The organism is Kingella bonacorsii (genome assembly GCF_016623605.1).
Lineage (GTDB): Bacteria > Pseudomonadota > Gammaproteobacteria > Burkholderiales > Neisseriaceae > Kingella_B > Kingella_B oralis.
Window position 1 is genome coordinate 1 of sequence record NZ_JAEHNZ010000002.1, and the last position, 55,737, is coordinate 55,737.

Annotated in this window: 56 protein-coding genes and 1 other RNA gene; 10 read left to right on the forward strand and 47 right to left on the reverse strand. The window is 52.7% G+C overall.

Going from position 1 to position 55,737, the window contains the following annotated elements:
- Positions 1 to 711, forward strand: a 711-nt coding sequence (locus JDW22_RS04795) for a hypothetical protein (RefSeq protein ID WP_200522033.1), incomplete at its 5' end; no start/stop codon positions are given.
- A gap of 996 nt (positions 712 to 1,707) precedes the next feature.
- Complete coding sequence (locus JDW22_RS04800) at positions 1,708 to 2,463, forward strand: hypothetical protein (protein WP_200522034.1); 756 nt, start codon at positions 1,708 to 1,710, stop codon at positions 2,461 to 2,463.
- Between the two features lie 270 nt (positions 2,464 to 2,733).
- On the opposite strand, the gene JDW22_RS04805 is transcribed toward JDW22_RS04800, so the two are convergent.
- Both JDW22_RS04805 and JDW22_RS04810 read right to left on the reverse strand, forming a co-directional pair.
- Complete coding sequence (locus tag JDW22_RS04805; protein WP_200522035.1) at positions 2,734 to 2,991, reverse strand: hypothetical protein; 258 nt, start codon at positions 2,989 to 2,991, stop codon at positions 2,734 to 2,736.
- Positions 2,992 to 3,093: 102 nt separating this feature from the next.
- Positions 3,094 to 3,423, reverse strand: a complete 330-nt coding sequence (locus JDW22_RS04810) for a hypothetical protein (protein ID WP_200522036.1) — start codon at positions 3,421 to 3,423, stop codon at positions 3,094 to 3,096.
- A 512-nt stretch (positions 3,424 to 3,935) separates the two neighbouring features.
- Here JDW22_RS04810 and JDW22_RS04815 point away from each other — a divergent pair.
- Both JDW22_RS04815 and JDW22_RS04820 read left to right on the forward strand, forming a co-directional pair.
- A complete protein-coding gene (locus JDW22_RS04815) occupies positions 3,936 to 4,172 on the forward strand; it encodes a FitA-like ribbon-helix-helix domain-containing protein (protein WP_200522037.1) in 237 nt (78 codons plus the stop codon).
- The gene (locus JDW22_RS04820) at positions 4,172 to 4,594 is read left to right on the forward strand and encodes a type II toxin-antitoxin system VapC family toxin (RefSeq protein ID WP_200522038.1); all 423 of its coding nucleotides are present in this window, start codon (positions 4,172 to 4,174) and stop codon (positions 4,592 to 4,594) included. The genes JDW22_RS04815 and JDW22_RS04820 overlap by 1 nt, the downstream gene beginning before the upstream one ends.
- Positions 4,595 to 4,708: 114 nt before the next feature.
- On the opposite strand, the gene rdgC is transcribed toward JDW22_RS04820, so the two are convergent.
- The 26 genes from rdgC to JDW22_RS04950 form a co-directional block, all read right to left on the reverse strand.
- Entirely contained in the window at positions 4,709 to 5,608 is a 900-nt protein-coding gene (rdgC, locus tag JDW22_RS04825; RefSeq protein WP_200522039.1) for a recombination-associated protein RdgC, read from the reverse strand.
- Between the two features lie 17 nt (positions 5,609 to 5,625).
- The gene (locus tag JDW22_RS04830; RefSeq protein WP_200522040.1) at positions 5,626 to 6,762 is read right to left on the reverse strand and encodes a relaxase/mobilization nuclease domain-containing protein; all 1,137 of its coding nucleotides are present in this window, start codon (positions 6,760 to 6,762) and stop codon (positions 5,626 to 5,628) included.
- A 78-nt stretch (positions 6,763 to 6,840) separates the two neighbouring features.
- Positions 6,841 to 7,371 (reverse strand): plasmid mobilization relaxosome protein MobC, encoded by a 531-nt coding sequence (mobC, locus tag JDW22_RS04835; RefSeq protein WP_235964903.1) that lies wholly within the window; start codon positions 7,369 to 7,371, stop codon positions 6,841 to 6,843.
- 64 nt (positions 7,372 to 7,435) lie between these two features.
- The gene (locus tag JDW22_RS04840) at positions 7,436 to 11,896 is read right to left on the reverse strand and encodes a MuF-C-terminal domain-containing protein (RefSeq protein WP_200522041.1); all 4,461 of its coding nucleotides are present in this window, start codon (positions 11,894 to 11,896) and stop codon (positions 7,436 to 7,438) included.
- An 89-nt stretch (positions 11,897 to 11,985) separates the two neighbouring features.
- Positions 11,986 to 14,043, reverse strand: a complete 2,058-nt coding sequence (locus JDW22_RS04845; RefSeq protein WP_200522042.1) for a type IV secretory system conjugative DNA transfer family protein — start codon at positions 14,041 to 14,043, stop codon at positions 11,986 to 11,988.
- Positions 14,044 to 14,147: 104 nt separating this feature from the next.
- The gene (locus JDW22_RS04850) at positions 14,148 to 14,588 is read right to left on the reverse strand and encodes a single-stranded DNA-binding protein (protein WP_200522043.1); all 441 of its coding nucleotides are present in this window, start codon (positions 14,586 to 14,588) and stop codon (positions 14,148 to 14,150) included.
- An 89-nt stretch (positions 14,589 to 14,677) separates the two neighbouring features.
- On the reverse strand, positions 14,678 to 15,250 hold the full coding sequence (locus JDW22_RS04855) for an HNH endonuclease (protein WP_200522044.1): 573 nt from the start codon (positions 15,248 to 15,250) through the stop codon (positions 14,678 to 14,680).
- A gap of 83 nt (positions 15,251 to 15,333) precedes the next feature.
- Positions 15,334 to 15,876, reverse strand: coding sequence for a thermonuclease family protein (locus JDW22_RS04860; RefSeq protein ID WP_200522045.1), 543 nt, complete (start codon positions 15,874 to 15,876; stop codon positions 15,334 to 15,336).
- 164 nt (positions 15,877 to 16,040) lie between these two features.
- A complete protein-coding gene (locus JDW22_RS04865) occupies positions 16,041 to 16,343 on the reverse strand; it encodes a hypothetical protein (RefSeq protein ID WP_200522047.1) in 303 nt (100 codons plus the stop codon).
- Positions 16,344 to 16,365: 22 nt separating this feature from the next.
- The gene (locus JDW22_RS04870) at positions 16,366 to 17,520 is read right to left on the reverse strand and encodes an ATPase, T2SS/T4P/T4SS family (RefSeq protein ID WP_200522051.1); all 1,155 of its coding nucleotides are present in this window, start codon (positions 17,518 to 17,520) and stop codon (positions 16,366 to 16,368) included.
- 47 nt (positions 17,521 to 17,567) lie between these two features.
- Positions 17,568 to 18,896, reverse strand: a complete 1,329-nt coding sequence (gene virB10, locus JDW22_RS04875; protein ID WP_200522052.1) for a type IV secretion system protein VirB10 — start codon at positions 18,894 to 18,896, stop codon at positions 17,568 to 17,570.
- Positions 18,893 to 19,720 carry a P-type conjugative transfer protein VirB9 gene (virB9, locus tag JDW22_RS04880; RefSeq protein WP_200522054.1) on the reverse strand — a complete coding sequence of 276 codons (828 nt, stop codon included), beginning with the start codon at positions 19,718 to 19,720 and terminating at the stop codon, positions 18,893 to 18,895. Before virB9 ends, virB10 begins: the two co-directional genes overlap by 4 nt.
- 11 nt (positions 19,721 to 19,731) lie before the next feature.
- The gene (locus tag JDW22_RS04885) at positions 19,732 to 20,466 is read right to left on the reverse strand and encodes a virB8 family protein (protein WP_200522056.1); all 735 of its coding nucleotides are present in this window, start codon (positions 20,464 to 20,466) and stop codon (positions 19,732 to 19,734) included.
- Between the two features lie 276 nt (positions 20,467 to 20,742).
- Positions 20,743 to 21,216, reverse strand: coding sequence for a hypothetical protein (locus JDW22_RS04890; RefSeq protein ID WP_200522065.1), 474 nt, complete (start codon positions 21,214 to 21,216; stop codon positions 20,743 to 20,745).
- A 19-nt stretch (positions 21,217 to 21,235) separates the two neighbouring features.
- The gene (locus JDW22_RS04895; RefSeq protein ID WP_200522067.1) at positions 21,236 to 22,228 is read right to left on the reverse strand and encodes a type IV secretion system protein; all 993 of its coding nucleotides are present in this window, start codon (positions 22,226 to 22,228) and stop codon (positions 21,236 to 21,238) included.
- A gap of 58 nt (positions 22,229 to 22,286) precedes the next feature.
- Positions 22,287 to 22,949, reverse strand: a complete 663-nt coding sequence (locus tag JDW22_RS04900; RefSeq protein WP_200522069.1) for a type IV secretion system protein — start codon at positions 22,947 to 22,949, stop codon at positions 22,287 to 22,289.
- Between the two features lie 49 nt (positions 22,950 to 22,998).
- The gene (locus JDW22_RS04905; RefSeq protein ID WP_200522070.1) at positions 22,999 to 23,472 is read right to left on the reverse strand and encodes a hypothetical protein; all 474 of its coding nucleotides are present in this window, start codon (positions 23,470 to 23,472) and stop codon (positions 22,999 to 23,001) included.
- 97 nt (positions 23,473 to 23,569) lie between these two features.
- Positions 23,570 to 26,011 (reverse strand): VirB4 family type IV secretion/conjugal transfer ATPase, encoded by a 2,442-nt coding sequence (locus JDW22_RS04910; RefSeq protein ID WP_200522071.1) that lies wholly within the window; start codon positions 26,009 to 26,011, stop codon positions 23,570 to 23,572.
- On the reverse strand, positions 25,920 to 26,351 hold the full coding sequence (locus JDW22_RS04915) for a type IV secretion system protein VirB3 (RefSeq protein ID WP_200522072.1): 432 nt from the start codon (positions 26,349 to 26,351) through the stop codon (positions 25,920 to 25,922). The genes JDW22_RS04910 and JDW22_RS04915 overlap by 92 nt, the downstream gene beginning before the upstream one ends.
- Before the next feature lie 11 nt (positions 26,352 to 26,362).
- Entirely contained in the window at positions 26,363 to 26,707 is a 345-nt protein-coding gene (locus tag JDW22_RS04920; RefSeq protein ID WP_235964912.1) for a TrbC/VirB2 family protein, read from the reverse strand.
- A 202-nt stretch (positions 26,708 to 26,909) separates the two neighbouring features.
- A complete protein-coding gene (locus JDW22_RS04925; RefSeq protein WP_200522073.1) occupies positions 26,910 to 27,767 on the reverse strand; it encodes a lytic transglycosylase domain-containing protein in 858 nt (285 codons plus the stop codon).
- A 328-nt stretch (positions 27,768 to 28,095) separates the two neighbouring features.
- Positions 28,096 to 28,276: non-coding RNA, 6S RNA (gene ssrS / locus JDW22_RS04930), on the reverse strand.
- 9 nt (positions 28,277 to 28,285) lie between these two features.
- The gene (locus JDW22_RS04935; RefSeq protein WP_003793575.1) at positions 28,286 to 28,588 is read right to left on the reverse strand and encodes a cell division protein ZapA; all 303 of its coding nucleotides are present in this window, start codon (positions 28,586 to 28,588) and stop codon (positions 28,286 to 28,288) included.
- Positions 28,585 to 29,520 (reverse strand): coiled-coil domain-containing protein, encoded by a 936-nt coding sequence (locus JDW22_RS04940; protein ID WP_200522074.1) that lies wholly within the window; start codon positions 29,518 to 29,520, stop codon positions 28,585 to 28,587. Before JDW22_RS04940 ends, JDW22_RS04935 begins: the two co-directional genes overlap by 4 nt.
- 139 nt (positions 29,521 to 29,659) lie before the next feature.
- Entirely contained in the window at positions 29,660 to 30,649 is a 990-nt protein-coding gene (locus tag JDW22_RS04945; RefSeq protein WP_200522075.1) for an NAD(P)H-dependent glycerol-3-phosphate dehydrogenase, read from the reverse strand.
- Positions 30,650 to 30,882: 233 nt separating this feature from the next.
- Positions 30,883 to 32,553, reverse strand: coding sequence for a formate--tetrahydrofolate ligase (locus JDW22_RS04950; RefSeq protein WP_207748817.1), 1,671 nt, complete (start codon positions 32,551 to 32,553; stop codon positions 30,883 to 30,885).
- 196 nt (positions 32,554 to 32,749) lie between these two features.
- Here JDW22_RS04950 and rbfA point away from each other — a divergent pair, with 196 nt between their 5' ends.
- Positions 32,750 to 33,127, forward strand: coding sequence for a 30S ribosome-binding factor RbfA (rbfA, locus tag JDW22_RS04955; protein WP_200522077.1), 378 nt, complete (start codon positions 32,750 to 32,752; stop codon positions 33,125 to 33,127).
- Positions 33,128 to 33,221: 94 nt separating this feature from the next.
- Entirely contained in the window at positions 33,222 to 34,217 is a 996-nt protein-coding gene (pheS, locus tag JDW22_RS04960; protein WP_200522078.1) for a phenylalanine--tRNA ligase subunit alpha, read from the forward strand.
- 108 nt (positions 34,218 to 34,325) lie between these two features.
- On the opposite strand, the gene modB is transcribed toward pheS, so the two are convergent.
- The 6 genes from modB to rlmD form a co-directional block, all read right to left on the reverse strand.
- Entirely contained in the window at positions 34,326 to 34,994 is a 669-nt protein-coding gene (gene modB, locus JDW22_RS04965) for a molybdate ABC transporter permease subunit (RefSeq protein ID WP_200522714.1), read from the reverse strand.
- A gap of 178 nt (positions 34,995 to 35,172) precedes the next feature.
- A complete protein-coding gene (locus tag JDW22_RS04970) occupies positions 35,173 to 35,559 on the reverse strand; it encodes an MAPEG family protein (protein ID WP_040558255.1) in 387 nt (128 codons plus the stop codon).
- A gap of 150 nt (positions 35,560 to 35,709) precedes the next feature.
- Entirely contained in the window at positions 35,710 to 36,456 is a 747-nt protein-coding gene (gene modA / locus JDW22_RS04975) for a molybdate ABC transporter substrate-binding protein (RefSeq protein ID WP_200522079.1), read from the reverse strand.
- 31 nt (positions 36,457 to 36,487) lie between these two features.
- On the reverse strand, positions 36,488 to 36,727 hold the full coding sequence (locus JDW22_RS04980; protein ID WP_200522080.1) for a hypothetical protein: 240 nt from the start codon (positions 36,725 to 36,727) through the stop codon (positions 36,488 to 36,490).
- 474 nt (positions 36,728 to 37,201) lie between these two features.
- On the reverse strand, positions 37,202 to 37,624 hold the full coding sequence (locus tag JDW22_RS04985) for a TOBE domain-containing protein (protein ID WP_200522081.1): 423 nt from the start codon (positions 37,622 to 37,624) through the stop codon (positions 37,202 to 37,204).
- A 164-nt stretch (positions 37,625 to 37,788) separates the two neighbouring features.
- Positions 37,789 to 39,111 carry a 23S rRNA (uracil(1939)-C(5))-methyltransferase RlmD gene (gene rlmD, locus JDW22_RS04990; RefSeq protein WP_200522087.1) on the reverse strand — a complete coding sequence of 441 codons (1,323 nt, stop codon included), beginning with the start codon at positions 39,109 to 39,111 and terminating at the stop codon, positions 37,789 to 37,791.
- Between the two features lie 135 nt (positions 39,112 to 39,246).
- On the opposite strand from rlmD, the gene JDW22_RS04995 reads away from it, so the two are divergent.
- Positions 39,247 to 40,200: a L,D-transpeptidase gene (locus tag JDW22_RS04995; protein ID WP_200522088.1), complete on the forward strand. Its 954-nt coding sequence runs from the start codon at positions 39,247 to 39,249 to the stop codon at positions 40,198 to 40,200.
- Between the two features lie 296 nt (positions 40,201 to 40,496).
- Here JDW22_RS04995 and JDW22_RS05000 read toward each other — a convergent pair whose 3' ends face one another.
- The 8 genes from JDW22_RS05000 to aroA all read right to left on the reverse strand — a co-directional run bounded on the left by JDW22_RS05000 (position 40,497) and on the right by aroA (position 49,007).
- Positions 40,497 to 41,939 (reverse strand): MATE family efflux transporter, encoded by a 1,443-nt coding sequence (locus tag JDW22_RS05000; protein WP_200522094.1) that lies wholly within the window; start codon positions 41,937 to 41,939, stop codon positions 40,497 to 40,499.
- A gap of 112 nt (positions 41,940 to 42,051) precedes the next feature.
- Positions 42,052 to 42,750 (reverse strand): toxin-antitoxin system YwqK family antitoxin, encoded by a 699-nt coding sequence (locus JDW22_RS05005; RefSeq protein WP_200522095.1) that lies wholly within the window; start codon positions 42,748 to 42,750, stop codon positions 42,052 to 42,054.
- Between the two features lie 110 nt (positions 42,751 to 42,860).
- Positions 42,861 to 43,931, reverse strand: a complete 1,071-nt coding sequence (gene leuB, locus JDW22_RS05010; RefSeq protein WP_200522096.1) for a 3-isopropylmalate dehydrogenase — start codon at positions 43,929 to 43,931, stop codon at positions 42,861 to 42,863.
- Between the two features lie 441 nt (positions 43,932 to 44,372).
- Entirely contained in the window at positions 44,373 to 45,242 is an 870-nt protein-coding gene (locus JDW22_RS05015; RefSeq protein WP_200522715.1) for a prephenate dehydrogenase, read from the reverse strand.
- Between the two features lie 166 nt (positions 45,243 to 45,408).
- Positions 45,409 to 45,960 (reverse strand): NADPH-dependent FMN reductase, encoded by a 552-nt coding sequence (locus tag JDW22_RS05020; protein ID WP_200522097.1) that lies wholly within the window; start codon positions 45,958 to 45,960, stop codon positions 45,409 to 45,411.
- A gap of 200 nt (positions 45,961 to 46,160) precedes the next feature.
- Positions 46,161 to 47,513 (reverse strand): subtype B tannase, encoded by a 1,353-nt coding sequence (locus JDW22_RS05025; protein ID WP_329610711.1) that lies wholly within the window; start codon positions 47,511 to 47,513, stop codon positions 46,161 to 46,163.
- Positions 47,483 to 47,629, reverse strand: coding sequence for a hypothetical protein (locus tag JDW22_RS05030; RefSeq protein WP_200522098.1), 147 nt, complete (start codon positions 47,627 to 47,629; stop codon positions 47,483 to 47,485). The genes JDW22_RS05025 and JDW22_RS05030 overlap by 31 nt, the downstream gene beginning before the upstream one ends.
- Before the next feature lie 82 nt (positions 47,630 to 47,711).
- Positions 47,712 to 49,007: a 3-phosphoshikimate 1-carboxyvinyltransferase gene (aroA, locus tag JDW22_RS05035; RefSeq protein ID WP_200522099.1), complete on the reverse strand. Its 1,296-nt coding sequence runs from the start codon at positions 49,005 to 49,007 to the stop codon at positions 47,712 to 47,714.
- A gap of 279 nt (positions 49,008 to 49,286) precedes the next feature.
- On the opposite strand from aroA, the gene JDW22_RS05040 reads away from it, so the two are divergent.
- Positions 49,287 to 49,988, forward strand: a complete 702-nt coding sequence (locus JDW22_RS05040; protein WP_003793526.1) for a helix-turn-helix transcriptional regulator — start codon at positions 49,287 to 49,289, stop codon at positions 49,986 to 49,988.
- A 95-nt stretch (positions 49,989 to 50,083) separates the two neighbouring features.
- Entirely contained in the window at positions 50,084 to 50,611 is a 528-nt protein-coding gene (locus tag JDW22_RS05045) for an EVE domain-containing protein (RefSeq protein WP_268884213.1), read from the forward strand.
- 95 nt (positions 50,612 to 50,706) lie between these two features.
- Here the strand turns inward: JDW22_RS05045 and yaaA are convergent, their stop codons facing one another.
- From yaaA to JDW22_RS05065, 4 genes are all read right to left on the reverse strand, one after another.
- Positions 50,707 to 51,492 carry a peroxide stress protein YaaA gene (gene yaaA / locus JDW22_RS05050; protein WP_200522100.1) on the reverse strand — a complete coding sequence of 262 codons (786 nt, stop codon included), beginning with the start codon at positions 51,490 to 51,492 and terminating at the stop codon, positions 50,707 to 50,709.
- Between the two features lie 103 nt (positions 51,493 to 51,595).
- On the reverse strand, positions 51,596 to 53,023 hold the full coding sequence (locus JDW22_RS05055) for a sensor histidine kinase (RefSeq protein ID WP_200522102.1): 1,428 nt from the start codon (positions 53,021 to 53,023) through the stop codon (positions 51,596 to 51,598).
- Between the two features lie 105 nt (positions 53,024 to 53,128).
- Complete coding sequence (gene greA / locus JDW22_RS05060; protein WP_003793517.1) at positions 53,129 to 53,605, reverse strand: transcription elongation factor GreA; 477 nt, start codon at positions 53,603 to 53,605, stop codon at positions 53,129 to 53,131.
- Positions 53,606 to 53,767: 162 nt separating this feature from the next.
- Positions 53,768 to 54,232 carry a hypothetical protein gene (locus JDW22_RS05065; protein ID WP_200522104.1) on the reverse strand — a complete coding sequence of 155 codons (465 nt, stop codon included), beginning with the start codon at positions 54,230 to 54,232 and terminating at the stop codon, positions 53,768 to 53,770.
- A 173-nt stretch (positions 54,233 to 54,405) separates the two neighbouring features.
- On the opposite strand from JDW22_RS05065, the gene JDW22_RS13875 reads away from it, so the two are divergent.
- Positions 54,406 to 54,537, forward strand: a complete 132-nt coding sequence (locus tag JDW22_RS13875; RefSeq protein WP_268884214.1) for a hypothetical protein — start codon at positions 54,406 to 54,408, stop codon at positions 54,535 to 54,537.
- On the opposite strand, the gene cysK is transcribed toward JDW22_RS13875, so the two are convergent.
- Complete coding sequence (cysK, locus tag JDW22_RS05070) at positions 54,501 to 55,433, reverse strand: cysteine synthase A (RefSeq protein ID WP_200522106.1); 933 nt, start codon at positions 55,431 to 55,433, stop codon at positions 54,501 to 54,503. The two genes, JDW22_RS13875 and cysK, sit on opposite strands and share 37 nt — an antisense overlap.
- Between the last annotated feature and the right edge of the window lie 304 nt (positions 55,434 to 55,737).

Sequence of the window (55,737 nt, forward strand, 5' to 3'; positions counted from 1 at the left end):
GATTTGCTCTCGTTGTTGCACCGGTGGACGGATTGGGCGAGCGGGCAGCCTGAAAGCGAACAAGTTGAGCGTGATGGTTGGATACGCCTTACCGCCAAGGATTTAGCGGCGAACTTAGGCTTTTCTCGCCGCAATTACGAACAAGCGCGCGCCGATTTGAAAGAAATGGGCATTGCGGAATGCCACCGCGAGCGCAAGGTGCATGGCAAACTGGCGTGGAAACTCAATATTTTCAGGCTGGCTGAATTGATTGCCAAAATGAAAGGGCGCAAGCTGGTTGTGCCGTCTGAGCGCAAGGACAATTATCCCCTGCCCGATTTTATCCCCGCCGATTTGTGGGATGAGTATCACGCGGTGTTGTTCAAGAAAAAAGGCAAGTCATGCAGCCGCAAGGAGAAACAAGCCTTTGTTGCCAAGCTCACCGAGTTTCACCAGCGCGGTTTGGATATTGTGCTGATTATGAAAAAATCCATTGACCACGGCTGGTTTGGTTTCTTTGACCCCACCGATAGCAGCCCGCATCACAAAATGGGCGATGATGGCAGCGCAGCCGCCAAAGCCGCTCTTGCCAAACATAATGCGCGCCAAGCAGCCAAACCGCCCGACAAGCCCGATAAACAGCCTGAAATCCGCAGCACGGAGGAAAAAGCCAAAGGCAAGACCCATGCGCAGCGGTTGATGGAAATCGCCAAAGGCAAAAAATCTTGGTAAAACGGTAGGATAATCGCCCTGCCGCTTTTGCCGTGTTTGAAATCTTGCCCTTACCTCACCTTTAACCCGTTTTCGTTGTTTTAACGCACGAAAACGGGCTTTTTTTCACCCGCTCGCCTGTAAAGCAGCCTGAAAAATTGCTTTCGCCATGAAAAAAGGGTAGCACGGCATTTATTTTGCCCGATTAAATGGCTTTCAGGCTGCCTTAATGCCGTCGTTTTGCCATCAGGCAGCCTGAAATATCGAGCGCACAAGGTTAAAATGGCTCAAAATAATATTGATAAAACATCACTTTGCTCATTTTGAACAAAGAACATTGCGCATCAAAGACAAAGTACATTGCACAAAAAAGCCTAACACTCTAATGAAACAGAGAACACAGGCAGAAAAGACTTTACAGATATTCTAGGCAGCGCGCGGCTGCCCTTTCGGGTGTGGGAGGATTTTCTTTTTTGGTTGTAAGGCAACACGAAGGCAGCCTGAAAAGTGGATATGGCTTTCAGGCTGCGCCATCCTTTGCTACAATCCAATCAGTTTTTACAACCCAGTTTTGGAAGCTGGCAAACATTGTTACCCTGCCTATGGCAGGCAGGAGCAAGGAGGCGAAAGCCTGACGGTTTCACAATGTACCGTTTTCCAACCTTGCCCCAAAGCCTGCCCCTATGCGTGGAAACATAGTGGGCATTTCTTTTAAACATTGTGAAAGGCATTCGCCATGAATCTCATCTCTTTGGGCTCATCTTGCCCACATCATTCGCGCGGCTCTATCGCGCATCTTGTTACGAAACCCTGTTACGAAACTGAAAAATCTGTTACGAAACCTGTTACAAAACCCATTTTGCGCGTTACGAAACCGCGTGATGAAACCACAAAATTCGTTACAAAACCCGTTACGAAACCCCTGTTTTTTCGCCCCACCCTATCCAGCGTGTTACGAAACCGTTACGCAACCCCACAAAATCCCATATTTCATCACAGCAGAGTGGAGGGCATAGCATGAACACCATGGACTTACTACCCGCCATCATCGCATTAAGCAGTATGGGCGGATTGCTGTATTTCGGCATCCGTAATGTGCAAAAAGACCAATCGCGCCAAGAAGCGCGATACTGGCAACAGGAATGTATGGAACTGGAATACGAGAATGAGTTTTTGCGCGAACTGGGCAATCGGCTCGTGCCGCGTCTAGTCAGCAGATTAGGCGCGCCGTTTCAGGATTACCTGATTGAGCGCGAAATGATGGCGCAGTTGCCCGCAGCCGAACCGAACGAGCCAAACGAGCCGCATCCGCCGATGCAGATATTCTTTGGCGGCACGGGCAGGGGAATAGATATTACCGCCAACAATTTTGCGGCAGATGCTTACGATGATGAAGCGGATAAATACGAAGCGAGCGATGATGCAGATGCCGCACACCGTGAACAAACACCCATACGTCCATACTCGCGCGCACAACGCCACAGACGCACTACTCGCCCTTTCCCCAGTTCGCCCCCTGCTTTTACCTATGATGCCCGTTGGCAATCGCCCATACGCTCCAATCGGCTTATTCCCCCAACCTTATTTAGGCAGCCTGAAAACGATGATGTGATTGAGGCGGAATACACCGAAGTTTTGCCGAGCTTGCCAAACCGTAGCCAAAGGCAGCCTGAAACGCCCAAACCGCCCGCCGCACGCAAAGGTGGCAGACCCAAGAAATACGCCAGCGCGGCGGAACGCCAAGCAGCATACCGCGCGAGAATGGCAGCCTGAAATCTCAAACAGTACAGACGCAAAAAAGCCCAAACACCGCAGCTCTACTCTGCCGTGTTTGGGCTTTTTTGTGGGGGATGGCGTGGTGAAACTGGGAAATTCTGTTACGAAACGCCTGTTTGGCGCGTGATGAAACCCTGTTACGAAACTTATGAAATTTGTTGTAAAACAATTTATTGGAGTTTCATAACGGGGTTTTGCAACGTTACGATTGCTTAAATTTTGTGCAACTATTTTTTTGAAATGGAAATAGGCGGTTAGCCGGATGCGTCAAAATTTATCCACAAATTTTGTGGGTGATTTTGTCCATTCAATTGTTATTTTTGGAGAGATGAACATAATTCTTGAACGTGGCACTAGCACTAATGGCACAATTAACATTGGTGGTTGAGTAGGCTCGCGTTGTATAGGTTGAGTTTCTTTATGCTGCTTAATAAAACGGTTAAGTGTGGTAATTGAAACCTTTATACCTTTCTTTTCAAAAAGAAAACGTTGCACATCTTTATTGCTATACCCATGTCGTTTCAATACCCAAATATCTTCCTTATGGGCATTAAGCCTGAACGTACCTTTGGGTTCATTTTCTAAAATGAATTTTTCTAAATCATTAATTTATAATAACTTTCACAGTCAAATCAGTTCATTTACATCAATGTCTTCTTGCCAATTGAATTGAGCAGGAGTGGAGAGGCGTTCAGGCTGCTCAGTTTCAGGTTTTGGCGCGGTAGATTTTATTGTGTTTTGCGCGGGCTTTTCCTTTTTGTCGCGAGCAAGAAAGCGGCTTAATGTTCGCTTGCCTACAACTAACCCTTTCTTTTCAGACAAAAAAAGTAACACATCATCATCGCTAAAACCACGCTCTTTCAAATAAAAAATAGCATCCGCGTATCTATCTAGTTTGGGCGATTTGCCTTTCGGTGTATGCGTTGCTATGAAATCATGCACATCAATATCATCCATAAAATTATTCCTTTCTATAATTGCCAATTATAGACAATAATTACAGCTTATTGCAACAAAATTGCCATTTGTTTGCCATGGAATTGCAAGTAAATAAGCTGTAAATAGCCAAATAATAGCCAATATAAATACCATTAAGGTCAATTATTTATTAAATAAACACATAAAAGCATATTTTAGCCATTTATCCTTTATTATAATTGCCAATATTAAGGATATTTTCGCCTAAAAATTGCCATAAAAGTGCCATAAAACGTCATTTTCATAAAATTGACCCCAACTTTCCGCTTTCCGTGTTCCTTCCCTTTCAAAATTCCCAATCTCTCCCAAGTAAAACGTATTTTTATACTAGACGCAGGATAGGCAACGTGTGCCAAAAACACCGCTATTTACATAGCGGTGATTCTGCCTCTCTCGGCAGAAACGCTGCGCTGGGCTGGGAAGTTTGCTATCTCCTTGTTAAAGTGATAGCATCGTAATTCAGTTATTTTTTGAAAGAAAGGAGCACAATCATGGCTTCAATTAGTGTGAGAAATCTATCCGATGAAACCTATCGGGCATTGAAACTTCGTGCTGCAATGGCAGGGCGGAGTACAGAAGCGGAAATCCGTTTGATTTTGAATCAGGCAATACAGCCGAAGCAGACCGTTAAACTCGGCTCGCTATTGACGCAAATTGGGCAAGAAATTGGGGGCGTGGATTTTGGCAATCTGCGTGAGACCAATACGGATACTGAGGTATTGTTCTGATGATTTTGCTGGATACCAATGTGGTTTCTGAACCTTTGCGCCCGCAGCCTGATAATCGCGTGGCAAACTGGCTGGACAAACAGCTTGTGGAAACCTTGTATTTGTCGGCAATTACGGTGGCAGAGCTGAGGCTAGGCGTGGCACAGTTACCCAATGGACGCAAAAAAGAAAGGCTGCATCAGCAGTTGGAGCAGGTGGTGTTACCGTTGTTTGCAAAACGGATTTTGCCGTTTGATGATGCCACGGCTGGCTGTTATGCAACCATTCGTGCGGATGCGCGTGCAAAAGGCAAGGCGATTGCGGCAGCAGACGGCTATATTGCGGCAACGGCGCGGCAACATGGCTTTATCGTGGCAACCCGTGATGCTGCGCCATTTTTGGCGGCTGATTTGAAGGTGATTAACCCTTGGGATGCGGACTGATACCGCATTGCACAAACGCCAAACGCAAAAAAGCAGCCTGAAAACCCCAAAGCTAGGGTTTTCAGGCTGCTTTTGCATGGTGGAACGGTGTTTAAAATGGGAGGTGTGTCTTGTTCATGTGGACTCTTTAACCCAACCACCTGCCAAATTTGCCAAATCGTTGAGCAATTCAGGCAGTTTTTGCGATTGGATAAGCTGTTGGGTATAGAACAGACTTTCTGAGCCATCGTTTTGCTGTTGTGCTTGTTGCAGCAGTTCGTCGGCAAAGCGGATGCGGCGCAGGGTGAAATCAGGATTGAGTGTGAAATGGATGTGTTCGCGCCAAATTAAGCCAAGCTGGATTACGGTTTTGCCATGTTGCACCAGTTGGGTAATGTCTTGGTCGGCAAGATTGTGTTTGCTGGCTTTGATGGTTGCGCCGTGTTGTTCGTCTTTGAGCGTGCCGTTATCGTCCAGCCCAAAGGGGAAATGGGCTTCGCCTTGGCTTATCCATTGAGTCATCAGGGTGGTAAGTGGAGTGGTGGTTGCGGGCTTTTGTGCGATTAAACCGCCGAGTGCTTGGCTCAGCTTACTGAGCAGAATCTCGGCGGTTTTACTGGGGGCGTTAATCAGCAGCAGTTGATGGGCATAATCCAGTTGGGCGTGGATTTGGCTGGGTTTGGCAAGTGCTTGCGGCAATAGGCTGTCTATGATGCTTTCGCGGATGCTTTGGCGTTCCCGCTTGCCAATACTGCGTTGTTCTGTGGCTTCTATTTGTCGGACATGGGCATTGAGTTTGGCGGTAATCAGGGCAGGAGGCAGAATTTTTTGTTCGCGTTGCAAACAAATAGCTAGGCTGTTGCCTGCCAGTTGAGTGAAATGGTCGCCGTCGGTGTGGATGGGCGTAAAACCTTCACTGAAACCGTCTAATCCCAAACAGGGGGCAAAGCAGGCTTTTTTGAGCAGGATGATGATGTCTTTGGGGTGTGGGAATGGGGTTTTTATGCGGTAAAAGGTGAGATTTTTGTAAAACATGGTTTGCCTTTGGGGATTTAACGCCGTCTGCGCGATGTTGTGGGAGCTTCAATCGTTTGTTGCCCGGCTTCGGGTTTGTTATGAGGATGCGTGTCTTGTTGCGTGCCAACCATGTTGGGTTGGTTTTCAAGCTGCTTCCTCTCTTGCTGCTGCGCCTTTTGCTGCATTTGTTGGCGGATTTGCCGGTATTGCTGTTGCGCTTGGGTTTCGTGAGGCTGGGCATCAAGCTGTTTTTTGAGTTGGCTCATCAAGCGTGCTTCGGTTTTGTAGCCTTGCTGATACAAGACTTTGGCAATTTGGGCGTATTCTTGGCTGATGCGTTGGCGCGTTTTTTCGGCTTGGGATTGGAATGGGTTGTGTGGTTCACGTCCATTTTGTAGGGCATCAGCTAACTCAATTTGCCAACGTTTCACCGTTTCAGGCAGCACACCGCGTTGGCGGATGGCGCGGATTTCGCTTTTCTCCGCTTTTTGCGTTTTGCCGCGATGTTGGCGGCGGGTAGCAGCGCATTGCACGCCTTCGTCGCGCAGTTTCTCGGCAAAATGGACACGCCATTCAAATAAATCGTTTTTGCGCGGATTTAATCGTTCGCCGTATTCATTTTGTATCAACACGCATAAATGGACGTGCGGATGCGGTGGTTCGCCTGCGCGGTCGGATTCGTGGTGCAAAGCAAAGGCGTATTGGTGCTCATTAAAGCGTTCTTCGGCAAAAGCTCGCGCAGCGTTGAGTACGGCTTCGGGTGGCGTGCCTGCGGGCATGGATAACACAATATTGATGGCTTCGCGGTGGCGGCTTTCTTCGGGAATGCCGAGTTTTTTCCAGTCGTTAAGTAGGCTACTGATACGTTCTTTGTTGTCCAGTTTTTCGCCCGAATGGGTTTCTATGGGGATTTCGCCGTTGCGGGAGATGTAGTCCAAATGATTGCGGATACCGTGCAAACCTTTGGAGTTTTGACTATGGCGGCGGGGGATTTTAACCATTACTTCGGGGTGCTTTTTGGCGGCTGCGGCAAGGTTACGCAAGCCAAAGCCTGCTTTGATGCCTTTGCGCTTGGTGGGCAATTTAACACTGGGTGGAGTGCTTTTTTTGGCATAGACGGCGCGCGTGGTGAAGCCGAGAAACCAGTTATCTATATCGCGGTGTAGGGTCATGGGGCTGCCTTTGGTGAAGATGAAAAAAGGCAGCCTGAAACGTTGGGAGACGTTTTCAGGCTGCCTGAAAGGTTGGTATTACTTCTGCACTTGTTTTCGGTGGGTGAGTAAAACTTGTCCCACTTTTTCGGTGTGCTGTTCAATAAATTGTTTCAGTTCCGCAATGTGTTGGGCGGTGAGTGAGGTGCTTTCGCCGGCGTTTAAATGGCGGGCGATTTGGTTGATGTTGCGCCCAATCATAAGAAGCTGGTTGTTGGATTGGTAAAGCGCGGTGGCTTCGTGGTGGCTGAACGTGGGGTGTTGATGGATGTATTGTTGGATGATTTCGCGTGCGGCATCGTTGATGCTGCTGTGATTGTGCTGCGCCATTTGGGCGAGATACTGCTTATCGCTTTCAGGCAGCCTTAATGTGATGCGGGGTTTGGTTTTGTCGGTGTTGGGTATGAGTGCGGGTTTGGGTTTAGCCAATTCGGCTTGCAGCAGTTTCTTGGCAAGCAGGGAAACGCTGGCTTTGCCATAGCGTTGTAGGGCGATTTGGCGCAGCGTGGTCAATTCGCTGTCGCTTAATCCGTACACATCTATTTTTTTGCTCATGGTGAGGTCTCGCAAAAAAGGCAGCCTGAAAGGGCGAGAAGCGTTTGGGCTTCGCGGAAACTTTCAGGCTGCCTTGGGGCTACATTTTTCTACCCTGTTTTTGTTCTACCGATGGCTCTGCCGATTGCGCAAGATTTAGGTTTGCCTTGTGGGCTTGCTCAAATGTGCGCAGTTGCTCAGGCAGTGCATCCACGATAACAGCGGGCAAATCGATGTTTTTACCGTGCATCATTTTAGCGGTGTTCTCATAGTATTGCAGTAAATGCAAATCATGGAACTGCTGCTGGTTGCTTTCTTTGAACTGTTGCAGCATGGGCTCGGTAAAGGTTTCCCTATACCAATTTACCCTTGCTTTGGCGTTTTCGCTGAGTTTGCTGTATTTCTCTTGAAACACGGCACGGGCGGTTTCCAGCTTGGGGTTGAACGCAGCAGATTGCTTTTGCGCCACATTTTGCGTTGCATGAATATCGTGAACCGTCTCTACCGCTTTGCCTACCACTTGCGCGGCTTGTTCCATTTCATCAGGCGTTTCGGCAAGGTTTTGCACACGGTCGGCTTCGGAGTAGATAACCCGAGCGGCATCGTCATCAAATAGGCTACCTGCGTCTTGGTCGTTGTGGGATAAAGTTTCAGGCTGCCTATTTTCAGGTTGCTGTGTGGCTTGGGGTGGCACGGGTTCATTTTTTGCTTGCGTCCTATTTGGATTGTGCTGGTCGGATGGTGTGGGCGGCACCTCTTGCATCTTGTCCAACTCGGGCTGATGCTGCGTTTCAATGCTGTTGCGCAGATTGTTACCCAGCATTTGGTCGCGTTTGGCAAGGTCAAACTTGTTGGGTTTGTAGCCCGTGCTGGCAATACCGCGTCGCTCGGCTTCTAACCACATGGCTTGACGAAAGTCTTTGCTGCCTGAAATTTTGATACTGCCCCAGTTTTTGGCTTGGGCAACGTCCAACATATCGCTGATAACTTGAGCATCGTTTTTAGCGGTTTTAAGTTTGCTGCCGTCGTCTTTAAAAATAACGGTTTTGCGATTATTCCAATCCAAATACTTGCCCTCCACGCGCACATAGCGGTCGTTTAAGCCCGATGGCATGGTGTAGCCCAAATCCAAAATGGGCTGGGGTTTTGTGGGGGTGGATTGGGCTGGTGAGGGCGCAGGCTCGTTATCCTTTTTCGGCGCGTGGTGAGTGGTAGGGCTTTCAGGCTGCCGTGTTTCGGGCGTGGGCGGATTTTCAGGCTGCCTTAAAGATTGCTGCGCCGCTTCAATCCGCTCTTTCTCCTTGGCGCGGCGCAGGTTTTCTTGCACTTCGGCGGCGGAAATGGTTTCAAGCTGGGGTTGGGATTCGGCGGGTTGCGTTGGGCTTTGCGCCTGCTCTTGCGTGATGCCGCCGAACTCAATGCTGTTTTCTACTGCTTGGGCTTCGGATGGGTTCATATTGGTTTCCTGTTGATTTGAATTTTGCAGCGGCTCGCCTTGTATGTTTTCAGGCTGCTCAACGGTTTGCGTTTCTGATGGTTCAGAAACAGCAACAGCCACGTTATCGGCGGCTGTGGGTTGGGGTGGTTCGGGTGGGTGTTCAAGCTGCGCCGTATAGCCATTTTTCCCTTGGCGCACTAATGTCAATTTCTCTTGCCCACCTCCCATAGTGGCTGTGCGTACTTGAATCCAGTTATCAAGCTGTTGGCGTGTTGCACTTTCTATTTCTCCGCCCACGCCAGCAATAGCGACTTGACCATTAAATGAACCATCTTCATTGTGTGTAATCTTCACATAATCGCGTTGGCGCGATTTGCCTACTAGAAATACATCTACATTATCAGGTTGGTTATCCCACCAGCCTGATTTCAAGGATTGACTCTCGCTTCCAAAGGGTTCAGAAACAGCAACAGCCGCGTTATCGGCGGCTGTGGGTTGGGCTGTTTCAGGCTGCTTTTGCGGCTGCACGGCGGTTGATTCTTGATGTTGGCTGCGTTCTGCTGCTTGGCGCATTTGGAAGGTCATTTCGCGCATCAGAGTGGATAGATTGTCTAAATGGATAGGTTTGCCGCCCAGTATGTTTTCAGACACTGCAACATAACCACCGCCTTTGTCTGCTTCAATTTTGTCCACCATCAATTCCCCTCCGTAGTCTGCCAAATGGATGCGGGCGATTTCTCGTCCGTTGGGCAGGACTTGGTATTCAAAGGAAAAATCGGCAGGGAGGTTAAGGGCGGATAGTTCGTCGGCAAAGGTGGGAGACGCAGCATTTTCAGGCTGCCCACTTTGGCTTTGCGGAAACTCACCATGTTCATTTTCAGGCTGCTGTGGCATTTCTGCCGCACGTTCAGCCAAAATCTTGTTTACTGCGCCGCGCACATAAATACCTTGTTCTGCCATTTCGCTCATCATGGCTTCGCGCTCGGCGGCATCGGCGATTTGGGCAACGTTTTGGGCGTGGCGTTGGATGTCTTCGGGGGTGGGGGATTGTGCCATTTGGGCTTCCTTTTTAGGTTGGGTTAAATTTTGACTTGGCAATGGATTTTCAGGCTGCCTATGGGCATTTTGCCATTGCGCCAAATCGCTTTCTGTTTTAATATGGCGGTAAGAAAGTTCAGTCTCAGACGTAATATCCCAATGCAATTGAAGCGGATGGGTAGTCAAAAATTCCTGAACTTTCTTTTTGTTTGCATATAGCAAATCATCTTGAAACGCGCGTTCCAGCTGCGTATCGCTTCTGCCATACACGCTCACCACATCAATCAAATCTGCCCCGTGTTTGCCTTTGCCTTTACTCAAATGCACTGCCGCAATGACGGGTTTTTCTTTATCGTTTTCACGTTCATGCAACCGGGTTAAAACCACAAGTGAATTGCTTTGGGTGGCGGATTTGAATACCGCTATCGGGTCGTTCATTTCGCCGGGCAACAGCTTTAAGTCATCGGGATTTACCGCATGGCGGTTTTTGTCGTAGGCGTTTTGGCGGTTGAGGTAATCGGCGACGGCTTTTTCAATCGTGCCTCCTGCAATGCGGACTTTGCCTTGCGGCACACCCAGTATTTGCAATACATCAGGCGTTGTGCCCAGCTGGATGTAGCCTGCGGGGACTTTGCCCGTCACCACGTTATCTACTGCTTGCGTGAAGGGGGTGTTCTCGCTCGTTGGTGATGGCTTTGCCGTTTCAGGCTGCGGTTGCGGGGCTGCCTTGCGTTCCTCAAGAATACCGTTCACCGCGCCGCGAATATCTACCCCGCGCTGCGCCAACTCGGCAATCAGCGCATTGCGGTACTTTTCGTTGCGCTCACCGCCAAATTTTTCCAGCACATATTCCGCGCGAAAGCGTAATCCCGCTTCGTCCGGCGGCAGAGTTTCGGGGCTTTCCTGCGGGCTTTCGGGGGCTTTGTTTTGTATGTGCGCGATTTGACGGGCAATTTCAGGCTGCATGGCGGCGACCTGGGCAGTGCGCTCTGCCGACAAGGGTGTGCCGAGTGCCTCTTTGACAGCATCCATGCCGTGAATTTCCGCCAAGTCGTTAAAGTCGCTGGGGAACTGTTCTTTGCCGTCTGCGTCCAATTGTCCGTGCCGTTGTTGCCATACGGTGATGTCGCGGGCATCAAATTCGGGCAGCCTGATTTGGGCGCGCCCGCCCAAGATGGCAGCGGCTTCGGCGGCTTTGGTTAAACCTTTTTGGCTCGCGCGGTCGTTGTCGGCGGCAAGGTAAATAGGGGTGTCGGCGGGCAGATTGCCGCGCCCGATGATGCGGGCGGCAACGACGGGCAGATTGCCCGCGTCAAAAGCAATCACCACGGGCTTGCCCGTTGCCAAGTGGACGCTGGCGGCGGTGGCGTAACCTTCGGCGAGGTAAAAACCTTGTGCCATATCGGCGTGCGTGCCATTGAGGATGGCGTAGCCGCCGCTTTTTTGTCCGCCTGCCAAAAAGCGTTTTTGTCCGCTTTCTTCAATCTGTTGCAGATTGACCAGCTCGGTGTTGCCTGTTTGCCCGTTGCGCGAGTAAATCGGGATGACCAGTTTGTTCTGCCCTTTGTAACGATTGATGCGGATGCCTGCCACGGCGGTTACTTCTTGGATGCCTTTGCTTTGCAGATAGGGATGCGCCAAATCGGCAGCGGTGAGGGCTTTGGCATTGCGCCAAATGGCATGCGCCAGTCGGGCGGCGGATTGATGGCGCACATGGTTATACGCCGCCCAAATTTCGTCTTGCGTGGCGCGTTCCCGGGCGATTAGGGCGCGCTGCTCCGGGTTGGGGGCGACGTAGGGCTTTTCGGGGCGGTAACCGTTGTCGCGAGCTTGCTTAAACAACGTGGCAACGGTGATGCCGCCTGCTTTAGACTTGGCGGATTTCCAAGTGGCTTCGGCAACACTAGCCTTGTAGTTGTCGCCTTGTCTTGACCAGTCGTGCCATAAGTCTTTGCCGTTTTCGCCGAGTGCGTCTTTGATGGCGTATGCCATCGGATACCAGTCGGCATAACTGGACGGGGTGGGGATGTAGGATAAGGCGGTGCGCACTTCGTCATAAGTGGGTGGGGCGTAGTCGGTAGGCATGGGAGGCTCCTTTGTCGGATGGGAATGGGGAAAAAGGCAGCCTGAAACGTTGTGATGCGTTTCAGGCTGCCTTTTGTTGGTTAATGTACCTAAACCACTTCGTTTGCCGCTAACCATGCTGCATGCAGTTTCTGCGGATTAAGCTGCCAAATATTGGCAATGTGTTGAACGCAGGCTTGAATGTATTGCGGTGGATTGTTGGGTTGGCAAGATTGTTTGAGCACAGCAATAGCCGCTTCTTGCTGATTCAACACATCATTTAGCAAAATCGTATGCAGCAGCTTATCGGGAACTTCGGCGGCTTGGCGATTAGCGTGATTGGGCTCATCCGTATTTTTTGATTTAGCTTGCAGAACGGGAACATAAGGGCGTGCGTAGCCCAGCCGTTTTTTGAAAACAGGGTCTTCGTGGTAGATGATTTTTTGTGCGTAAATGGCGCGGTTGCCGCCGAGGTTAATCACGCAGTCTTCAAACGGCATCAGGCGAAGCTCATCGGGATTCATAACGGCGCGACGTTGGTCGCTGGTGCTGGTGCTGTTACTGCTGCCTTTACCGCGAGAACGGGATTGTGATTTGGCTTTAAACGTTTCATAGCCAATCACTTTGCTGTATTCCTCACAATCATCCTGTTCGCGCGGGGTGTAGAAAATGCGGCAAGTGAAGTTGGTAAAAAACGTTTTCATGTTTTCTCTGCCATATACTGCCTCTACTTGGCTGGGCGCTTGGATGATAATCAGCAGCCGCAAGCCATAGCCTGCAATGTAGGATACGCCATGTTGCACAGCGGGAATATTGCCCAAGGCGGTAAATTCGTCCATCAGCAGCAGGCATTGGTATTGGAGACGAGGGTTGTTTTCAGGCAGCCCTTGTTGCACGTTTACGTCTATCAGTTGGCTAAAAAACAGGTTGAGCAGACGGCTGAATGTGGCAGCTTCGGTGGGAATCACGCCAATGTAAATGGTCATGCGCTCTTGGCGTACGCGGTCTAAGCGGAAATCATCATCGGAAGTTGCGGCTTCTACAATCGGGTCTAGGAAAATGCCCAATGGCGCAGTCATGGACGAGAGAATGTTTTGCGCGGTTTCCTTGTCTGAATTGATAAATTCACGCAGCAGGGTTTTGCATGGCTCAGACAAATCGGTTTGCGGTTTTTGCTCGCGCAATTTAATGGTTTTGGCTAACCATGCGGATAGGCTTGTGCCATCGGACGGTGTGGTTAATTTGAATAAATTGGTGATGGTGGTGCGTTGGCGGATGTCGCTTAAATCGCGGTGGAGGTCTTTTTCGGTCTCAATTAAATATAAACCTAGCCCCACAAACAATTTGCGCGCGCTTTCTATAAAGAACATGGATGAACCATCTGCGCCGCGTGTGGGCGTGGGGAACAGAATGGTTGCCATATTGGATAAGTCTTTGAAGGTAAACCGTGCATCGCGGCGGATGTAGGTCATGGGATTCCATTTGTGGGAAGCCAGCGGCGCATTGGGGTTTTGTTCGTGTTCGGGCATTTTGCCTGATGGATTAAAGAGAAAGACTTTTTGTTTCAATACGCGCTCGCGCCAGCCTGCGGTAATCAGGAAGTTTTCTAGTTTGGGGTCATAAACCACCATGCTGTGCCAATAGTGCAGGCAGTTGGGAATCACGATGCCCACGCCTTTGCCTGAACGGGTGGGCGCGGATAGATAAAGAAATTCACTGCCTTGCCAGCGCAGATATTGATTATTCCATTTGCCAATCAGTAAATCGGGCAGATTGTCTTTGCGGTTGTTGCTTTTTTTGCGGCGTTTTTTGCCCACGTCCAACAAGCCTGCTTGGCGGATTTCGGAAGCGTTGGCAAAGCGCGATGAACCATGCAACTCGCGGCGTGGTTTAACCAGTGTGCCAATTATCATAACCAACAAGGGCAGTATGCCAATCAATACGGCAAGCGCGGTGCTGATTTTGAGTGGCTTAATCAGATGCGCGGGCAGGTTGGCAACGTGCCAGTATTGGTAGAGCAGCGTGAACGATGGCGTGCTGCGCAGCCCCTTCCAATGGGTAAACATCCATGCGCCACAATACGCGCCCATAGCAGCAAACAAGGGGAGCGCGATAAGCAGAAAAATCAAAACAGGTAAAATACGGTTGGATGAGTTCTGTTGAGACATGGAGATTCCTAAAAAAAATCAGGCAGCCTGAAACGATGCACAAGGAATGCGCGGTTTCAGGCTGCCTGAATGCTGAGCCAGCCTAGGACGAGAGGTAGGGCGAGTTAGAGATATTGATGGTCGCTTTGGTCAATCGCCTCGGCGCTGTCGGGTGGGGTGTAGTTGTCATCATCAAACGGATTGCCCTCATCGGCTTGGGCATCGCGGTTTTTGGTTTTGATGATGTGCATCTCGTCGGCGTGGACTTCCCATACTTCACGCGCTAAACCTGTTTTGCTGTCGGTGTAACTGCGGGATTTGATTTTGCCCCACAGCAAAATGGTGTCGCCTTTTTTGAGCTTGTCGTGAACAATATTGGCAAGATGGTGGGTGAACAGCACGGCAAACCAATCGGTTCTTTCGCGCTGCTCATTTGTTTTTTTGTCTTTCCATTGCTCGCTGACGGCAAGACTGATTTTGGCAACGGGTGTGCCGTCAGGAAAATAACGCAGTTCGGGGTCTGCGCCGAGGTTGCCGAGAAGTTCAATTTTGTTTATGCCGCGCATGGGGGCGTCCTTTCGGGGAGTGGATGAAAATGGGGTGTAGGTAGTTGTATAGAGATGAAAAAAGACAGCCTGAAACGATGAATAGGGTTTCAGGCTGCCTCATGCTTTGCCAACAGCTTTTCGGTTTCTTTGCGCCAATACGCCGCAATCGCATCCAGCTCGCTGGCGGTGGGTTTGGTTTGCGGTTGGTTTTTCAGTTCAATCAGGGCGGTTATGGCAGCGCACCCCATTTTGCTTTCCAACCAACGGGCAGCTTCGGGCACATCTTTGCTGTACCAAAAGTTATGGCAATGGTGGCAAAGGGCAGCGGCGTTGTCGGGGTGAAAACGAATTGCCCAATGCCGACGGCTAAAATGATGGCTGCACTGCAAACCCGTGGATTGCGCATCGTAGCTTGTGCCGCAATGTTCGCATTGATACTGGGCACGGGCGCGAATGTAGTCGCTAAATGCGACATCGGCTGCGCTGCGGGTAAAGGTTTCAAAGCAGGTTTTACCTGTGTCTTTAAGGGCTTTGTCTAGGGCTTTGATGGTGGCGATGGCTTCGCTTAATGCGTCATAGAGTGCGGATTGGTTGCATTCTTTGGCGTTGCGTCGCCATGTTTGTAGACTGATGAGGGTGTTGGCGGTTTCGTCTCGGTCTTTAAGGGTGATGATGGTCATGGGGTGTCCTGTGATAAAAAGGCAGCCTGAAACGGTGGAATGGGTTTCAGGCTGCCTTGTAGTTTGAAGGGTGTGGAATGGCGTTATTTATTCATTCTGCGCCACTGGCTCGGCTCAATCGGATTCGCATCGCGCCATAAGCCCAACTTGGCTTTGCGGGCGGCTTTTTCCTCTGGCGCATAACGTGTACCGCCATAACGGCGATACGCCCATGCGTAACCATCTTTTACCATCTGTTGATTAATGTCCAAGCTGCCTAATCGGATGTCGGCAACGGTGCGCCCGTAGCGGTCGGTGTCGGTGATGTGGAGGGTAACGGTTTGGTTGTACACCAAATCGGACAGATGCTTTTTCGCCTGTTGCCCAAAAGCTTGTTGCTTTTCGGGCGCATCGATGGCGTGAAGGCGGACTTTGAGTTGCTGTTTGGCATCGGTGAGACAAGTGAGGGTATCGCCATCTGCAATGCCTACCACGCGGCAAGAAAGTGGGCGGATTACATTTTGTTCGCCAGCGGTTTTTGCCGCATCACCGGCGGATAGAAATTGGCTGACGGCGGAGGCAAAGGCTGCACCAGTAAGGGCAGTCAGGATGGCTAGGGCGTGTTTGTGTTTGAGTGAGTTGAGCATGGTAATGTTTCTTTTATGCGGGGGGTCGCTGGGCACGGGCGAGCCATGCCTGCCAAATCATTCCCCACGTATCTCCTTGATATTTCTCTTTGCACGGACTACTCCGTTTCAAAAAGTTTTCACGGTGTTCTTCTGGGATATTGATTGTTTCGCACAGCCACACCTCAAATGCTTGCCGTTCCAGTTCCAGTTGTCTGGGCGCCATGTTTTTCCCTTTCAATTTTTTTCACGTTGTAATCCTTGGCATCTACGACTCGATGCGCATCCACATATCTGATTTTCTCGCCGCATATAGAGACATGGCGGTCTCCATACACTTTGATTTTCAAACGGCGATTTGGCATCTCCTTGATGATGTCGCAATACATCAGGTAAAGGATTTTTGATTTGGAATTGAACGAGTGGGTACACATCAAGAGATGCCGTCCCTGCCATTTTTCAGGTTGGTTGCTGATGATTTCTCTCATTTTTTATCCCGTTTCTTGTTTCCTACGCCCGCCCCCGCAGCGCGTAATACGTCGCCACTGGGTCATAATACAATTCGGTCATGTAGGTATGTTTGAAGAAACACACCACGTCAATCGTGGCGCGCACGGTGTTGAGAATGTACTCATACGGCATGGACTTGCCTGCTGCTGATTCCATTGCCAGTTGCGCGATGCGGTAATGCACGCTGCGGGCATCGTTGGCATGGACGGAAGTTAGCCCGCCGGGGTGTCCTGTATTCAGCGCGGAGAGGTAATCCCATGCTTCGTCGCCGCGTAGCTCAGTAAGCAGAATGCGGTCGGGTTTAAGCCGCATACAAGAAGCAATAATCTGCTTGGCGGTAATGTGTTCTTTGTAGAACAAGTGGGCATGGTTGGGGTGGTTAGGGGTGTCTAACTCGTGGGTGTCTTCAATGGTAATCAGGCGAGTATCGCTGGGGATTAAATCCACTAGGGATTTGGTAAACGTGGTTTTGCCTGAACCTGTGCCGCCGACCATGCAGATGTTGAGCTTTTGGGCGATGGCAATGCGAAAAAAGGTATCCAAATCGCGGTTGGCTTTGGCTGCCAGCATTTGGTATTGCCAATCGGCAAGGGGCACATCGTGCGGCAGCTTCATCTTGTCGGCGATGTCGGCGAAGTGGCGGCTGTTTTGGTGTAGGGCTTCTTGGGCGGTTTCGGAGGTGGCTTCGGTGGGGTTTTCAGGCTGCCTGAAATCTTCTGCTTTGCCGTGTTCGGAATAGTCCACGAAGGCTTGTAGGCGATGAGTTTTAATGTAATCGCCTAGGCTAAATCGGCTGGTGGAGGGTTTGCGGATGGCGAATACGGCGGTTTTGTCTTCGCAGCTAGGCGGCAGCATGATGTGTCCGCGCTCGCCGTCGGGAAGGGTTACGGAGTGGATGGGGTTTTGTGCCGTGATTTTTTTGCTATTAAAAATGCAAAGCGTGTTGGCTAATTTGATTAGGTTGTCCAAAGTGAGTTTGGAGTTTTCTATGCGCTCTACGCCAAAACTGCCTTCAATGAATAATTCAAATGGGCGGTTAATCATAATTTCGGTTAAGCCTTCGCGGGCGAGCAGTTTGCTGATGCCAAGGTTGTCTAGGATATTGCGCGTACTCGCGTCGGCGTAGATTTGGTTTTCTGCGATGGGTACATTCATGTTTACTCTCAATCAAAAAACCGCCTCAGAAGAGACGGTTTTATCTTTTATTGTTGGATGGAAACGGTGGAGGGTATGGGCAAAGCAGGCATATTTTGCGTGTCCACTCGTTGATAAACTTGGCTGAAATCTACATCTCTGGCTACCATGATGTTGATAATCGTGCCTTGATTGACATAGCCTGTGGGTGGAATGTTGATGCTGTTTTTCAGGGCTTCGGTTGCCATATCCTGTGCCGACTCTGAGGTATTGTCAAAATTAAACGTTTGACCATTATTGCCTTTGCTATTGCGGCGGTTGCTGGCGTAGTCGCCCAAGTCGCCAATCAGGCTAATCATAATCGCCCCGCCAAAACGCCGCCAAAAATGGTATTTCACCCGTGCGCCCACGCCTGATTCTCCCAGTTGTCCCGCTGACGGACTGGCGAGCTTGATGTGGATGCCATACGGAGTTTCGACTTCATTCCACAATACAAACACACGGGCTTGCCCTTGCAATAATGCGGCGGTTTGTTCGCCCACCACTTTGCTGCCACGCTCCACCAACAACACTTTGCCGTTGGCAGAATAAATGTCTTTCATGACCACGCAGCGGGTAAAACCGGGTAATGTGGTAACGATTTTGGTGTCCAAAGTACAAGGAATATTCGTGCTCTTGGATAACAAATAGGTTACATCGCCGCGCTGCTCGGCTTGGGTGGCAGCCGTTTGTGTGGGGTTGAGACGATTACCCCAGCCGCCTGCGCTTTCGCCGGGTTGCAAACCTGCCATTTCGCTGTTGTCCAGCCCGCGCACGCTGTTTACCGCTTGGGCGGTGGCTTGGCTGGTTTCATTATCTACGGATTGAATCACGCCGCTTTCAACCAACACATTGCCTGTTTTCTTGCGGTCATACGGGGTAAATTCAGGCTCGCTGGCTGTTGTCTGCTCCGTAGTCGTTTGCGTGGTTTCCGTTGTGGCAGGCTCGCTGCTGCTTTCAGGCTGCGGTTCTGATACGTCCGAAGCAGGTGTAGATGCGCCCAAATCCAATTGTTCGGCAGAAAAATCCTTTTTCTTTTTGTTGGCAATCATCTCTTCGGCTTTGGGTTTTTCCTCCACTTTTTCGTTGCCGCCACTTAACGCTTTCATTGTGCCAAGCGCAGATAAAGCAAAACCAATCAAGGCAATGCCTATCCACATCAGGCTTTTTGCGCCTTTGCTGCTGCCTTGCGACAAATCTTGCGGGATGCCGATTTCCACTTCGGGATTTTGTACCTGCTCTGCCATGCTGGTATCGGAATAGTCATAATGGGATGAATGCGGTGTTTCACGGGCAGTTATTTTATTGGGCTGTGGCTCACCGTATTCAGAGTAATCGTGTTCAGGACGGTTTGTCATGGTTGTTCTCCTGTGCTGATGCGAACGGCAGTTGGGCTATCGGTGCCTGTGCGGTTAAATTGCCCTTGCGGTTGATAACTGCGGTTTTCTATGCCCAGCACGCTTTTGCCCAAACGCAGTACAAATTTTTGAGCCGTTTCGTGCAACACGGTGGTGTCGCCTTCGGTGTGCGTGTTAAGCAGGGTTTCGCTGCCGTCTGCTTCTACACGGTAGATGGTGGGCATGGCGCGTCCGTTGTTGAATTGGAAATAAGTAAAACGTCCGTTATCCCATGCACCTGTGGGGGCGAGAGCTTTATCGCCGCGCGCCCAATAATTTAGGTTCGCCCCTGTTTCAGGCTGCTTGAAGGGCACGCCTGCCATTGCTTTCCGCACTTTATCCTGCCGTGCTAATAACTTGGCATTTTGTGCCGCTTCGGTGTCGGGGTAGCGGAAACGCAGAATGTAGGTGGCGGCTTGTTTTTCAGATGCGCTTTTTAAACGGAACGCATAAGTGCGTTTGTTGGTGGCAATCAAAAGGTTGGTATCGGGTTGCGGCGCAGTGGGTTTAAAAATGATGTTGCGCCCTTTGATGGCAAGATTCCATGCGGCGGTGTCGCCCATGCCTGCCAGTGCATTGTCGCCATCTAGCCGCTCATCGGCTTCTAATTCAATCAAGGTTGCCGTGCCGACTTTGGTCATCACAGGAAACACCTCATCGGCATAATAAATGGCGGTTTGGATGCGCTTATCACGCACAGAATGTTTGGGCTGCGCTTCGGCAAAGGCAGCCTGAAAAGGCAAAACCGCCAGCAAAGCGGCGGCGGTACAATGGGTTAATCGCATGATGTTGTCCTTTATTCAGCTTTCTCAGGGTCAGCGCGGTAGCTCATCACTTGGAAGCCGAGCGGATTGATTAGGCGGTCGCTCTCGTCTTGCGGCGCGCTTCTGTATTCATAGCCAATGGTGGCAATGTATTTTTCAGGAGCAGGCTTTGAATCACCCTCATACAACGGCACAACTTGTTTGGTGAAGCGAACTTGCGCGGTTTCTTTGGCAATAAAGGAAATAGAGGTAATCTCAATTTCTACCCGAAACTTGTCTTTCAAGACTTTGTGCGGCGCCGCCGTGGGGTGATTGAATATTTTGGAGATTTTTTCTTGCTCTTGAACATCGGAAAGCAACATGGTGGCGTTGTAACTGGCTTGCAGCGTATACCAATCATAGCCTTCGCGGTCGCGCACATATTTGGCTAACCAATATTTATCCACGACTTCGCCGTAACTCTCTTCTTTGGTTTTCATGATGCTCACAATATCCGTTGCGCCTGTACTGTTGTCCACACGAATCACAAACGGTACAGCGGTTTTGAGCGGGGTAAGTCCTGCCACGGCAAATACGGCTGCGCCCGCCACGAATAAACACAAGCCCGCCGAAATCCAAGCGAATTTGGCGAACTTGCGCGTGCGCTCGATTTCAGATTGCTCAAACTGTTTAGCAGACTGCATATAGGCTTTGGCTTCTTTGTCTAATTCTTTACGGCTCAGTGCTTTGGCAGGCTCGTTGTTGGGGTTTTTATTTTTCTTGAACATGGTGGTTATCCTGTTGGGTAGCGGGTTGTGAAGCGAATTGAGGGAGGGTTTGAGTGGCAGATTGTGCCGTTACGGCACTACTGTTGATGGGAAATGGTTTGCCGTAAGGTTTTTTTGGTTGATGGGAGCACGCAGCTAGCAGCGTGAACAGCAAAATGGAGAAAGGTAAAAAAGAACGGGGTTTCATATTTTTTCTCATCTGAATAACAAAAAAGAGGATAAAAAAAGCAGCCTGAACAATTCAGGCTGCCTAAATGAGCAAGGAGCAGAAAGAAATTAGTCGTCTCTACGTTGATTAACCACAAATACACGTTTAGCAAACAGCACAATTGAGCCAGAGAACACGCCAAACAAGAACATGGCAAACGCAGAAGAGGCAAAAATCATCACAAAATATTGGAAGTATTCCGCCAGCTTGATGATAAGTTGTTCATACATATTTGGGTTGGCAATGGCTTTTTGAGCCTCAAACCGTCCCATATAAGCCAAAAACAACAATGGCAGATTTGCCCAAAAAATAGTGGAAAAGATTTTGGAAAGAAAGGGTGTAGGACCTGTGTAATACCGCCATAAACGATGCGGCATCAAGCCCCAAAGGAATGTTCCTAAAAACACATACCAACAAGCCCCTGCAAGAAATCCAAAGATTTTGACAAATAGCTCGGGGTTATCCAATGCAATCATGCTAATCAACATAGCAGCAGAGCTGGCTAGATAGCCGATAATTAAGGCAATGCGTAATTCACCCATTTTTCATTTCCTTTCACAACTAAGTTGCTTTGATGCGGTTCGGTTTGATTTTGCTTGCCGCCCACGCTACGCCACGTTGTCGCGCATGGCGCGCGGCTAATCTGCCATGATTGGCAGCAGAAGCACCGCGTTGAATGCCATTGATAACAGATGATGTGCCACGCGCAGCAGTTGAAAAGCCTGAAATGCTGGCACCGCCTGTTAGGGCAGAAGCAATGGAGGGAACATTCAGAGCAGCAACAATAAATACGATTGTAGCAAAAAAGTACATACCAACGAGTGGAATAACGACCGCTACTGAAAATGGAGATGGAATTTGAAGTGCATTAACGCTGCCTTCCATGCTGTTTCTATAAAATTCAAGCTGTGCCGCAGCCAAGATAATGTAAAACATTATCGTTATGCTGTAATTTAAAATTTGCCCTATCCAATTCATGCCCCATTGTCGCGTAGCAGGGAATAACATTGAACCAATAAATATCGGACCGACAATCAATACCATTGCCAATGAAAGTTTGGCTACCAAATAAAAAGCGGCAATCGTACCAAAAAAAGCATAACCAAATAGAATGAGCAATAAGTGCATGATACCAATCATCAATTTTGTGCCAATATCTGTCATATCAGTCGCCCCCATCGCGCTACCAGACATCTGTGAAACCGCATCCAGCAACTTATCTACTTCACCATCCAAGACGTGCCCATTATACGGCTGACCATTTACGGCTTCGGATAGAAATTCAGGCAGCGTGTAAAGCGTTTGGGCAAAATCCACATACTGCGAAGCGTTAAAGGCACAAGAAATAATGATGAGCCATGCTGCCATGCGTTTAAACAAATCCATGATGTTTTCGTCAAAACCACGGTTGTAACCGTTCCATGCCACAATCACCACATAAACACCAAACAAGGCGGAAAATATGGGCGCAACTGCGGTGATGATATTGGCTGCTTTACCAAAAAAGTCCGAACCTAACCCTTTGAGAAAGGTATTGAATATATTTTCAAACATGCTATTTGCCTTTCTGTGTTTTCAGGCTGCCTTGTTAGGCAGCCTATTGTATTAGCCGTTATTTTTGGCAAGCAGAATAATCGCCTTTTGCGGCGTATTTGGTATAGCAGGCTTGCATATCGTGATATTGCTGTTGCTCTACCTCTTTTTGCATCCGATACAGCCGCTCGGTATTTTCAATTTCAATTTGTTGGTTTTGCAACTGGGCGGTGTAGGATGAAATTTGGTTGCGCAAATCGGCAGCGGCTTTCAAATCAGCGGCGTTTTTGGCAAGGTTGGTAAGGCGGTTGATTTCCTTAACGCGTTCATGGTTTTTCTCCAAAAAGCCTGATAGGTTTTCCAGTTGTTTAGATAACAGGCTTTGGTTAGTTGAAGCGGTGGTTTTGTAGTTTTTTGCGCTGCCTTTGCCAGCATTCACGCCTGCCTGTTTATACAAATTGCGTAACTCTTTGGGAATATCAGCATTTTTGAATACGTCTTTACCGATATTGCCCACATCGCGCAAACCGCTTAATGCTTGCACTTGCTCTTTGAGCTTTTGGATTTGCTCAATTTGGTTGTCAATTTGCTCTTTGAGCATCATGCCATTTTTAATGGCTTCACCTACGGCGGCAACGTCCGCAGTGGGAATGCCACTTGCCCATGTTACAGCAGGTGCAGACATCATCAGGCTGGTTGCCAAAATAGCAGAAACAACGGTTTTAAGTTGGGTCTTTTTCATGTGAAAAACTCCTAAAAAAATGCCGCAAAATGCGGCGGTGGTGGAAAAACTAGGGATGATAGGCTTGAACCGTCATGCGGTTTACGTCAAATTTATCGATGCAGTCTTGATAATTGCTGGTTACTTCTGTCCACTCTTTCGGGCTAACGAGTAGGCGATAGGCAAAAGCTCCGCCGCGCTCGTGGCGGGTGTTATAGGTGGGCATTTCAAATGAAACATACATATCTTTGCTGGTTTTGTTGTAAACCGAGCCTGTTAATTTCAGGCGGCTTTTGCCGGGGCAAGTGGCACTGTCATCAATCCAAAGCTGCATATTGCGCGTTTCGTATTGCGCGGTATTTTTGCTGGTAAGGGATAAGGTCTGACTGCTGGCGTGCCGGGTTTGCCCGCCACTGCCTGCAACCGAACCATTCAGGCTGCCTAATGCTTGGTTGGCGGTTTCCAATGCGGTGTTGAGTTCCGCGCAAGATGCCGTAAGCAATGTGGCAAGTAACAACGGAATCGATTTCAATGAATGGGGCATGATGTGCCTTTCTATGAATAATGGGAATAAGAATAGGCAGCCTGAAATCCTTTTTGCTATGGTTTTTCAGGCTGCCTCAGAGGTTACGCCAAAGATTTTAGGCTGCGCTAAATTGCGCTTGTAGCCGTGCTTCACGTTGCCGCCGTTTGATTTCTCGGCGTTGATGGATGGCTTCAATAAATGGCTCGTACCATACTTCGGGGTCTTCGCCATATTCCGCCATCACGCGGTGCAACAATTCCACGTTGTCCGAGCTACCCGACAATATCGCTATTTCGTCGTTAAAGCCTTTCAAATCCAGCTTGGCAAAAGCCGATTGCGTGGATTGTTTGACGAGAAACGTGCGACTGGCAAGCGAGAGTTTTTTTAATTCCTTAAACTCTTTGAACGTCATATTGCAACGTTGATAGCTGCCTTCAAATTCCGCATCAGGATTGGGCAAATAAATTTTGGTTGGTGTTTGTTGCACAATCACAGGGAAAATGCTGCTGTTAATCGCATCTTCGGGCGATTGTGATACCAAAACCAACCAGCCGCCACGTTTGCGGTCGGTTTTTAGGATTTTGGTCATCAAATCAGAGGTTGCACTGAATTTAGCGGCATACCAAAACTCTTCAATAATGGTTGCCAAGATGCCATCCTGTTCTGCCACCCTATCCATCATCATGTTGCGCAAATGAAAGAGGTACATCAATACAGGCGCGGTGGGTGGATAGTTATCTTTCAGAATATCGGTTAAATCAAAACCGATGCGTCCAAAATCATCAGGGTTGAACAAGTTGCGTGGATTATCCAAGCACCATGCGAAACGCCCTCCCTCACTTCTGCACCACCGCGAAAGACGAATACGCAACGAGTTGGGGTCGGAATCGTGGGGGATTTGTTGCAGCAAATGGCTAAAATGACGCATTTCCCAATCTAAATCCATCGTGGTATCCACTGCTAGCTGGATTTGCTTCTCTTCCTCGGCGGTTACGTTGCCCTCATTATCTGCGCCGCATTGTGCTACCAGTGAATACAAAAATTCACGGTTAGCAGGCGTATCAGGCAGTTGGAACGGATTTAAACCCGTGGGTTCGCCTTCTGCCAACGCAAAATAGCTGCCACCGAGCACGCGCAAAAAGATTTCCATGCCTCTATCCAAATCCAAAACAAACATAAACGGGTTAAAGCGTTCAGTAAACGCCATCAGGCTGCATTGCAAGGTGGTTTTACCTGTACCTGTTGCGCCTAAAATCAAGGTATGCCCTGCGATTTTGTCGTCTGTGTTGTCTTCTTTGAGATTGGAAAAATGGAAATTGAAGTTATAGATGGTTTTGGAAACGGTTTGCAAGGGAACAATGGCAGAACCATCACCAATCGGATTGCCTTCTTTTTTGCCACATGAATAGTTGTGGATGCCAAAAGTACACGCTAAATTCTGCGTGGTTTTGGGAAACGAACGTGGTTTGTCTTTGCTACCGGGCACTTGGCTGAAATAAGTGGATGGCGCAGACTGGCTGGCTTTGGTAAAACGAAAACCGCCTGCATTCATAAACGCTGCATAGGCTTTTGCTCCATTTTCAGCAGCCTGAGCAGCAGTATCACCATACACAACCAAGGCTGCATGGTAATCTCCAAACATCAATGCGCCCGACGTGAGCAAACCTTGCCCCACCATCAATTCGTCTTGCTGCAAAATGGCTTGGTCGTTTACGGCTTGCAGGTTATCCAAATGGCGACGTATCTCTTGCTGCATTTTGTAGGAGTTCACATAAATCAGGCTTTGCGTGAGTGTGAATGCACAAGGCAAGGTTAAGATACTGGTAAAAATTTTGGGTTTAGACAAACCAAAATCTTTCAAATCATAATGAATGGAAAACTGCCGTTTTTGCCCATTTTTGGGGCGGATTTCGGCAATGTCTGTGCCAAAGTGCAAATCGGCGTTACCAATCGTCTGATACGCATCTACATTGGATAACGGCACGCGCTCGTGGCAGCCATTTACCAATCTGCTGATAAATTCATACACCTCAGAAAACATCACGCCCTGCTGGTTTTGATACACGGTTAAAAGTGTGGGGTCGTAGGGGTCTAATGCGCTCAACAGAATTTCGGATAACTCTTTGGCTTCTTTAATCGCGCTGTCAATGTTGCTGCTTTTGATGAGTGCAGAGAAATAGAACACGTTTTCAAAATAATCATCTTTTTGGAAACGGGCGAGATATTTATTGGAAAACTGTTGGCAAAAGGTAGTCTGAAAATGGTAATTGCGATTGAAATCAATCTTTTGCCGCACAACGTGCGTCCATACTGCCAAACGGTCGCCCAAAGTTTTGCCCAAACCTGCAAAAGTGTTGGCAAGATTGGAAAACTCGGCAAATAAAACATTGTCATCCACGCTATCAAACGGCATACCGTCCATGCGTATCACAAACAACAAATAGCCGTCCTTGTACCACACAAAATTAGGTGTAACGTGTTGGCACATCTTGGGTAGAAAATCGGCGTGGGACGGTTGGTTTTTCCCCTGCTTCTTCCAAAAATCGCTGGTAATCATCAAATTTCCTTCCGTATTGCATTGCTGAAATGGTATTGGTGCCGCCCCATATTTTGGTGTTGCGACGACGCAGCAACCACAAGGCTTCTAGGGCATAAATTTTTAGAGCTTGGTCATCGTTAGCGCAGATGGTTTTAAGCCCGAAAAAAAGCGGAATGCCCAATGCCAAAATAAACAATGCCCTTCCATGCAGGAAGGGCAGAGTAATGGCGGTGAGCAATACCAAAACAAAACTGCACGTTACCAATTCCATTAACGGCACGCCAAACAGCATCGCTTTACGGTTAAGCGCGTTAAAGGTGGGGTATTCGGTGTCTATGTCTTGTTCGTATTCGTCCATGGTTTGCTTTCTTAAAACTTGATGCCCTTGCCAATGTCAAACAGCCATGTGGCAGCCGCAATGCTCGCACCTGCACCGATAATCCACATACACACTTCCAAAACGTCGGTGATGTGCTTTTTGCCGAAATAGCCCCATGCAAAGGTACACAGTAACGCAATCGCAGCCAACACCCCGACTACGGCGTAAATGGCATTTTGGATGCTTGTCGCGGCTTTGGTTATATCCGCTTCAAAACCACCTGCTGCCATCGCAGTTTGCATACTCAATAACAAAGCGCATAGGGCAGCAGCTTTGAGCCAATGTTTTGTTTCATTAGTTGAAACCATTTTTGTGACACTCCAAAAAATAAACAAAAAAATACTGCCCTTTCACTACTAGGGCAGCCTGAAAACGGCTTCACATCGCGCGAACAGCCAACAATGCAAAACCGACCAAAGCCATACCCCGTTGATTTCAAAACATATCATCGGGGGCATGACATTTAGTTACGAAAAAAGCCACGTTAGTTAGGGCTAACGTGGCTTTTGAATGGTTGAAAAAGAAAGAAAAACGAGACTAGAACTCGCCGAATACATCCCATGCAGCGCGGGGTTTTGCGGGTAGTGCTTCTGCGCTCTGTGGTGTGTTGGGCGCATCATCGTATGATACAGTTTCAGGCTGCCGCTGTTCGGGTTGATAGGCAACAGCGTGAACGGTTTTGACCGCCTGCGCGTTAGCAGGTGGCGTGCGGTTCACATACACCGATGGGGTAACGGGAACAGAATTGGTTTTGCCGGTTCTGCCGGGCGCAGCCAATGGCGCAGTTGGATTAATAGCCGGCACGTTGTATGCCAACAGTTGATGCTGGTTGTTTTCACGGGCGGCATTGAGAATTTTAACCACATAGGGCGGTTGCCCTTTGAAATCTGCTTTAAAGCCCGTACCAAAATTTCCGCTGTAATAACAGCTAAACGCTTTTTGCAGATGAGCCTGTGTTGCCCCACCCGCGCGCTTAAAGCACTCTTGCAAAATGGCTGCCCCAGTGGCGACGTTTTTGCAGGGATGGAACACGGTTTCATAGTTCAAACCAAAATGTGCCAAGTTTTTCTTGTTGATTTGCATCAGCCCCATGCTGAAATTGCGTCCTTCCCGATGCAGCTTGTTGGCGGCGGCAACGGCTTCACCCAACGTTTCAGGCTGCTTTTTAAGCGCGCCGCCGACTACACCAATTACAAAAGGGTTAAACTTGCTCTCCACCCGCGCCACCGCTTGCAAGGTATCGGGATGTACCGTGCTGCCGCATTGCTCGGCTAGCTGGTTAAACGAAACCCGCTGCGATGAGGCAGCGGGTTTGAGTGAGCGGGGTGTTTGAGCAGCCATCGTTTGAAAAGGCAAAGCGGTTGCCAGCAAAAGGGCAATGGTTTTTTTAAACATAATGAATCCTCGCAAAAAACAAAAACGAAAAAATCCACAAAAATCCGTGTAGATGTTTGCGTTTTGGCTCTTTTGCGCGTGTGTCCAATTTGTGCCTGAATGTGGCTGAATTAGACTGTTTTAGACTGTATTGTGCAGGTATTGACTCTTTAATAATCAATTAGTTAAAAATATAGTTCGGGACTGTTAATCCGCAGGTCGCTGGTTCGAGCCCAGCTCGGGGAGCTAAAAAAGCCAAGTTTTTCGGAACTTGGCTTTTTGCTTGTCTTCACGCAAGACAAACGCGCAAAACAAAACACCGTTCCATCAGGAAACGGTGTTTTTCACATGGAACCCCGCGAATGCCGTTTCGGCTGAGTCCGCTTGAACCTTGTACACAAGGTGGTCATCTCGGGTAACTTCGGGTGCAATCTAACAAGAGACCGCTCGCGCCTGTTACAACTCCCGACAACCGAGCAAACTTTATTGGTTCAAGGAAATGTGTGCCATTACGAGCACCGCAGGGAAATTTAACGGGTTCAACTTTTGCTCAGCGTTTCGTCGCAAAGCTTGATGAGTGATTGGATTTTACGTTCATACTCTTGGCTTGGCAAGGCTTCTTGTTCATATTTATTCGCTATTTTGAGCAAATCGTGCGAAAGGTTGAGCGCCGCCATAATCACCACTTTTTCGGTTTCCATGCTCTGGCTGGCTCCTTGGATAGCGGTGATTTTTTGGTTCAACATCTCCACCGCTTTATACAAGGTTTCGCGCTCGCTGTTGGGGGTGCCAATGGTAAATTGGCGGTTGAGAATTTCAACGCTGATTTGTTCAATGCTCATGGGATGGTTTCCTCGTGATTGTTTTCAAGCGCGGGCAGACGGTCTAGCAAAGCGCGAATTTTGTTGGCATTTTCTTGCAAGAGCGCGCGATAGGCATGGTTTTGCGTGATAAGTTGTTCCACTTGCTGTTGCAATTGGGTGTTTTCGTTTTCCAAATGTTCTTTTTGTTGGTTAAACATTTGGTTGAGCTCGTTTAGGCTTTTTTCGTGTTGCTCGGTTTGCAGGGCAAATTCCATGCGGAAGCGCTCGGCTTCTTGCGCCAGCTGGGTGGCAAGGGCTTCTTTTTCGGCGTTTACGCTATCTAGCAGGGATTTTTCTTGTGTTTGCCATTCAGATTTGGCATCGGTGAGCGAGGCGCGCAGTTGCGCGGTTTCGTTGTCGTATTGGGCGATGCGGTGTTCGGCTTCGCTTAGCTGCGCTTGCAGTTCGGCAAGCTGTTCGGTTAATTCGTTGTTGCTTTGTTGTAGGGTGTTTTGCGTTTCGCTGGCTTGTTGTTTTTGCGAGGTGAGTTCTTGGCGCAACACGAGTGCGCTGTCTTCGGCGGCTTGCAGCCGCTCTTGCAATTCTTTGAATTTATCGCCGTGTTGTTCTTGCTCGGTAAAGCGTTCTTGCCAGCTTTTTTCTTTGTTTTGAATGGTGTTTTGCAGGAAGGAGATTTGATCGCGCAGATTGATGCGTTCGGTTTCCAAAAGTTTGATTTGTTGTTCTTGGAATTGCAGTTTGTGGTTGAGTTCTTCGTCGTTGGCGGTGTTGGCTTTGTTTACGGCGGCGGCAAGCTGTTCTTCCCAGTGCAGCATTTGGGCATCGTATTCTCTGCGTTCCACCACGAGCTTGGCTTTGAGCTTTTGGTTGTCTTCGTAAAGATGGTGTAGCTTGCTGGCTAGGGTTTTGATTTTGGATTCTAGAATGTCTAGGTCTTTGAGTGTGGTCATGGGATTTCCAAAGGGTGGGGCGACATGAAATGGGTTTTCAGGCTGCCTCTATGGGGCGCGATGGACTGGATAGGCAGCCTGAAAATGGGTAAGGAATGCGGTAAAACGTTGAACTTAAATCACGCTTAATGGCGCGGAATTATTCGCTTTTGGGTTCGCGCTGCATCAGCCGTTCTACGACATCGCTGGCGGCTAATTCGTTGCGGACGAGTTGGTAGAGCATATCGGTGATGGGCATATCAATTTGGTATTTGGCGGCGGCGTTGTGCACTTCTTCTATGGTAGGCACGCCCTCGGCAACGTGTCCGATTTCTTTGAGCACTTGGTGCAGGGTTTTGCCTTCTGCCAAGCCCAAGCCCACTTTGCGGTTGCGGGACAATGCGCCTGTGCACGTTAAAATCAGATCGCCCATCCCTGCCAAGCCCATCATGGTTTTGGTGTGTGCGCCCATGGCAACGGCAAGGCGGGTAATTTCGGCTAAACCGCGTGTTACCAAGGCGGCGCGGGCGTTTAAGCCGTAGTTCAATCCGTCGGATAAGCCTGTGGCGATTGCCATAATGTTTTTGACTGCGCCGCCCACGGACACGCCAATCACGTCGCTGTTGGCATACAGGCGCATCACGTTGGTGTTCAACGCTTGCACCAAGCCGTGTAGCCATGCTTCGTTTTCGGAGGCAAGGCACACGGCGCAGGGTAGCTGTTGGGCGAGTTCTTGCGCGAAGCTAGGCCCTGATAACACACCGATGCGTGGGTTTTCAGGCAGCACTTCTTGCACCACTTGATAAGTGAGCAAGCCTGTATCCAGTTCAAAGCCTTTGCAGGCGGTGAGAATGGGGAGATGACCGCCGCCGTGCTGTTTAAGCAGTTCCACGCTAGAACGCAGCCCTACCACGGGCGTTACCACCAGCACCAATTCGCTATCGCGCAGGGCTTCGGACATATCGGCATACACATTTAGGTTATCAGGCAGCCTGAAATTGGGCAGATAGCGTTCGTTTTCGCGGCTTTGCTGCATGGTTTGGGCGTGCTCGGCGTTGTGCGTCCACATGGCGATTGGGTGATTGTGTTTCGCAAAATGGATGCCAAGGGCAGTGCCCCATGCACCTGCGCCTAAAATGGTGATGTTCATATGCTTATCCTTTGCTGGAACGGGCTGGCAACAATGCGGGCGATTCTATCATAAGATGTTTGTTTTTGTTTAGGTTGGTTAAGAACCTGTTTCAAGATGATTTCAGGCTGCCTTTGGGGGATAAGGCAGCCTGAAAAATGTAAACGGAATGTGTTTGAATGATGGGCGTTTGCCAAATATATGTTTTCAGGCTGCCTCATGTGTTCACAAAGGCAGCCTGAAAAACGCTGTGGCTAAAACAACCCGCTGATTTTGCCGTTTTCGTCCACATCAATGCGCTCGGCGGCGGGCGATTTGGGCAGCCCCGGCATTTTCATCATCGCGCCACACAATGCCACGATAAACCCTGCACCTGCGGATACGGTGATGCCGCGCACGTTGATGGTAAAGCCTTCGGGCTTGCCCAGTAGTTTGGCGTTGTCGCTGAGGGAATACTGCGTTTTTGCCATGCAAATGGGCAGCTTATCCAAGCCAAGCCGTTCCAAATTGGCGATTTCGGCGGCGGCTTCGGCGCTGAATGTTACGCCTGCTGCGCCATAGATTTTGCTGGCGATGGCATTGATTTTGTTGGCAATGCTGTCGTTGGCATCGTAAGCAAAGGCAAATTCGTTGGACTCGTTTTCAATGGCGGCAACCACTTTGCGCGCCAAATCTTCGCCGCCTGCGCCGCCTTTTGCCCACACTTCAGCAAGCGAAACGGCTGCGCCCGCTTGTTGACAAGCGGCTTCAATGGCGGCGAGCTCGGCATCGCTGTCGGATGTGAAGCGGTTAATCGCCACCACCACAGGCAGCCTGAAAACGTGTTTCATGTTGTTGATGTGCTTGATAAGGTTGGGCAAACCGCGCTGCACCGCCGCCACGTTTTCGTTGTTCAAATCGGCTTTTTCTACGCCGCCGTTGTATTTGAGGGCGCGCACGGTGGCGACAATCACGGCACAATCGGGGCGCAAACCTGCCAGCCGCGCTTTGATATCGCAGAATTTTTCTGCGCCCAAATCCGCGCCAAAGCCCGCTTCGGTTACGGCGTAGTCGCCCAAATGTTGCGCCAAGCGCGTTGCCAACACGGAATTGCAGCCGTGCGCGATGTTGGCAAACGGCCCACCGTGCACCAGCGCGGGGCTGCCTGCCAGCGTTTGCACAAGGTTAGGCTTGATGGCGTCTTTGAGCAGGGCTGCCATCGCGCCGTGGGCGTGCAAATCTTTGGCGTAAACGGGTTGGTTGTCAAAAGTGTAGGCGATTAAGATGTTGCCAAGCCGTTGTTTCAAATCAACAATGTCGTTTGCAAGGCAGAAAATCGCCATCACTTCGCTGGCAACGGTGATGTCAAAGCCATCGGGGCGCATCACGCCGTCGGTGGGTTTGCCTAAGCCGTTGATGATGTTGCGCAATTGTCTGTCGTTCATGTCCACCACGCGCCGCCACAGCACGCGCTTGGGGTCTATGCCCAGCGCGTTGCCTTGGTAGATGTGGTTATCCAGCATGGCGGCGAGCAGGTTGTTGGCCGCGCCGATGGCGTGGAAATCGCCGGTGAAGTGCAGGTTGATGTCTTCCATGGGCACAACTTGGGCGTAGCCGCCGCCTGCCGCGCCGCCTTTGATGCCGAACACAGGGCCCAGCGATGGCTCGCGCATGGCAACCACGGCTTGCTTACCGATGCGGTTGAGCGCGTCGGTGAGCCCGATGGTGAGCGTGGTTTTGCCTTCGCCTGCAGGCGTGGGATTGATGGCGGTTACCAGCACCAGCTTGCCGCGCTTGTTAGGCAGCCTGAAAGCATCGGCGGGGTTGATTTTGGCTTTGTATTTGCCGTATTGCTCCAAATCATCGGGCGCAATGCCGAGTTGGGCGGCGATTTGGGCGATGGGTTGCAAGGTGGCGGCTTGGGCGATTTGAACGTCGGTTTGCATGATGATTCCTTGTGGAGGGTTGCGGGGATGGGGCGGATTATACCGATAATGGGCTAATAGGCAGCCTGAAAATGATAGCCAGCCTGAAAAAGGGTTGGCAACGATGTTTTAGCTTTGGTTGCACGCGCTTTGCGCGTTTCAGGCTGCCTAGCATTTCGGTTATAATCGCCGCTATTTTGCAACGAGAACAATCAACATGAAAAAACAACAACGCAACGGCTACGCACGCGTGGACCGTGTTAAAGAACAAATCATGCGCGAGCTTGCCGAGCTAGTTCGCACCGAGCTTAAAGACCCGCGCGCAGGCTTGATTACGATTAACGATGTGGACGTAACCCGCGATTACAGCCACGCCACCGTGTATTACACCGTACTCAACGGCGACCGTGCCGCCAGTGCCGAAGCCTTGGAGCACGCCAAAGGTTTTCTGCGCAGCGAGCTATCGCGCCGCATTACCGTGTTTCGCGTGCCCGAGCTGCATTTTGAATACGACCACTCGCTGGAACGCGGCATGACGCTGTCGCATTTGATTGAGCAAGCGGCAGCTGAGCCTGATGTACCTGATGTGGAATGATTGAGGCAGCCTGAAAACGATAAAGGCAGCCTGAAAACGCCATTTCGCATATTCCCATCCCTTTCTAACTCCAATTCCCATCCCAAAAAACACTATGCAAAACAACGCCACCCAAATCGCCGAACGCGGTATCGCCGCCATCCAATCGGCGGAAAACACCCAAGCCCTTGAACTCATCAAAGCGCAGTATTTAGGCAAAACAGGCGAACTCAACGCCCTGCTCAAACAACTGGGCGCGTTATCCGTTGAAGAGAAAAAAACCGTAGGCGCGCACATCAACGAATGCAAAACCCGTTTTCAGGCTGCCTACGATGCCAAACGCGCCGCCTTTGCCGATGCCGAATTGCAGCAAAAACTCGCCGCCGAAGCCTTGGACGTAACCCTGCCATCGCGCGGGCAATCCGCAGGCGGCTTGCACCCCGTAACGCTCACCTTGCAGCGCGTGGTGGAGCTGTTTCACGGCATGGGTTTTGACGTGGCAGACGGCCCCGAAATTGAAGACGATTTCCACAATTTCCAAGCTCTCAATATCCCGCAAAACCACCCCGCCCGCGCCATGCAAGACACGTTTTACACCGAAGGCGGCAACGTACTGCGCACCCACACCTCGCCGATTCAAATCCGCTATATGCTGGACAAAAAAAATCCGCCCATCCGCATCATCGCGCCGGGGCGCGTGTACCGCGTGGACAGCGATGCCACGCACTCGCCCATGTTCCACCAATGCGAAGGCTTGTGGGTGGAAGAAGGCGTGAGCTTTGCCGATTTGAAAGCCGTGTTCACCGATTTTATCCGCCGCTTTTTTGAGCGCGATGATTTGCAAGTGCGCTTTCGCCCGAGCTTTTTCCCGTTTACCGAGCCGTCTGCCGAGATTGACATCATGGGCGACAACGGCAAATGGCTGGAAGTGGGCGGCTGCGGCATGGTGCACCCGAACGTGTTGAAGAATGTGAACATCGACCCCGAGCAATACACAGGCTTTGCCTTTGGCATCGGGCTGGATAGATTTGCCATGCTGCGTTATGGCGTGAACGATTTGCGGTTGTTTTTTGACAACGATTTGAATTTCTTGAAACAGTTTGCGCAGTAAGCAAATCATGGTTTTCAGGCTGCCTTTGCACAGAACAAAAGGCAGCCTGAAATTTATCCCTTACCCATTTTCAGGCTGCCTAAACGAGCACTTAGGCAGCCTGAAAACCTATCCACGCCGTTTCCATTTCGCCAACGCGGTCGCGCTGAGCAGCATAGTGATGCACACCAGCGAGATGATGATTACCAGCTTATTCGCCAGCGCATCGTCGCCCGCTTGCACGGCTTCGTACACGGCGATGGAAAGCGTTTGCGTTTCGTTAGGGATGCTGCCTGCCACCATCAGCGTGGCGCCAAATTCGCCCAGCGCGCGGGCAAAGGCGAGCAGCACGCCCGCGAGGATGCCGCGCCATGCGAGCGGCAGGGTTACGTTAAAAAAGATTTGCCTGCGCGATGCGCCAAACACGGTTGCCATTTTTTCCAAATTGGGGGCGATGTTTTCAAACGCGGCGCGGGCGGGCTTGGTAATCAGCGGGAACGTTACCACCACGGCGGCGATGACTGCGCCTTGCCATGTGAAAATGAGGTTGATGCCGAAGCTGTCGTTTAGCCATTTGCCGATGCTGCCTTGTTTGCCCAGCAGCACCAGCAGGTAGTAGCCCATCACGGTGGGCGGCAGCACCATGGGCAGCACGAGGATGGTGTCCAGCAGTTCGCGCCCGATGAAGCGTTTGCGGGCGAGAAAATAGCCCGCGAGCGTGCCAAGCACGAGATTAACGGCGGTGGCGATAAGGGCGACTTTGAGCGAGAGATAAAGGGCGGGGAAGATTTCGGGCATGGTGAAATGGGCGGTTTGCAGTAAACAAGAAGCAAGGGATGGAAACAATTGCGCGAACACGGGCTACCATGCACGCAGGGAAAGGTTGAGTACGGCTTGGCAATATTCGGGGGAATAGGGGCGGATATGGATATTCATGAACGTGAGGATTGCTATAAGGTCGGCGGATTCGGCGTACTTAACAGGCGGCGATAAACAGCGCAACGATACACATCAGGCAGCCGTACCAGATATTGGAGCGCAAGGCGGCCTTATCCTGTGCGTACGCCCAAATATAGGCGGCACGCAGCAGTAGGAATGCGGCGGACAGGGTATTAACAGTACTTTGCGCAGCTTCGCCTGTGGCGTGGGCAATGATGACGGCGGCGGCATAAAGCGGCAGCATTTCGTAGCCGTTCTGCTCTGCGGCAAAAAGCCGTGCCGCTTTGCCAGATGCCTGCGCGCGGTGGCGGCGGGGTTCGCGGTTGGCTTCGGCATCAAGCAGTCGGGCGGACTTCTTGGCCAAGAGGGAACACAGGCTGTTGAACAGGGCGAAGATAAGTATGCTGAAATAGGCGAAGGTCATCGGGGTTTCCTGATTATTGGGCTGTTGGGGCGGGATGGTTTTCAGGCAGCCTTTGGGTTTTGGGGCTACCTGAAAATTGATGTGGAATGCTGCAGGCAGCCTGAAACGCATTTTGCGGGTTTTCAGGCTGCCTTTTGTGATGCGGATGGATTATTTCGCGGCGCTAAATCCGTAGCGTTGCAATACGCGTTGTCCTTCGGCAGAAAGCACATAGTTCACGAAGCGTTGGGCTTCGTTGGCGACTTTGCTGCTTTGGGTGAGCGCGATGGGGTAGGCAACGGGTTTTTCGGTGGCAACAGTGGCAACGATGTTTACGGCGTGGGGTTTGAGCGCGGCATCGGTGCGATACACAAAGCCCGCTTCGGTTTCGCTGCGGATAACGTAATCCAGCGCTTGGCGCACGTTTTGAGTGTTAACTACTTTGGGTTTCAGGCTGTCCCACAGTTTTTGTTTTTCCAGCGCGGCTTGGGTGTATGCGCCTGCTGGCACGCTGGCGGGATTGCCCACGGCGATACGTTTCACGCCTTCTTGTTGCAGGTCTTTGGGCTGTTTGATTTTCAGGCTGCTGCTTTTGGGCGTAATCAACACGAGCGAATTGAGGGCGAAGGTTTTGCGCGTTTGTGGACGGATGAGGTTTTGCGCGGCGGCTTTGTCCATGGTGGCGAGGTCTGCGGTGGCGAGCACGTCCACGGGCGCGCCTTGGGCGAGCTGTTGCAGCAGCGTGCCTGAGGCGGCGGTGTTCAGTTTGATTTTGGCATCGGGGTGCTGTTTTTCGTATTGGCGGGCGATGTCGGTGAACGCTTCTTTAAGGCTGGCGGCAGCGGAGACGGTGATGTCTTCGGCTTGGGCGAACGCGCTGGCGGCTAGGAGCACGGCGGCGATAAGGGATTTTTTCATGGTTTGTCTTTCTTTCTGATTAGCTAATGAGCTAGTTCGTTTGGGGGAAAAGGGCGTAGCGTAGTGCAAAGGTGGAGGCTTGGGTATTGGTGGAATGGGGGAGGAGGTGGGGTAGTTCTTTTGGATTAGATGGGTAGGGGTTAGGCAGCCTGAAATGAAGTTTGGGGTCGCTAAAATTGGTTTGGGCTGAAATGTGCGTTGTACTGCATATCACGCTTTGGGTTACTGCTTTGTGGTTAGCGTTGGGTGTAGTTTTAACCATGCGTCTCATGCCGACGGGGCCCTTACTTTTCTTTGCTTCGCCAAAGAAAAGTAAGCAAAAGAAAGGCGACCCCGACGTGCAGGTCTGCTTCGCAGACTTCCCTCACTCCGCATCCTTTTTTCGGCGCATGCGAACTAGTCGCACTTCGTGCGCCGTCGGGCAAGCGCACGCTTTTTCCCGAAAAAAGGATGCTGCGTTCGGCTGGACGTAGGGGAGTGAGCAGCAGCATCAACCAGTTGCGATAGATTAGGCAGCCTGAAAGGCAATCTATCCAGTAAAAAATCGTTTGGCAAAAGGCTAAACGGTTTTGTTTTTCAGGCTGCCTTTGGGGTTGAGGGCAAAGGTGGGGCGGCGGTGGGGTGCAGGGGCTTGCCCCTGCTCGTGGTAGGCGGCGAAACGCCTGCTCTGGCAAAAGATAAGGAATGTTTTGAGGCAGCCTGGAAATGGGTGGGGAGAGGTTTCAGGCTGCCTCGCTATGCTTGTTCACAAAATCGCGAGCATGGTTTGGTTGGCAAAAAACACGGCGGTGATGCGTTGCCCTGCGCGGATGTCTAGGCTTTCGCTGCTGTTGAGTGTGATGGCGGCGGCGAGGGTGAAGCCGTCGTCGATGCGCAGGCGCACGATGTTGTTTACTGCGCCTTGTTCTATGGCTTCTACGCGGGCTTCTAGGCTGTTTTCGGCGGAAAGGCGCAGCGGGTGGATTTCGGTGAACAGGGTGATGGCGTTGGCTTTGAACAGCAGCACGGCGGTTTGCCCGATTTGCGGTTTCAGGCTGCGGTAGGCGGGCGGGCTGATATGGCTGTACACCAGATGCTTGCCGCATTGCACGGCGATGCTGTGGCAGCCTGAACAGTCTTCTATGCTGTGAATAATGCCGGTGAGTTGGTTGCGGGCGCTGCTTTTCATGGGGTTTCCTTGTTGTATCAATTGGTTTTAGCTTCGCAACTCCGTTACGCTTCGCAGGCTGCCTGATTGTGCGGCAGAGGCAGCCTGAAACGGGTTGCATGCTGTTTGGCGATATGCGTATGCAGAACTTTTTGGCGACAAGCCCCACCGTTCCATCTGCATTTTCAGGCTGCCTCTGCCCGCTCAAACACGCCAATCGCTTCCACATGGCTAGTCTGCGGAAACAAATTCATCATCCCCGCCGTGGTAAAGCGATAGCCTTTGCTCGCCAACACCGCCGCATCCCGCGCCAGCGTGGCGGGGTTGCACGAAATATACACAATGCGCTGCGGCAAAAAAGGCGCGTGCAAGGCTTGCACCACGGCAAACGCGCCCGCGCGCGGCGGGTCCAGCAGCATTTTGTCAAACCGCCCCAGCGCGGCGAGGGTTTCGGGCGTGGCGGCGAACAAATCGGCGCTGGCAAATTGCGCGTTCGGCAAGCCGTTGGCGCGGGCGTTGGCAACAGCGCGTTGCGTGAGGGCGGCGCTGCCTTCAATGCCGACTACTTCGGCAGCGCGCTTTGCCAGCGGCAGCGTGAAATTGCCCAGCCCGCAGAACAAATCGGCGATGCGCTCGTGCGGCTGCGGGTCAAGATAACGCACCGCGCGCGCCACCATAATCTCGTTGAGCGGCAGGTTGATTTGGGTGAAATCGCCCAGCTGAAACGGCATGGTCAAGCCAAACTCAGGCAGCCTGAAAACCAGCGGCGGCGCATCGTGCGGCGACACGGCTTGCGGTTTCGCGTTGCCTATTTGTTGCCACACTTGCCAAACTGGTTTACCGCCCGCGCCGCGATTGAGGCAGCCTGAAAGCGCGCACAACACGTTTTCAGGCTGCCTTTTTTGGCTGACGATGTTCACCGCCGTAACCCCCTCGCCCACACTGATTTCCACACTGCGAATGCCTACTTTTGGCTGCACATTCACCATATCTTGCAGCGCATCGCGGATGAGGTTGAGGCAGCCTGAAACGTGTTCGGGCAGCAGCAGGCATTGACTGATGCCCACAATTTTATGGCTGCGCTTGGCTTGGTAGCCCAAGATGATTTTGCCGTTCGCGCCGGTGTGCACCGCCAAACGCGTGCGGCTGCGGTAATGCCACGGCGTGCCGTAAACAGGCGGCAGCAGGCTTTCAGGCTGCACCTTGCCGATGCGCTGCAACTGCTCTTCAAACACGCGCTGCTTCATGGCAACTTGCGCCGTAAATTCAACGTGTTGCATCGCGCAGCCGCCGCAGTCGCCATAATGCGGGCAAGCGGGCGCGCGCCGATAGGGCGATGGCTGGACAATTTGCTCAACTTGTGCTTCGGCAAAATGGGCTTTATCTTGCGTGATGCGAATTTGCGCGATTTCTTGCGGCAGCGCGTTGTTTACAAAGATGGTTTTGCCGTTGAGCTTGGCAACGCCGCGCGATTCATAATCTAAAGAAGTGATGTAGGCAGGGTTCATGGTGATGTGAAATGTTGTGTTGCTGCAACAATTAAAATTGTTCACTAATATAAACGCTTATTTTCGCATAAAACTGCGCCCAACTAGCGTATCATGGCGAACTCTTTTGTTTGTACGTTTCATCTTAAAAACTATATGAATAAATACGCTTTACTGAGCTTGGGCGCGGTGGCGCTCGCTTCTCCCGCTTTCGCGGCGCAAACCATTCCCGTGCCCGATGTCGCGCCTGCCGCAGCGGGCTATCAAGTGGTGATTAACATCCCGCAGCAACGCCTGTTTTTGTTTAAAGACGGCAGCCTGAAAAAGGTTTATCCGGTGGGCGTGGGCAAAGCGATGTCGCAAACCAATATTGGCGAACACAAAATCGGCGCGAAAGCGTTTAACCCCACTTGGCACATCCCGCTGTCCATCCAAAAAGAACGCGGCGACGGGGTGAAATCGGTGCCGCCCGGCCCGAAAAACCCGCTGGGCCCTGTGTTTGTGCGCTTGGGCAATCCCAAGCTGGGCTTGGGCATCCACGGCACCAGCAATCCCGCCAGCGTGCCAGGGGTGGTGAGCCACGGCTGCGTGCGCATGAAATCGCCCGACGCGCTGGAATTCGCCAAAACCATCCACACCGGCTCGCCCGCCACGGTGAGCTACGAGCGCATCGCGCTGAACCAAGACGACGCGGGCAATTTGTGGCTGGCGGTGTTCCGCGACCCGTATAAAAAAGGCGCGTTGAAAACCAGCACGCTAAAACAAAGCATCGCCGCTTGGGGCGAGGCAAACGGGCGCACCGTCAGCACCGCCAAAATCGACGCGGTGATTAAGGCGCAGGCGGCGAAACCCGTTTGCCTGACTTGCTCGGCAAAAGGCGCGCGCATTCAGGGCAGCCTGGCTTCTATCGCGTGGAAAAGCGGCTCAGCTGATTTAACTGAGCCTTATGGTGGTATGTCGGTGCGCCCTGACGAGCAGCAGGATGAAGTGTTGCCAGAAGGCAGCGAGATTGAGATTGATGCTTCCGATAGCGAAAAAATCAATAATTTCAAAGGGACATCGGTGTTTGACGATGTGGGCGCGGTTTCTTTGAAGGCGCTGGAACAATAAGCCAAGTAAACAACAGATAAGGCAGCCTGAAAACGGGGAAACGCGTTTTCAGGCTGCCTTTGGTTATGGGGGCGCGGTTGATGGTTGGGCGGAAACTTTTGGGGCAGCCTGAAACCTAAATGCAACGGCGACGACTCGTTGCCAAAGGGTGAATTCAATGGGGCTTTACGGGTTGGCAAAATGTCGGCGAGCCGCCGACGCTCTATCGGTTGCCGGTTTTGCAAAGGTTTCATCCAACAAAAAACCGTTTGGCGCACAGAATGGCGACCAAACGGTTGTGTTTTTCAGGCTGCCGTTCATGCTTTCCGATCGTGCTTTGCCAAGCGGCTGCGTTGTTCCAAATACCACACCAGAGCGGCGGCGGCGCTGGCGAGGGAGATGATGAGCGCTGTCCAAAAGCCGTAAATGCCCATGTTGGCGGCGTGGGCGAGGATGTAGCCCAAAACCAGCCCCAAGCACCAGAAGGCGACGGCGTGGATAATCATCGGCACGCGGGTGATTTTGTAACCGCGCAGGGCATAGGAGGCGATGCATTGGGTGAAATCAAACACTTGGAACACGCCGGCAAACACAATCAGGCTGGCGGCGAGCGCGAGCACGGCGGCATCTTGGGTGTAGATTTTCGCCAAAGGCAGCCTGAAAACCAGCAGGGCAACGAGGGTGCACGCGCCCAAAATCCAGCCGCACACAATGGCAACGCCCGAAATATAACGGGCGCGGGCAAACTGTTTGCGCCCGATGGCATAGCCGATGCGCACGGTGGCGGCGGAGCCGATGGCTTGCGGAATCATGTAAATCACGCTGCTCAAACTCAGCACGATTTGCTGCGCGGCAACGTGGTTTTCGCCCAAATCGGCGATGAGCCAAACGATAAAGGTGAACAGGCTGGCTTCCAGAAAATAAGACAGCCCGATTGCCCAGCCCAGCGTGGCGATATTTTTTTGCGTGCGCCAATTGGGGCGGGAGAAGCGTTGGGTGAAGCCGAAACGGCGCAGGTCGCGGCTTTTGGCGAGGTAGAGTGCGAGCGCGAAGGTGCCGAACCAGAACACGATGGTGGTGGCCACGCCTGCGCCCACGCCGCCGAGCGCGGGAACAGGCAGCTGCCGCAGCCATGCAATGAGCGCAGGGGCAGCCTGAAAACGCTCGGCGAGGTCGGCGGTGCCTGCCGCGCCGAAAATGAACAGGTAGTTTAAAGGGATGTTGAGCAGCAGCGCCGCCCAGTTAATCCACATGATGGGCTGCGGTTTGTTCAAGCTGGATGCGTAGGCGTGCAGGGCGCGGTAGATTAGCGCGGCAGGCAGCCCGAGCGCAACGATGCCAAGATATTGGGCGAACATGGTTTTGATGTGCGCGCTCATATCCAGATAGTTTTGCAGCGGCAGGATAAGCGCGAACAAAATCGCCATGCCGATGATGCCCAGCAGCAGCCCGAACCACACGCCTTGCCGCCCCGTTTCGCCCACTTCGTGCGTTTTGCCTGCGCCGTGTTGCTGCGCGATGATGGGGTTGAGCGCCGCCATAATGCCCATAAAGGTGATGAACAGCGTGGAAAACACGGAGCTGCCCAGCGCCACGGCGGTTAAATCGTCCTTGCCTGCCGCGCCCGACATGGCGGTGTCCACCACGCCGATGGCAACGGTGGCGATTTGCCCGAGCATCATGGGGATGGCGAGGGTGAGCAGCTGGCGGGTTTCGTGTTTGAAATCGGCGGGGGAATAGCGGGTGAGGTCAAAAAGCATGGAGAGCGTGATGGGAAAGGGGTGGGTTTTAGGCTTTTCAGGCTGCCCAAATGCTTAGAGGCAGCCTGAAAATGGAAAAGCGGACAAATCGTTTGGGGATGATGCGCCGGCATCAGTCTTCGTTGAATTTTCGCACGCGCATCAGAATGTCGGCGGCTTCTTCGGCGTTTTTGCCCGAGGCTTTGATTTTTTTCTCGCTGTCGGCAAGCACTTTGCCCGTGCTGCCGATGATTTTGAATTTGACTTTGCTGCTGTCGTGGCTGCCCGAGCCGTCAAACGCGAGTTTGCCGTTGTCGTGATACATTTGGATGCGCAGGGTGTGGCCGGTGTATTCGGTTTTGAACGCCAGCTTGCCGTTTTCGTAGTGTCCCGTTGCGGTGCCTTGGTGGTTTTTGATGTCTTGGAATTTCAGCACTTCGCCCTCGGGCGTGTACCACACCATGCGCCCGTCGGCGGCGACAAACGCGTCAAAGTTTTTCAGGTCTTTGTCGTCGGGGATGACAACGGGGTCGATTTGTTTGGTTTTGCTGTCTTGGTAGAAGTCTTGAATAACGGCTTTGCCGTCGGCGGTGCGCCCGATGAGCATGCGGTAGAAACCGCCCGCACTGGCTTGCGGCGTTTCGTTGCCCTCGGCATCGTAGTAGGCGAGCGTGCGGGTTTCGGCTTGGGCGACCAGCTTGGCGCTGTCGGCTTCGGATTGGCGGGCGACTTCTGCCGCGGCGGCGGGGATGGGCAGCGCGGTTGCTTGGGGGGCGGCTTGCGCGCTGAGCGCGGCGGCAATCAGCAAGGCGGCAATAAGCAGTTTTTTCATGGGGATTCCTTTGGGATGGGGGAACGGGAGGCAGCCTGAAAACAGGTGAAGCAAAACCGGGTTTTCAGGCTGCCTCGCTATTTGCCGTTTCGGTTCGGCGGGGCTTCGGCTTACAACGCGGCTAACACGGCATCGCCCATTTCGCTGCACGACACCCGTTTTGCGCCTGCTTCAAAAATATCGCCGGTGCGGTAGCCTTGTTCCAGCACGCGCTGCACGGCGTTTTCCACTTGCGCGGCGCGGGCTTCATCGTTCAGGCTGTAACGCAGCAGCATGGCAAGCGATAGGATGGTGGCAAGCGGATTGGCTTGGTTTTGCCCTGCGATGTCGGGCGCGGAGCCGTGCGAAGGCTCGTATAAACCTTTGCCGTTTTCATCTAGCGAAGCGGAAGGCAGCATGCCGATTGAGCCTGTGAGCATGGATGCTTGGTCGCTCAAAATATCGCCGAAGATGTTGCCCGTGGCAATCACGTCAAACTGCTTGGGCGCGCGCACCAGCTGCATGGCGGCGTTGTCCACATACATATGGCTCAGTGCCACATCGGGGTATTGCGGGGCGACTTCGTCAAAAATTTCGCGCCACAGCTCGGTGGTTTCCAGTACGTTCGCCTTGCCTACGCTGCATACTTTTTTGTTGCGCTTTTGGGCAGCCTGAAAAGCCACATGGGCGATGCGGCGGATTTCGCTTTCGCTGTACCGCATGGTGTTGAAGCCTTCGCGTTCGCCGTTTTCCAGCGTGCGGATGCCGCGCGGTTCGCCGAAGTAGATGTCGCCCGTAAGCTCGCGCACGATAAGGATGTCCAGCCCTGCGACGACTTCGGGTTTGAGCGTGGAGGCGTTGGCGAGTTCTTTGTAGAGGATGGCGGGGCGCAGGTTGGCGAAGAGGTTGAGGTCTTTGCGGATGGCGAGCAGCCCGCGTTCGGGGCGCAATGGGCGGTCTAGGTTGTCGTATTGGGGCGAGCCGACTGCGCCCAGCAGCACGGCATCGGCGGCGCGGCACAGGTTTTGCGTGAACTCGGGATAGGGCGCGCCGTATTGGTCGTAGGCTTCGCCGCCGAGCGGGGCGTATTGGTATTGCGCGTCTAACCCTTGTTCTATGAGTTTGTCTAACACGCGCACGGCTTGGGCGATGATTTCGGGGCCGATGCCGTCGCCGCGTAGGATGGCGATTTTGGAGGTCATGTGGGTGTCCTTTCAGTGGGGGATGGTGGGGTGGGATTGTAATGGATTGTGAAGATTTTAGGCAGCCTGAAAATGGCGTAAATCTTGTTTTCAGGCTGCCTCAATCTAAGCACCCAAAGGCAGCCTGAAATCTTTGTATAGTGGAATAAACCAAAGAAATATCTAATTCCATCAGTGTGTAGAGTGTGCGCCACAGGCACGCACTTGGGCTCAGAAGATTTTGCAAACCGCGTGCGTGGCAGAGCCACACACCCTATTTGTGCCGTTGTTATTTTGGCTAACTGTAAAGCCTTAACAGCCGCCTGCGTTGAGAAGCTCAAAACAAGAAATGCCGTCATGTCCGCGCAGGCGGGAATTTTTTTTATTTTAGGTTTGGCAAAGATTTCAGGTGAGCGATGTTGGCGAACCGCCGCCGCTCCATTTTGCGTTTTCAGGCTGCCTTTAATGCGTTTCGCCCCACTCTTCGCGCAGTTGTTGGGCAGCCTGAAAATAGTCGTGCAGCTCTTGCGCGTTGCGGGTTTTCAGGCTGCGTTCCAGTTGTTCTAGCTGCTGTTTTTGTTCGCCGATAAGCTGCAATAGGCTGTCGCGGTTGGCAAGGGCGATGTCGCGCCACATTTCGGGGCTGCTGGCGGCGATGCGGGTGAAGTCGCGAAAGCCGCTGCCTGCGAATTGGAGATAACGCGCGCCTTGCGGGTGGTCCAGCATTTGGTGCACATAGGCAAAGGCGAGCAGGTGCGGAAAATGCGACACGGCGGCGAAGATTTGGTCGTGTTCGGCGGCGGTCATTTGGTGGACTTGCGCGCCGATGCTTTGCCACAGCGCGGCGACGGTGTTCAGGCTGCCGCTGTCTTGTTGTTCGTGCGGGCAGAGGATGAGCTTTTTGCCTTGATACAGCCCGAACCGCGCCGCCAGCGCGCCGCTGCGGTCTGAGCCGGCGATGGGATGGCCGGCGACGCAGCGGGGATAGTGCTGCGGCAGGTGCTGGGCAAAGGCGGCGAGAGCGGATTGCTTGGTGCTGCCCACGTCGCTGACGATGGTGCGGGCGGATAACAGCGGGGCTAGGGCTTGGCAGATGGCGGGCAGCGCGGCAACGGGGGTGGCGATGAGCACCAAATCGCTGTTGCGGACGGCTTGCGGGGTGATTTGGCTGGCGGCGGTGTCTATCACACGGCGTTCGAGGGCGCGTTCCAGATTGGCGGGGCGGGTGTCGATGCCGATAACGGTGCGGACAAGGCGTTGGCGTTTCAAATCCAGCACAAACGAGCCGCCGATTAGGCCTACGCCGATTAGGGTTATTTGGTTGAGTGTCATGGTGGGCAGCCTGAAAAAGGATGGGGCAGATGCGAAGCTGCCGTTGCTTCTGCCAAGCGGCATTTCAAACGAAAAACCTGCGTTATAGTTGATTCAATGATACGGCGTTGCCGCCTGGTCTCATTTTTATTTAACCAACCATAAAACACAGGCTTGGGCAAACGAATCAATATCGGGCGACAAAATCGGCAAAGCCGTTGATAAAGTCTTGCAGCATTTGCCGCACGGATTCTTGCACCAATTCGCCTTGCTCGTTAAACACGCCGCTCAATACGCCTGCCACGCAGGCGTTTTGCGAAAACGCGGGCATATTGACGAACTTGCTTGCCGCAATCAAGCGCAATTGGTCGGCAGCGCGTATGCCGCCTGCCATGCCTGCGCCCACGGCGACGATGCCTAAGGGTTTGCCCGTCCATTGGCTTTGACCCACCGGGCACGAGGCGATGTCGATGGCGTTTTTGAGCATGGCGGAAGGCGCGCCGTTGTGCTCGGGCGACACCCACAATACGCCGTCGGCGGCGGCAACGGCTTGGCGCAACCGGGCATAGGCGGCAGGGCTGTCGGCATCGTAATCGCGGTCGTATAACGGCAGGGCGCTGATGTCGTACACGTTGAGCGTGAGCGAGGCGGGCGCGATGCGTTGCAAGTGGCGCACGGTGGCGTGGCTGAATGAGTTTCGGCTGGCGCTGCCGACGAGCACGAGAATGTTTTTTGACATGGCGGTTTCCTTTCAAAATGGTTTTCAGGCAGCCTGAAAACGGCTTGCAAGGGCGGGATTATACTGTTTCAGGCTGCCTTGGGCGGGGTGTTTGCGGCAGCCTGAAACCTTTGCGCAACGCGCAACCCAATGGCGCGGCAACGGCGCGTTGCCAAGATAACGGATTGAACAGGCTGCGCGAGCTGCCGACGCGCCGTTGCCTACTTCGCCGCCACGCTTTTCATCCAGGCGAACAGTTCGTCCAAATCGTAATCGCCGCTGTGTGGCACGCCCCACGGCAGGGCGTAGTCCACGTTTTTGCCGCTGTTTTTCAGTTTGAGCGATAAGAGTAAGCCGATTGCTAGCGAGGTGTCGCGGTCGTTTTCGCCTACGCGGATGCGGTAGTGCTGCGTAGGGCTGGTGTAGTTCATGGCGTTCATCAGTTTGATGGTGTGGGCATCGGCTTTCAGGCTGCCTGCTACGGTGCTGTTTTTGAGACTAAACGCGGTGAAGTGTTTTTTGTCGGTGCGCGCGTCGCCGAAAAGCTGGTTTTCGCCTGTGGACAAATCTACGCCGTCAAACGCGGGCGCGGTTTTTTGTCGTCCGACAAATTGGGCGTAGGCGGCAAAGTCGGCGGCGATGGCTTTGCCGTTTTGGATGGTGAGCCAGGTTTGGTCGGATAAATCTTTGCCGTTGTCTAATGCTTTTTGCGCCGATTGCAGCAGCATGGTTTCCATTTGGGTTTTGAATGTGCCGTTGCCGTTGGCATCCAAAGTCATCGGCGTGCCTTGCGCGTTTTTGAGTTTGAGGCTGTTTACATAGGCGGGGAACAGGGCTTTCAGGCTGCCTGAAAGCTGGATTTGCGCGGGCGTTTGCGTGCCTTTTACCAGCTTGCGTTCTACCTTGTAGTCCAGCATGGAGATGTCTATTTTTTGGTAGTCGTTTACGCCGTTGAACTGCCATTCGTAGGCGGCATCGGCGTGTTCTAGGTTGGTGATGGGGCAATAGGCGGAAACGGCGAAAATGGTGTCGTTGGCGCGGGCTGCGCCCAGTTGGCGCAAATAGGGTTCGTAGTCTTTGCTGACGCCGCTGGTGCCAAGCAGGGCGGAGAGTGCGCCGCCTGCGGATGTGCCGTTGCTGATGATTTTGTTGGCATCGCCTGCCATGACTTTGTCGTTGGCTTTGAGATAGCGCACGGCGGCTTTTAAATCGACGATGGCGGCGGGGGCGTGTCCGTTGGCTTCGGTGCGCCCGCGTGCGCCTGCGCTGGCAACCACATAGCCTTTGGATAGGGCAACCATAATGGCGTTGAGCTTGCCGCCTGCGCGTTGGTCGTTTTCAGGCTGCCCTGCGGTGGCGGGCATATAGCCGCCGATGTTGTTGGGGAAGAAGATGGGGGCGGTGTGCGCGGTGTAGCCGTCGATGCTGCCGCCTGAAAAATAGGCTTCGGGGATGTAAACGTTCAGGGTTTGATAACGGCTGTCGGCGGGCTTTAAAACGTACACAATGTTTTCAAAGGCGCGGTAGCGGATGGTTTGCCCGTTCAGTTCAAACGATTGGCTTTTGCCTTGCACTTGGCGAAGTTAAGGTTTTGGGGCGCGGGGAAGGCGGGCGGCTCGGCAGGGCGCGGGGGCGGCAGGGTGGGCGCGGCGAGAACGGCAAGCAGGACGGCGGAGAGGGGTTGGTTCATGGGGAGACCTTTGGGGTGGGTGGAGAAAGGAGGGATATAGTGGATAGGCAGCCTGAAAACGAACTTTCAGGCTGCCTCTATGCTACGCGCTCAATGCGTTAAACACTTCAAAATACTGCGGAAACGTTTTGCCCACGCATTTGGGGTCGTTGATGATAACGGGCACGCCCATCAGCGACACCAGCGAGAAACACATCGCCATGCGGTGGTCGTCATACGTATCAATCGCGGCGTTGGGCGTGGGTGCGGCGGGCGGCGTGATGCGGATGGCATCGGGCTCTTCGCGCACGCTTGCGCCCAGCTTGCGCAACTCGGTTGCCATCGCGGCGATGCGGTCGGTTTCCTTCACGCGCCAAGAGGCGATGTTGCGGATGCGGCAGGGCGCGCCCGTTGCCAGCGCCACCACCGCCAGCGTCATCGCCGCATCGGGGATGTGGTTGGCATCCAAGTCAAACGGCAACACGGCTTGCCCCGCCGCGCGGGAAACTTCAATAAAATCGTCGCCCCATTGCACCGTCCCGCCGATTTTTTCCAGTTCGTGCGCAAACGCCACGTCGCCCTGAATCGCGTTCCGCCCCAAGCCTGTTACGCGCACGGGGCAGCCTGAAATCAAGCCCGCCGCCAAAAAATAGCTCGCGCTGGACGCATCGCCTTCCACGTTCACCACCTGCGGTGCATGGTAGCGGGCGTTTTCAGGCAGCCTGAAAACCTGATGCAAACGGTTTTCCACGTTCACGCCAAATTGTTTCATTAAATTCAAAGTAATATCAATATAGGGCTTGGAAATCAGCTCGCCCGCCACGCGGATTTCAAACGCTTTGCCTGTGAGCGGCAACGCCATCAACAGCGCGGTGAGAAACTGGCTGGACACGTTGCCCTTAATCGGGATTTGGCGCACGCCGTTATCCGCGTATGCACCGATGCGCAAGGGCGGGAAGCCTTCGTTGCCCAGATAATCCACCCGCGCACCCGCCAAGCGCAGCGCGTCCACCAAATCGCCGATGGGGCGTTCGTGCATGCGCGGCACGCCGTGCAGATGATAATCGCCGCCCAAAATCGCCAGCGCGGCGGTGAGCGGGCGGAACGCTGTGCCCGCGTTGCCCAAAAACAAATCGGCGTGTTTGATGGGGAATGCGCCGCCGCTGCCTTGGATTTTCAGGCTGCCCGAGGCGGTGGTTTCCAGCTTGATGCCCAATGCGGCAAGGGCTTCCAGCATGCGGTCGGTGTCGTCTGATTTGAGCAGCGAGCTGATTTCGCAGGCGTTGTCTGCCAAAGCCGCCAGCAGCAAAGTGCGGTTGCTGATGCTTTTTGAACCGGGCAGGGCAACGGTGTTGTGCGCTTTGAGCCGGCGCGGGGCGAGTGTGAGGGATTCGGTCATGATGGGCTTTGGGGAACAATGGGAAAGGCGGATTATAGTTGAATATGGTTGAATAAGGGATTGCGCGGCTTGCGCGATGCCCAAACGCGCGTTGCGTGTTTTCAGGCTGCCTCGGGGTGCGCGGTACAATGCGGGCGGCAATCGGGGTGGCGATGCCGCGCGCCATGCTACGCCAAGCAGCGATAAAATCCGCCTTGGCATAGGCAGCCTGAAAATCATCAGCCGTGGCTGCGCCGCTCACCCTCCCGTTTTACCCATCCCGTTTAACTTGAAACCGCCATGACCAAATCCACCCGCCTGCTCCAACTGCTCCACATCCTGCGCCACCGCAGCAAACGCCCCGCCACCGCCGCCGAGCTTGCCGCCGAGCTGGGCATCAGCCCGCGCACGCTCTACCGTGACATCGACACCCTGCGCGCGCAAGGCGCAGACATTCGCGGCGAAGCAGGCATCGGCTACCAGCTGCACAGCGACCACAGCCAACTGCCGCCGCTGATGTTCAGCCAAAGCGAGCTGGAAGCCATCATCATCGGCATACGCTGGGCAGCGGGGCACACCGAGCCGACCCTCGCCCAAGCCGCCGAACACGCGCTCACCAAAATCCGCAGCGTGCTGCCGCCGTGGCTGTCCCACACCGCCGCCAACGCGCAGTTTTCCATCAGCCCCGCGCCGCAATACAGCGAAGCAGAAATCCGCGCCCTTGCCCCCATCCGCCAAGCCCTGCGCGAAAACCGCCGCCTCATCATCGGCTACACCGACCAACACGGCAACCCCAGCCGCCGCCAAATCCAGCCCATCGCGCTGGGCTATTTCCCCGAAGTGCGCCTGCTGGCCGCATGGTGCGAGCAACGGCAAGACTTCCGCCATTTCCGCTGCGACCGCATCCAAAGCATCGCCCTTGGCAGCCCCAGCTCCACGCCGCACGAACTCTTGCTGCGCCAATGGCAGCAACGCGAAAACATCCGCGCCAAAGACTGCTGACACAAACTGACACACCCCGCGCGTATCATCGCAACACGGTGTTTCAGGCTGCCTTTTAGGGTTGATTGAAGTTGCGATGATACGGCGTTGCCGCCTTGTCTCATTTTCTAATCAACCCTAAAAGGCAGCCTGAAACACCGTTTCCCATCCACCCCACCGCAGGAGCAAACATGAAATACTGGATTGGCACGGTTTGCCAAGAACACGTTTTGCGCGGCGTGGCAGGCGGCTTCTGCCAAGTCTGCCACGGCAAAGCCGCCCCGCTCAACCGCATGCAGCGTGGCGACTGGCTGCTGTATTACAGCCCCAAAATCCGTTTGCACGGCAACGAAAAGCTGCAAGCCTTTACCGCGTTCGGGCAAATTCTGGACGACCAAGCCTACCCGTTTCAAATGAGCGCCGACTTCATCCCCTTTCGCCGCAATGTCGCCTATGCCGAGATTGCGCGCGATTGCCCGCTCAGCATCGCCCGCCAACACCGCGAATGGCAGCGATACGCCGGCATGCTGCGCTACGGGCATTTTGAAATTTCCGCCGATTTTTTCAACTGGATTGCCCGCTATATGCTGCGGCAGCCTGAAAACGCATCCGCGCCCAATCTGCAGCAAGCCGGTTTGTTTTAACGTTTTCAGGCTGCCTATTATCAAGGCAGCCTGCGTGTATGCCGCAACAAAAAAACGTCGGGCATCCATGCCCGACCTACGGTTTTGCGAAGATTTCAGGCTGCCCTCTCCTGCGCGCGGCGTTGGAATATCCATTCGTTTTCGTTGGAGGCGGCGGCGTTGTATCGGTAGCCGTCCAGGTCAAAGTTTTTCAGCTGCTCGGCGTTTTCTATGGCGTGTTGTGCGGCGTAGCGCACCATTAAGCCACGGGCGCGTTTGGCGTAGAAGCTGATGATTTTGTATTTGCCGTCTTTTTCGTCTTGGAACACGGGGGTGATGATGCGGGCGTTGAGTTTTTTGGGCTGGATGGCTTTGAAGTATTCTTGCGAGGCGAGGTTGATAACGATGTTGTCTTCGGCGCATTGCAGTGTGCTGTTGAGCCGTTCGGTGATGATGTCGCCCCAAAATTCGTAGAGATTTTTGCCGCGCGGGTTGTCAAGGGCGGTGCCCATTTCTAGGCGGTAGGGCTGCATTAAATCCAGCGGGCGCAGGATGCCGTATAGCCCTGATAGGATGCGGACGTGGTTGTGGATGTAGCTGATGTGTTCTTCGGCGAGGCTGCGGGGGGCGATGCCGTCGTATACGTCGCCGTTAAATAGATAGAGGGCGAGTTTGGCGTTGTCGGGCGTGAACGGGGGCTGCCAGTTTTGGTTGCGCTCGGTGTTGAGCAGGGCGATTTTGTCGGAAACGTGCATCAGCTCGGCGATTTGCTGCGGGGCGAGTTGGCGCAGGGGGTGCATCAGCTCTGCGGCGTGGTTGAGCAGCGGCGGGGTGGAATAGAATTTGGGGGTGAATTCGTGGCTTTCGTTGAGGTTTTTGGCGGGGGAAAGCAGGAAATACATGGCGGGTTCCTTTGGGGATGGGGAGTGCGTTTGTGCGCGGTCCGGCGTATCTGAGGCAGCCTGAAAACCGGATGCCGCCGACAGGATGGCTGCGGATGGATTTTCAGGCTGCCTGACGGTTGCTTTCGGCGGGCTCGTGGCTGCCTTTTTTGTTTGCTTTTTGTTTGCCGAGCTTGGGCAGGATAAAGTGCATTTTCAAGCCGTTGGGCTGCACGTTTTCGGCGATGAGTTTGCCGTGGTGCTGCTCGGCAATGTGTTTGGTAATTGCCAGCCCCAAGCCTGTGCCCGAGGTGTTGTTGCTGCTGTCGGCGCGGTAAAACGCGGTGAAGATGTGCGGCAACTGCTCGGGTTTGATGCCCGGCCCGTTGTCGATAATCACGATGTGGATGTTGCGGCGGTCTTCGTGCAGGACAACGCGAATGGTGCTGCCTTGCGGGCTGTATTTCATGGCGTTGCGAATCACGTTATCAAACGCGCGATACAGATAGCTTTCGTTGGCTTCTAGCTTGGTGGTGGGTTTCAGGCTGCCTGTGTCCAGCAGCAGGGTATCGTTGTTTTGTGCGGCAACGTCTTGGCTGTCTTCAATCAGTTGCTGCATAAACGGCACAATCGCCAGTGGCTCTTTTTCCATGGGGATGTTGGCGGTTTCTAGGCGCGATAGGGTAAGCAATTCGCCCACTAGGTCGTCCATGCGGGTGAGTTCGTTTTCCAGCCGCGTGATGTATTCGGTCTGCTTTTCGGGGCGGGCTTGAATCAGCCCCACAATGGCTTGCATGCGGGCAAGCGGCGAGCGCATTTCGTGGGAAACGTGGTGCAGCAGATGGCGTTCTTTTTCAACGAGTTGTTGCAGCTGCGCCGCCATTTTGTCAAATTGGATGCCGAGGTTGGAGAGTTCGTCTTTGCGGTCGTCCAGCTGCTGCGATACGCGGGCGTTGAGTTCGCCTGCCGCTAGGCGGTTCATGCCGTGTTCAAGGATGCGGATGGGTTTGGAAATGTTGCTGGCAAGGATATACGCCAGCAGCAAGCCGATGATGAGCACGCCGCCGAACACGATGAATTCGTGCCACACGGGGGCAATCGGCAGCCCCGGAATCATAAAGGTGGGCAGGCGTTCTATGCGCGGTTTGTCAAAATTGCGGATGAAAAACAGATATTCTTCGCCGTAGGGGTCAAGATAGATAAGCGATTGGTTGGACGACGGGTTTTTAAGCGCGAAGTTGTAGGCGTGTTCAATCTCGCCGGCGGGAATGCTGCGGTTGAGGATGTCGGAACCCGTGCTGCCTGTGATGATGTAGATGTTTTGCGCGGTGGGCATCTGCCAGCGTTGCAACAGCTCGCGCGTGGCTTGCGCGCCTTGGGTTTGGAAGGTTACCAGCGCGTTGGCGAGCAGGGCGGTTTCCATGTTGCGGGCTTGCTGGGTGTGGGTTTCCGACAGGCGGTTTTGGATGACCCAAAAGGCAAAGCTGGCAACGAATATGCCGCAGATGATGACCATGCAAAAGGTGGCGAAGATGCGTTGAAAAAGTTTCATGAATGCGCTCTGGCTGGTTGGTTTGGTTGATGCGGGATTATATAGGCAGCCTGAAAATGCCAAAAGCCCTTGCGGGCAAACAAGGGCTGGGCTGGGTGTGCGCTGTTAAATGTATTGCACGTTCAAAATATCGTATTCGCGCACGCCGCTGGGGGCCTGCACTTCGGCAACGTCGCCTTCTTCTTTGCCAATCATAGCGCGGGCGATGGGCGAATTGACCGAAATCTTGCCGATTTTGATGTCGGCTTCGTCGTCGCCCACGATTTGATAGGTGGCTTCTTCGTCGGTTTCCAAGTCAGACACGGTTACCGTTGCACCAAACACAATTTTGCCTTCGGCGTGGATTTCTTTGGGGTCGATGATTTGCGCGTGCGAGAGCTTGCTTTCCAGCTCAGCGATGCGCCCTTCAATAAAGCCTTGGCGGTCTTTGGCGGCTTCGTATTCGGCGTTTTCCGACAAATCGCCGTGCGAGCGCGCTTCGGCGATGGCGGCGATCACTTCGGGGCGGGCAACGCTTTTGAGCTGTTGCAATTCGGCTTTGAGCTTTTCTGCGCCGGCAACGGTTAAAGGGATTTTTTGCATGTTCGTGTTACTCCGATGAGATTTTGCTTTTCAGGCTGCCTTTGCGGAACATGATGAGGCAGCCTGAAAATGAGTTTTAGGTATCAATAAAAAGGCAAGCCACATCTGAAATGCGGCTTGCGGGGTTAATCAAATTGGTCGGCATTGTATCAAATGCGCGATTTATTGCAATGGTTTCATGCCCATAAATTCCAACAGGAAGTTGGTGAACGCGGGGTTGTTCGGTTTTTCGTGCATGGCCGGCCAGCGTTGCTGCCAGCCTTTGAGCGCGTTTTCCACATAGGCGCGTTGCTGTTGCGCGGTGATGCTGCCGCGTTGGTTGTCGACAGCGGAGCGCAGATACACTTCATACACGCTGTCGTCCACATTGTTATGCCCCACCAAATCCAAGCGGAAGCGGTTCAAATGCTGCGCGGCCTGCACTTTGGTGAGCTTGCCTTCGCGCACTTGCGTGCCCAAGCGGTTGGCTTCGGCGCGGATTTTCGCCACATCGGAATAATGGCTGGATTTCATTCTAAAACCTGCGGCGGAAACGCTGCTCGATGGCGTGCGGCCGCTGTTGAATCCGCTTTGGCACGCGCTTAACGCGATGGCGAGCAGGCTTAATGTAAGGGCTTTTTTCATCATGGCTGGGTCTCCGAGTAATATTCCGAGTCTTATTAACGCGGAATATTAACCTATTTTTGCAATAGCGCAAAGTTTTGCGGGGGGTTGGCGGCATGGGCAGGGTTTTCAGGCTGCCTTGGGCGGAATGAACGGGCAGCCTGAAAACAGGATGATGCCGATGCGCCTGCCTCAACGTGCTCTGCTTATTCACACGCATCCAAATCGGGCAAACAAAAGGCAGCCTGAAAACGGGCAAACGGCGTTTTCAGGCTGCCTTTAATGACGGGCATTACGCCAAATCGGCATACAGCGCGGTGGAAAGATAACGCTCGCCGAAATCGGGCAACACGGTAACAATCAATTTGCCGGCGTTTTCGGGTTTTTTCGCCAGTTCAAGCGCCGCCCATGCGGCTGCGCCTGATGAAATGCCCGCCAAAATGCCTTCTTTTTCGGCGAGCGCGCGGGCGGTGGCGAGCGCGTCTTCGTTGGTTACGGTGATGACGCTGCCATAAACACTGGTGTTCAAAATGCTGGGCACAAAGCCTGCGCCCAAGCCTTGAATAGCGTGCGCGCCTTTTTCACCGCCGCTTAGCACGGGCGAATTGGCGGGTTCCACGGCATAAATCTGCACGTTCGGATTGCGCGCTTTCAGCACTTCGCCCACGCCTGTGAGCGTGCCGCCTGTGCCCACGCCGGCGAGGAAGATGTCCACTTTGCCGTCGGTGTCGCGCCAGATTTCTTCGGCGGTGGTTTGGCGGTGGATTTCGGGGTTGGCGGGGTTGTCAAACTGGCGCGGCATGAAGTGGGTGTCGGGGTGGTTTTTCACCAGCTCTTCGGCTTTGGCGATGGCGCCGTTCATGCCTTCGGCAGCGGGGGTGAGAATCAGCTCAGCACCATAGGCGCGCAGCAGCATTCTGCGCTCTTTGCTCATGCTTTCGGGCATCACGATAACCAATTTGTAGCCTTTGGCGGCGCACACCATTGCTAAGCCGATGCCTGTGTTGCCAGATGTGGCTTCAACAATGGTGCTGCCTGCTTTGATTTTGCCTGCTTTTTCAGCATCTTCAACCATGGCAATGGCGATGCGGTCTTTCACGCTGCCTGCGGGGTTAAAAAATTCCAGCTTCACCGCCACGCGGGCGGGCAAGCCTTGCGTGAGTTGATTGAGCTGAACCAGCGGCGTGTTGCCGATTAGAGCGTTGATGTTTGCTGCGATGGCCATGATTGCGTCCTTTGGTTGGTTTTGCAAAATTGCGATTGGGCTATGTTACGGGGGAATAGGGGGAAAATAAAAGAATTTCTGTTACTTTGTTTTATAACTGGGCGATATAATACCGCGCTTTTTTTGGCGATATTATGGGGTCGGATTGTTGAATCCGATATTTATTTGCTTGCCAATCTGAAACCTTTGCAAAGGTTTCAATCTATATAACACAGCAGCCTGAAACGCAGTTCAGCGTAGCTAAAATGGGTTGCGTGTTCGCCGTATGCTTTTCAGGCTGCCTGATGATTGGTTGCGCCTGATT

Excerpts from the sequence above, each read along its gene's own strand:
- JDW22_RS04800 (WP_200522034.1), top strand. The coding sequence starts at position 1,708 with ATGAACACCATGGACTTACTACCCGCCATCATCGCATTAAGCAGTATG.
- JDW22_RS04810 (WP_200522036.1), bottom strand. The coding sequence starts at position 3,423 with ATGGATGATATTGATGTGCATGATTTCATAGCAACGCATACACCGAAA.
- JDW22_RS04815 (WP_200522037.1), top strand. The coding sequence starts at position 3,936 with ATGGCTTCAATTAGTGTGAGAAATCTATCCGATGAAACCTATCGGGCA.
- JDW22_RS04820 (WP_200522038.1), top strand. The coding sequence starts at position 4,172 with ATGATTTTGCTGGATACCAATGTGGTTTCTGAACCTTTGCGCCCGCAG.
- rdgC (WP_200522039.1), bottom strand. The coding sequence starts at position 5,608 with ATGTTTTACAAAAATCTCACCTTTTACCGCATAAAAACCCCATTCCCA.
- JDW22_RS04830 (WP_200522040.1), bottom strand. The coding sequence starts at position 6,762 with ATGACCCTACACCGCGATATAGATAACTGGTTTCTCGGCTTCACCACG.
- JDW22_RS04840 (WP_200522041.1), bottom strand. The coding sequence starts at position 11,896 with ATGCCTACCGACTACGCCCCACCCACTTATGACGAAGTGCGCACCGCC.
- JDW22_RS04845 (WP_200522042.1), bottom strand. The coding sequence starts at position 14,043 with ATGTCTCAACAGAACTCATCCAACCGTATTTTACCTGTTTTGATTTTT.
- JDW22_RS04850 (WP_200522043.1), bottom strand. The coding sequence starts at position 14,588 with ATGCGCGGCATAAACAAAATTGAACTTCTCGGCAACCTCGGCGCAGAC.
- JDW22_RS04855 (WP_200522044.1), bottom strand. The coding sequence starts at position 15,250 with ATGACCATCATCACCCTTAAAGACCGAGACGAAACCGCCAACACCCTC.
- JDW22_RS04860 (WP_200522045.1), bottom strand. The coding sequence starts at position 15,876 with ATGCTCAACTCACTCAAACACAAACACGCCCTAGCCATCCTGACTGCC.
- JDW22_RS04865 (WP_200522047.1), bottom strand. The coding sequence starts at position 16,343 with ATGAGAGAAATCATCAGCAACCAACCTGAAAAATGGCAGGGACGGCAT.
- JDW22_RS04870 (WP_200522051.1), bottom strand. The coding sequence starts at position 17,520 with ATGAATGTACCCATCGCAGAAAACCAAATCTACGCCGACGCGAGTACG.
- virB10 (WP_200522052.1), bottom strand. The coding sequence starts at position 18,896 with ATGACAAACCGTCCTGAACACGATTACTCTGAATACGGTGAGCCACAG.
- virB9 (WP_200522054.1), bottom strand. The coding sequence starts at position 19,720 with ATGCGATTAACCCATTGTACCGCCGCCGCTTTGCTGGCGGTTTTGCCT.
- JDW22_RS04885 (WP_200522056.1), bottom strand. The coding sequence starts at position 20,466 with ATGTTCAAGAAAAATAAAAACCCCAACAACGAGCCTGCCAAAGCACTG.
- JDW22_RS04890 (WP_200522065.1), bottom strand. The coding sequence starts at position 21,216 with ATGGGTGAATTACGCATTGCCTTAATTATCGGCTATCTAGCCAGCTCT.
- JDW22_RS04895 (WP_200522067.1), bottom strand. The coding sequence starts at position 22,228 with ATGTTTGAAAATATATTCAATACCTTTCTCAAAGGGTTAGGTTCGGAC.
- JDW22_RS04900 (WP_200522069.1), bottom strand. The coding sequence starts at position 22,949 with ATGAAAAAGACCCAACTTAAAACCGTTGTTTCTGCTATTTTGGCAACC.
- JDW22_RS04905 (WP_200522070.1), bottom strand. The coding sequence starts at position 23,472 with ATGCCCCATTCATTGAAATCGATTCCGTTGTTACTTGCCACATTGCTT.
- JDW22_RS04910 (WP_200522071.1), bottom strand. The coding sequence starts at position 26,011 with ATGATTACCAGCGATTTTTGGAAGAAGCAGGGGAAAAACCAACCGTCC.
- JDW22_RS04915 (WP_200522072.1), bottom strand. The coding sequence starts at position 26,351 with ATGGACGAATACGAACAAGACATAGACACCGAATACCCCACCTTTAAC.
- JDW22_RS04925 (WP_200522073.1), bottom strand. The coding sequence starts at position 27,767 with ATGTTTAAAAAAACCATTGCCCTTTTGCTGGCAACCGCTTTGCCTTTT.
- JDW22_RS04935 (WP_003793575.1), bottom strand. The coding sequence starts at position 28,588 with ATGAGCATTGAACAAATCAGCGTTGAAATTCTCAACCGCCAATTTACC.
- JDW22_RS04940 (WP_200522074.1), bottom strand. The coding sequence starts at position 29,520 with ATGACCACACTCAAAGACCTAGACATTCTAGAATCCAAAATCAAAACC.
- JDW22_RS04945 (WP_200522075.1), bottom strand. The coding sequence starts at position 30,649 with ATGAACATCACCATTTTAGGCGCAGGTGCATGGGGCACTGCCCTTGGC.
- JDW22_RS04950 (WP_207748817.1), bottom strand. The coding sequence starts at position 32,553 with ATGCAAACCGACGTTCAAATCGCCCAAGCCGCCACCTTGCAACCCATC.
- rbfA (WP_200522077.1), top strand. The coding sequence starts at position 32,750 with ATGAAAAAACAACAACGCAACGGCTACGCACGCGTGGACCGTGTTAAA.
- pheS (WP_200522078.1), top strand. The coding sequence starts at position 33,222 with ATGCAAAACAACGCCACCCAAATCGCCGAACGCGGTATCGCCGCCATC.
- modB (WP_200522714.1), bottom strand. The coding sequence starts at position 34,994 with ATGCCCGAAATCTTCCCCGCCCTTTATCTCTCGCTCAAAGTCGCCCTT.
- JDW22_RS04970 (WP_040558255.1), bottom strand. The coding sequence starts at position 35,559 with ATGACCTTCGCCTATTTCAGCATACTTATCTTCGCCCTGTTCAACAGC.
- modA (WP_200522079.1), bottom strand. The coding sequence starts at position 36,456 with ATGAAAAAATCCCTTATCGCCGCCGTGCTCCTAGCCGCCAGCGCGTTC.
- JDW22_RS04980 (WP_200522080.1), bottom strand. The coding sequence starts at position 36,727 with ATGAGACGCATGGTTAAAACTACACCCAACGCTAACCACAAAGCAGTA.
- JDW22_RS04985 (WP_200522081.1), bottom strand. The coding sequence starts at position 37,624 with ATGAAAAGCAGCGCCCGCAACCAACTCACCGGCATTATTCACAGCATA.
- rlmD (WP_200522087.1), bottom strand. The coding sequence starts at position 39,111 with ATGAACCCTGCCTACATCACTTCTTTAGATTATGAATCGCGCGGCGTT.
- JDW22_RS04995 (WP_200522088.1), top strand. The coding sequence starts at position 39,247 with ATGAATAAATACGCTTTACTGAGCTTGGGCGCGGTGGCGCTCGCTTCT.
- JDW22_RS05000 (WP_200522094.1), bottom strand. The coding sequence starts at position 41,939 with ATGCTTTTTGACCTCACCCGCTATTCCCCCGCCGATTTCAAACACGAA.
- JDW22_RS05005 (WP_200522095.1), bottom strand. The coding sequence starts at position 42,750 with ATGAAAAAACTGCTTATTGCCGCCTTGCTGATTGCCGCCGCGCTCAGC.
- leuB (WP_200522096.1), bottom strand. The coding sequence starts at position 43,931 with ATGACCTCCAAAATCGCCATCCTACGCGGCGACGGCATCGGCCCCGAA.
- JDW22_RS05015 (WP_200522715.1), bottom strand. The coding sequence starts at position 45,242 with ATGACACTCAACCAAATAACCCTAATCGGCGTAGGCCTAATCGGCGGC.
- JDW22_RS05020 (WP_200522097.1), bottom strand. The coding sequence starts at position 45,960 with ATGTCAAAAAACATTCTCGTGCTCGTCGGCAGCGCCAGCCGAAACTCA.
- JDW22_RS05030 (WP_200522098.1), bottom strand. The coding sequence starts at position 47,629 with ATGAACCAACCCCTCTCCGCCGTCCTGCTTGCCGTTCTCGCCGCGCCC.
- aroA (WP_200522099.1), bottom strand. The coding sequence starts at position 49,007 with ATGACCGAATCCCTCACACTCGCCCCGCGCCGGCTCAAAGCGCACAAC.
- JDW22_RS05040 (WP_003793526.1), top strand. The coding sequence starts at position 49,287 with ATGACCAAATCCACCCGCCTGCTCCAACTGCTCCACATCCTGCGCCAC.
- yaaA (WP_200522100.1), bottom strand. The coding sequence starts at position 51,492 with ATGTATTTCCTGCTTTCCCCCGCCAAAAACCTCAACGAAAGCCACGAA.
- JDW22_RS05055 (WP_200522102.1), bottom strand. The coding sequence starts at position 53,023 with ATGAAACTTTTTCAACGCATCTTCGCCACCTTTTGCATGGTCATCATC.
- greA (WP_003793517.1), bottom strand. The coding sequence starts at position 53,605 with ATGCAAAAAATCCCTTTAACCGTTGCCGGCGCAGAAAAGCTCAAAGCC.
- JDW22_RS05065 (WP_200522104.1), bottom strand. The coding sequence starts at position 54,232 with ATGATGAAAAAAGCCCTTACATTAAGCCTGCTCGCCATCGCGTTAAGC.
- cysK (WP_200522106.1), bottom strand. The coding sequence starts at position 55,433 with ATGGCCATCGCAGCAAACATCAACGCTCTAATCGGCAACACGCCGCTG.